Origin of the sequence: Flavobacterium sp. LMO6 (assembly GCF_009495795.1) — a bacterium.
Classification (GTDB): domain Bacteria; phylum Bacteroidota; class Bacteroidia; order Flavobacteriales; family Flavobacteriaceae; genus Flavobacterium.
In genome coordinates this window covers 115,344-173,014 of sequence record NZ_WIBH01000001.1, presented here as the reverse complement: position 1 = coordinate 173,014, position 57,671 = coordinate 115,344, and the positions used below count along the sequence as shown (strand labels likewise).

The following is a 57,671-nucleotide window of genomic DNA, read 5'->3' as shown; positions in this document are numbered from 1 at the left end:
GATGATTATTACACTTTTGATGACAAACAATATGCTTTAGTAGGTGAAGTTTCTAAAAATATTTTACAATTAGGAGACGAAATTTACGTTAAAGTAAAAAATGCCGATTTAGTGAAGAAACAATTAGATTTTCATTATTTGAGAAAGAGAGAGTAATTTTAGTGATTAGTTAGATACAAAGTTGTCATTTCGACATAAGAGAAATCTCATAATTAAGATGAAGTTAGTTGAATTTGTAAAAAGAAATATTTCAATATTTAGTTTACTTGCCTTTTTATTATTGTGTTTTATATTATTTGTAAACCCTGATCAAAATAAAAGTGCATCAGTAGCAGGTTGGATATTTGTAAGTAAGTTTTTCTTTTTATTTCTTTTCATAATATTGATTTTATTAGATTTTTTATTTAAAAACATTATTTCCTCAAGAATAAAATTAAACAGTATCGAACTAATAATTCTATTAATTCCCGTTCTATATTTATATTTTATAATTTAAAAAAAATCATGAAAAAAACATTTTTAACCTTTATAACCTGTTCCATCTTTTCATTTGGAATAGCTCAAACCGAAAAAAACGTAGGTGATTTTACTAAAGTAACCGCTTTTGATAAAATTGATGTCAACTTAGTAGCATCGACTGAAAATAAAATTGTTTTAACCGGAGCTAATTCGCAAGAAGTTGAAGTTGTAAATAAAAACGGAGAATTAAAATTAAGAATGCCTTTTACAAAAATGTTAAGTGGCGACGATGTTTCTGCAACGGTATATTATAAAAAAATTGACGCTGTAGAAGCAAACGAGGGCAGTAGAATTGCATCAAAAGATGAAATTATTGCTATTAATTTTGACATCATTTGTAAAGAAGGTTCTGAAGTTAAATTACTTAATTTACAAGCCGATAGACTACAAGTTCGTGTTTCGCAAGGAAGTATTGTAACTACAAAAGGAACGGTTAAAAACCAAGATATTTTATCTAATTCAGGCGGAAAATACGACGGTCAAGATTGTGTAACAGAACAAACCGTAGTTACCGTAAATGCTGGCGGAATAGCACATGTTTATGCTACAAATTTTGTAGACGCTAAAACAAGAGCTGGAGGTGAAATAAAAATCTATGGAAAACCAAAACAAATCAACGAAAAGAAAATCGCTGGAGGAACTATCGAACAAGCGAAATAATAGTAATCAGTGTTCAGTTTTTAGTTGGCAGATTTTTTCGTAAATTCGTATTTTATTAAACGCACTGAACACTAATAACTGAATACTGAACACTTGCATTTACACGATATACTTACTGCTATTCCTTGGGGACTTTTGTTAGCTTTTTCAATTGGTCCTGGATTCTTTGTATTATTAGAAACCAGTATTACCAAAGGTTTTCGAGCAGCTTTTACTTTTGATTTAGGAATTGTTTTTAGTGATGTTATTTTTATTTTAATTGCGTATTTAAGTACCAATCAATTATTAGAACAATTAAAAGATAATCCTACACTTTTTGTTATAGGTGGAATTATCATGACAACTTACGGATTAATTTCGTTTATTCAATTGAAAAGAAATTTTAAGAAGCAAACAGAAATAGAACAAGACGAAGATAATATTCCTAAAAAAAATTATTTTGCTTTATTCTTCAAAGGGTTTTTATTGAATTTCATCAATATTGGTGTTTTAGGTTTTTGGATGATGATTATCATTACATACGGACCTCAGATGGAAATGAATACTTCACGAATTTCTGTTTTCTTCGCTGCAATTTTAGTGTTTTATTTGGCTTTCGATGTAGCTAAAATATTATTAGCAAAGCAATTGAAACACAAATTAATTCCAGCAAATATTTACAAAATCAAACGAGTAATTAGTATGGTAATATTAATATTTGGTTTGTTTTTTATACTACAAGGTTTCTTTCCAAAAGAAAAAGAAATGATTACTAATAAGTTATTACCTGATACTGCAGTTACGGAGTAATTTAAAATTTCATACTATGAAAAAGCTTCTTTTATTCTTACTAATTTTTAGTTTTCATAGTTACGCTCAAGACACTATTCCAGCTGCAAAAAGCATTATTGCTTTAGATAAAATGAACGTCGTTTATCGTGGTGTTCCAAATCCTATTTCAATTGCTGTAAATGGAGAAAAATCATATCTTGTTTATGGAAAAGGTGTATCAAAAAAAGAGGACGGAAGTTATGTTCTTCGTCCCGGTTCTGGAAATGAAACCAAAGTATTTGTTGAAATAGAAAATTTTGATGGTTCTAAAGTTGTTGAAGAACATATTTTTAGAATTAAAGGATTGCCTGCACCAATTGGAACTTTAAATGGTGAGTATAGTACTAATGGTTATTTAGTATTTACAAAAGAACAATTTAGAAATGCAAAAGTTGGTTTTATTTTTCTTTATTTTCTTATTGATGTTGATTTTCCAATACTTTCTTTTACAATTGTAAATAACAAAAAAGAGATTCAAATTAACGGAGATACAATAAATGAAGAAGCATTTAATTTTATTAAAAATCTAAAAAAGAACTCAATAATCACTATAAAAGATATTCGTTATCCAACATCTCCAGAAGCTATTCCAAGAAGAATAGAAATGAAAGTTTTGTTGATTGAGTAATCAGTAATTATATATTTTTAAACTTATGAAATACATCTTATTCCTCTTAATTTCTCTATCAATTTACGCCCAAGACACCATTCCAGCTTCAAAAAGTGTTATTGCTTTAGATAAAATGAATGTGGTTTATCGCGGTGTTCCTAACCCTATTTCAATAGCGGTTAACAATGCTAAATCGTATGTTATTTACGGAAATGGTGTTTTAAAAAAGGATGATGGAAAATATGTTCTTCGTCCCGGTTCTGGTAATGAAACCAAAGTATTTGTTGAAATAGAAAATTTTGATGGTTCAAAAGTTGTTGAAGAACATGTTTTTAGGGTTAAAGGATTGCCTGCTCCAATTGGAACTTTAAATGGTGAGTATAGTACTAACGGAAATTTATTTTTTTCTTTAAAAGAACTTGAAGAAGCTGAAGTTAGTTTTAAGTTTATTGATTTTCTATTCCCAATTAATTCAAATGTTACTCACTTTTCTATAAAAATTTCTGATTATCCAATTATTAATATTGAAGGTAACAAACTTACAAGTGATGTTTTTAATTTACTAAAGAAAGCTAGAAAGAATGATTTAATTGTTATTAGCCATATTAGAGCTAAGTATATGGAAGGTGATGGTTATCATAAATCAATAGGACCAATTATTTTTCAAATTGTAAAATAGAAAAAGTTTTAAAGACATCACCCTGAATATCTTTAATTAATTTTTTTAGATTCTTTAAAAATGACAAACAAAAAAACCTCCTAATTACTTAGAAGGTTTTAGAGGCATCTCCCGGATTCGAACCGGGGTAGACGGTTTTGCAGACCGCTGCCTAGCCGCTCGGCCAAGACGCCATTGTTTGAACGGACTGCAAATTTACATTTTATTTCTTCTTTTCCAAAAATATTAAGCAATTATTAAGTAGAAATAATAAGTTTTTAAGTTTAATTTTGTGCAAAACAAATAGTTAATTAATTATGAAGAATTTACGTTATTTAAAGCCCGTTATTAATTTTTTATTAATAGGAATATGTATTTCCACAATTAGCAGAATTATTCTTTTTTTTATTTTTAAAGAACGTGTTGAAGAAGCTCAAAATTACTTACAAATTTTCCCAATTGGTCTTCGTTTCGATTTAATTCTATTATGTTATATAGCTTTTTTACCCACTGTTTTAATTACTTTATTACCAGATAGTTTCCTTCAAAAAATAAAGAAATTTTTTAATTTCTATTTTATATTATTTCTGTTTCTTTTATTAGTTATGGAGTTGTCTACATTAGATTTTATTAATCAATATGACACAAGACCTAATCGTTTGTTTTTAGATTATTTAATTTACCCTAAAGAAGTGGTTGGTACACTTTTAAAAAGTTATTTATTCTCCTTAATATTAACAGCAATTGTATTAGTAATTGCTTTATATTTTGCCTTTAAATATGGTAAAAAATTATTTTATCCGGTTGCAGGAAGTTATAAAATCAAATTACTTTTATTTCCTTTAGTAGCTTTTTTATTATTTTTTGGCGCTCGAAGTAGTTTAACATCTAAAAGACCAATAAACGCAAGTAACGCCATTTTTTGTTCGGATCAAATGACAAATTCATTAGGTTTAAATTCACTTTATACCGTTGCTTTTGCCGCCTATTCTTTAAAAAATGAAGGTGATGTAAAGAAATACGGAAGAATGGATGAATTAGAAGCGTATTCTCGTGTTAAAAAGTATATGGATGTGACCGAATTTATCAATAACGAAATTCCTTTTTTACATAAAGTGCAACCCGATTCGGTGCAACCTAAATACAATATTGTAGTATTTCTTCAAGAAAGTTTAGGAGCCGAATATGTAGGGTGTTTAAATGGTTTACCATTAACTCCCGAGTTAGATAAATTATCTAAAGAAGGTTTGTTGTTCACTAATTTATATTGTACAGGAACAAGAAGTGTTAGAGGTATTGAGCAAGTGGTTTCTGGGTTTTTACCAAATCCATCTGAAAGTGCCGTTAAACTAGGCGGCGCGCAACAAGGATTTTTTACCTTAGCCCAGGTTTTTGGTAAACAAAATTACGACACGAGTTTTATATACGGTGGTTTGTCTAATTTTGATAATATGGCTTCTTTTTTTAACGGAAACGGATTTAAAAATATTATTGATGAATCTGATTTTGATTCCGATGGAAAAAAATATGCTTTTAAGGGAACTTGGGGATATTCTGATGAAGATTTAGCAACAAAAGCAAATGAATATTATAAATCTTTAGGTGATAAATCATTCTTTTCTTTAATGTTTTCTACTTCAAATCACGAGCCTTTTGAATTTCCAGATGGAAGAATTCAACTTTATGATAAAAAGAAAAATACTGTCAATAATGCAATGAAATATGCCGATTTTTCTATTGGTAAATTCTTTGAATTAGCTAAGAAAGAAGCTTATTTTAAAAACACCATTTTTGTTGTTATTGCAGATCATAATACAAGAACTTATGGTAAAAACTTAGTTCCTGTAAACAAATTCCATATTCCCGCTTTAATTATTGCACCTAACGTTACAAAAGGAAGCACTTATGATAACCTAGCAAGTCAAATGGATATTCCTTCTACTGTTCTTGCTTTGTCTGGAATTACAACTAATTCTACTATGCCAGGAAGAAACTTAATGAAGTTACCTAAAGAAACTAAAGGTAGAACAATTATGTTGTTTCATGAAACCTATGCTTTCCGTGTAGGAGACGACATTGTAATTATCAATCCTAATGCAAAACCATTACAATTTAAAGTAAAAAGTGACACCGAATTAATCCCAGTTGCTTTAAATGAAGAATTAGCAAAAGATGCTTTAGCTCATATTGTAGCTTCAAGTAATTTATATAAAAATAGATCTTATAAATTAGAATAAAATATGAAAATGTTTGTTTTTACATTGTTTCTTTTCAATGTAACCTTAGGACAGGTGGCTTCTGATTCTATAAAGAAAACCACTTTTCAAAAAGTCAAACCTTTTATAATTCCTTCAGCTTTAATAACATTTGGAGTATTAGGAATAGAAAGTGATGGTATAAAATCTTTAAACGCAGAAATAAGTGCAGAAGTTAAAGAACATATTGATCAAAAATTAACGATAGATGATTTTTCACAATATCTTCCAGCGGCTTCTGTTTATGGTTTAAATGCTTTAGGAATAAAAGGAAAACATAACTTTAAAGACAGAACTATCATTTTAGGAACATCTTATTTACTACTTACATCAACTGTAATGCCATTTAAATCTATTACAAAAGTTGATAGACCAGATGGTTCTTCAAATAATTCATTTCCATCCGGACATACAGCAACAGCTTTTGCTGGAGCCGAATTTTTATGGCAAGAATATAAAGATGTATCGGTTTGGTATGGAATTTCTGGTTATTTAGTTGCTTCTGGTACAGGTTTCTTTAGAATGTATAATAACAGGCATTGGTTAACAGATGTAGCTGCAGGAGCAGGTATAGGAATTGTTAGTACAAAACTTGCCTATTTACTGCATCCTTATATTTCAAAGCTATTTTATAAAAATGAAAATCATAAATCATCCACTATGCTTTTGCCTTTTTATAACGGAAAACAAGGAGGATTTGGCTTTGCCATGCAATTTTAATTTCTAAACTCTTCCATTTCAATAGTAACCGCTTCAACATCTCCTCCAATAGGTGGATTTAGTTTCGAAACCGCAATTTTTATTCTAGAAACTTGAGCTAATTCATTGAAAGTTCTTACAATAATTCTGTGAGCAACATGTTCTAGTAATTTTGCTCGAATAGCCATTTCTTCTACCACTATTCTGTTTAAATCTAAATAATCTACGGTATCGTGAAGTTCATCTGTAGTAGCAGATTTACGTAAATCGGTTTTAATTTCTAAATCAACTCGGTAATCAGAACCTATTTTTCCTTCTTCAACTAAACAACCATGATAAGAAAATGTTCTGATATTTTGTAATTTAATAGTTCCCATAAAATTTTAGTTTAAGGTTTTTTTAGTTTCAAGTTGTTTTCTTTATCCAAAGTTACATAAAACCTGAAACTTTTAAACTTGAAACTTGAAACATTTTCTATCTTTGCATAAAAGATAGAAAAACAATGTCAACAGAAGAAAAATCATTGAATTTTATAGAGCAAATCATTGAAGAAGATTTAAAAAATGGTTTGTCATCAGATAAATTACGTTTTCGTTTTCCACCAGAACCAAATGGCTATTTGCATGTAGGTCACGCGAGTGCAATTTGTTTAAATTTTGGTTTAGGAATCGATTATAATGCGCCAGTAAATCTTCGTTTCGACGATACCAATCCATCAAAAGAAGAGCAAGAATACGTTGATGCTATTAAGCGCGATGTTGAATGGCTTGGTTTTAAATGGGATAAAGAATGTTATGCTTCTGATTATTTCCAACAATTGTATGATTGGGCAGTGGAATTAATCAAAAAAGATAAAGCGTATGTAGACAGCCAAACTTCGGAAGAAATGGCGCAACAAAAAGGAACACCTACGCAACCAGGAACCGATTCTCCTTATAGAAATCGTTCTATCGAAGAAAATTTAGACTTATTTACACGTATGAAAAATGGTGAATTCGAGAAAGGAACTCACGTTTTACGTGCTAAAATTTCTATGGGCGCCAATAATATGTTGATGCGCGATCCTATTATTTATCGTATCATGCACGCACATCATCACAGAACAGGAAACGATTGGTGTATTTATCCAATGTACGATTGGGCGCATGGTGAAAGTGATTATTTAGAGCAAATTTCACACTCTTTTTGTACATTAGAATTTTTGCCTCATCGCGAATTATATGATTGGTTTTTGAATCAAATTTATGATGAATCAAAGGTGCGTCCAAAACAAAGAGAATTTGCACGTAGAAATTTATCACATACTGTAGTTTCTAAACGTAAATTATTGCAATTAGTTGAAGAAAAGCATGTTACAGGTTGGGATGATCCAAGAATGTCAACCATTTCTGGCATGAGAAGACGCGGTTATACGCCTAATTCTATTGTAAATTTTGCTAAAACTATCGGAATTGCAAAACGTGATAATTTGATTGATGTTTCGCTTTTAGAATTCTGTGTTCGTGAAGATTTGAACAAAATTGCACCACGTGTAATGGCGGTTTTAGATCCAGTGAAATTAGTAATTACCAATTATCCTGAAGGACAAGAAGAGTGGTTAGAAGCTGAAAATAATCCGGAAGAAGAAGTAATGACGTACAGAAAAGTGCCGTTTTCTAAAGAATTATATATCGAAAGAGAAGATTTTCAAGAAGAAGCACACAAGAAATTTTTCCGCTTAACTTTAGGAACTGAAGTACGTTTGAAAAATGCGTATATCATTAAAGGTGAATCAGTTATTAAAGATGAAAACGGAAAAATTACTGAAATTCATGCTACTTACGATGTAGATTCTAAATCAGGAAGCGGTACAGAAGCAAGTCAAAGAAAAGTAAAAGGAACCATTCATTGGGTTTCTATTCCTCATGCAAAAGAAGCTGAAGTTCGAGTATACGACAGATTATTCACAAACGAAAGTCCAGATAAAGACAAAGAAGTTGATTTTAAAGAATTTATCAATCCAAATTCGTTAAAAGTAATTACAGGTTATGTAGAACCAAGTTTAGTTTCTGCTAAAGAATTAGATCATTTCCAATTTCAACGTTTAGGATATTTTTGTGTAGACAGAGATTCAAATCCCGAAGCTTCGGGAGGAAAATTAGTTTTTAACAAAACAGTTGGACTAAGAGATACTTGGGCAAAAATTTCAGAACAATAAAAATTTCAAAATTTTGTCAAATCGAGCGAAGTCGAGATTTTCTTAATAATTTAAAACCTGCAAGTTTTCCTTGTAGGTTTTTTATTTAGTATAAGTAATATTAATTACTATTTTTTGTTCTATAATATTTTATTATTATTATTAAAATCTATTAAAATTAAATTTTTAATAATTAAAAACTTAAAAAAGTGACTTTCATAAATGAATTGTAAGAAAAAAACTTTTTTTATTAAGGTGAATTTACATCTTCAGTAATGAAATGGTCTAAAATCGCTTAATTTTAATTTTAGCTAAAAAAAAGCCTATTTTTAATCCTGACAGTTTTCAAAAACCTGTCAGGATTCTATTTTTAACAATTAGACACAAAAAAACCACCAATTTTAAATTGATGGTTTTAAAAATTTATTATGTCATACTGTCCCGAAGTTTCGGGATTATTTCAGCATCAATTTATACTTCTTCAGACTCTTCTGTTCCAAATTCGTCTTTTTGATGTTTCTTTGAAACTTTCTTGATATTTCCTTTTTTCATCATTTCACCCACTTGGTTTGACGCGCTAAATGAAGCGACCATATTGTTCAACATATCACTTCCGGCTTGAGGTGAGTTTGGTAATAAAATTAAATTACTATTTGCATCCGCACCAATCGCTTGTAAAGTATCATAATGTTGTGTTACCACAATTAAAGCCGAAGCTTCTTGAGAATTAATTCCCACTTTGTTTAACACGTCAACACTTTCTACTAAACCACGAGCAATTTCTCTTCTTTGGTCTGCAATACCTTGACCTTGAAGTCTTTTACTTTCTGCTTCTGCTTTTGCTTTAGCCACAATTCTAATTCTTCCAGCTTCAGCTTCATATTCTGCAGCTGTTTTCTCACGATCGGCCGCGTTAATACGGTTCATCGCATTTTTAACTTGAATATCTGGATCAATATCTGTAATTAACGTATTGATGATGTCATAACCATAAGTCGTCATCGCTTCGTTTAACTCACGTTTTACCGCAACTGCAATATCATCTTTACGCTCAAAAACGTCGTCTAATTTTAATTTTGGAACTTCGGCACGTACAACGTCAAACACATAAGATGTAATTTGGTCGTGCGGATATTCTAATTTATAAAATGCCTCGTACGCTTTTTCTTGTAATACTTTAAACTGAACCGATACTTTCATCTTAACAAAAACGTTATCTTTAGTTTTAGTTTCGATGATTACATCTAATTGTTGAATTCTTAAATTTACTTTTCCGGCAATTCTATCCACTACAGGTATTTTTAAATGTAATCCCGAATTACGAATGCTGTGGAATTTTCCAAAACGCTCAACAATAGCTACAATTTGCTGTTTTACAGTGAAGAATGATGAAAAAAGAACAATTAATCCAATGAAAATAATTGGAAACATGATAAACTCCATAATTTTTATAGTTTTAGTTATATTCTAGTTATACGCTTTTTAAAGTAAAAAGTTACAAAAATCATTTTTTAAGTTTACTTTTGGCACTTCTTTTACTTTAAAAAAGGAATTTAACCACATAGAAATATAGATTTTTTAAATAAAATTTAAAGTATTTTATTTAAGATAGTCAATATAGCTATGTAAAACAATCTATGGTAAACTTTAACTAGCGTAAAACCTACGTTTCTATCTGGTTTATTATTTAAAAAATAGTATATGAGAAAATTAACTTTTATTATTTTATTGATTTCTACAGTTGCAATTGCGCAACGTGGTTATAGAGATAGTAACAGAATAGGTATTGGAGCCGGAATAACTAAATTAAATATTTATACGAGTAACTTTACTATAACGCCAGAATTAGGTTGGATTGGCGGATTTAGTGTTAGAGGAAACTATTATAACAACTGGCAAATGAGTTTTGGTATGTTTTTTACCGATAGTAATTTTTCTATTCCAACAATAAAAGGATTGCAACACACACAAACGAATTTTAAAATGTCGGCGGTTCAAATTTATATTGTACCCAGTTATGTAGCTATTGAAGACCATTTGAATTTAGAATTTGGTCCTGTGTTACAAGTCAATGGAAAATTATCTATTAACAAAGAGGATGAAACCAATGTATTAGTAGACCAACCGAGTTTTATAGCAAAAGATATTGTAGATGTAACAAAAATAAACGCTAATTTCTATATTGGGGTTAATGGAGGATTTAAAAATATTAGAGCTAGAATTGGTTATCAATATGGTTTAACGAATTTCTTCGGCAACTTAAAGAACAATGATAACGTTAAGTTACTTGGTGAAAAAATGAAAGGAAATATTGGATTAATTAGTGGTCAGATTACAATATATTTGTAAAATACTTACAAAAAAATAAAAATCGAAAGCTCAAATATAAAATATTTGAGCTTTCTTGTTTAACAACTAAATTATTATTTATGAAGAAAATCATTTTTTTAATTATTCTTGGTTCTTTTATGCAATCTTGTTTTATAATGAAAGCCATAGAAACACCTAAAATGCGTAAGGAATTTACTGAGAAGAATGATGCAATTCCACCTGAATTTGGTGAAGATAAAAATGCTGTTTTATTAGTAATAAAAAGAGGTAGGAATAGTTATGATAAAGGTTTAAAATCCGCTGTTAAAAGATATAGTGGAAAATATTTATTAATCAATAGAGATGAATTAGTAAATTATACAGATTTAAATAAATATAGATATATTTTTGATTATTCTGGTGGTAGTACACACACAACTCATTACAGTAATGGTTTGTCAGCTTCTTCTACATATAAGAGATTTTATGTTTATGACAGATTAAATGACAAAAGCTATCAATCTGGTGCAGAATTTACTTTTTTTGGTAAAGCAATGAAAGTATATTTTGAGAATTTGAATATCAAGTATAATTCTAAATAAACAATTATGAGTAAAACATTTTTTTCTATTATATTTTTCTTGTTTTTGAATCTTTCATTTTCTCAAAAGAATAATTTATATGTCTACGAAACTTATCAAGACTATGTTAGTAATAAACCAATTGATTATGGTTTAGCAACAGGTTATGGTATGACATTGGGTACTAGATATATTATTACTAAAAAGGAAGGCAAAGAAAAAAAGATTAAAATCAACAAAATGTGGGGATTTAAAATCGGTGATTATCTTTATAGGTTTAGTAAGAAAAAAAACGTTCCTGTTTCATATTTAAAGAATGAATTAGGATTATGTTTTTATATTGAAGCAGATTTTACTTTACGAAAAGCCGTTTGGGGTGTTGATTACTTTAATTCAACCGATCACAATAATGATGGATATTTTTACTCAGATGATTTGAATTCTGAAATTAATGAAATTTCTAAAATTCTAAAGATTGATAATCCATCTCCTGAATTAAAAGTATTTATAGAATGTATTAAAGATGCTAACGAAAGATACGGAGATCAAGCTAAATTTAATGGTTACACAAAATGTATTTTACCTGAAAAAGAAAAGCCCTGAATTATCAGGGCTTTTCTTTTATAAACTAGCAATCGCTTTTTCTATTCTTTTCACCGTTTCGGCTTTTCCTATCATTTCGATAATGTCGAATAAATGTGGTCCTTTTAAAGCTCCTACTAAACTTAATCGTAACGGTTGCATTACTTTACCCATTCCAATTTCGTTAGCTGTCATCCATTCTTTTAATAAGGTTTCGATGTTAACGGATGTAAAATCTTCTATTTTTTCTAATTCAGAAATCACTTGTTGCATTAATACTGGTGTTTCCTCTTTCCAGTTTTTAGCTGCTTTTTCATCGTAAGATCTTGGCGCTTCAAAGAAATAATCGGCTAAATCCCAAAACTCATTCACAAAATGTGCTCTTTCTTTAATCATTCCCACAATCTTTCTCAAATCGAGCGAAGTCGAGATATTTCTTTTAACTAAATCTTTTTCAAAAGCCTCCGCCAAACTTGCATCACTTTGCTTTTGTAAATACTGATGATTGAACCATTTGTTTTTCTCAGGGTCAAACTTCGCTCCTGCTTTGTGAATTCGGTTTAAATCAAATTTTTCTACCAATTCTTCTAATGAGAAAATCTCTTGTTCGGTTCCGTCATTCCAACCTAATAAAGCTAAAAAGTTAATCACCGCTTCAGGGAAAAAACCGTTTTCTCTGTAACCTGATGAAGTTCCTTCTTCCGTCTTCCACTCTAAAGGAAACACTGGGAATCCCATTTTATCGCCATCACGTTTTGATAATTTTCCGTTTCCAATTGGTTTTAAAATCAATGGTAAATGCGCAAATTCGGGTGCGTTCCAACCAAAAGCTTTGTATAATAAAACGTGTAATGGCATCGATGGTAACCATTCTTCACCACGAATTACATGCGAAGTTTCCATCAAATGGTCATCCACAATATTCGCTAAATGATAAGTTGGCATTCCATCCGATTTGAATAATACTTTATCGTCTAATAAATTCGTATCAAATTTAATATCGCCACGAATAATGTCTTTTAATTCTAAAATTTCATTCACAGGTGTTTTAAAACGGATAACATAATGTTCACCATTTGCAATTCGTTCCGCAACTTTTTCACGTGAAACCGTCAACGAGTTATCCAATTGATCTCTTACCGAATGATTATAAATAAACGTGTTTCCGTTTGCTTCTGCTTCTTTTCGCATCACATCTAAACTTTCAGCCGTATCAAAAGCATAATACGCCCAACCTGAATTAATCAGTTGGTCTGCATATTGTTGGTACATCGCTTTGCGTTCGCTTTGACGATAAGGTCCGAATTTTTCATTTTTTCCAACGGTTTCATCAGGTGCAATTCCCAACCATTCTAAAGCTTCAAAAATATAAGCTTCTGCTCCTGGAACAAAACGCGTTTGATCGGTATCTTCAATACGTAAATAGAAAACACCACCATGTTTTTTGGCAAATAAATAATTGAATAAAGCGGTTCTAACACCACCAATATGCAAAGGTCCTGTTGGACTTGGTGCAAATCTTACTCTAACTTGTTTTGACATTTTATTTTTATTTTTCTTTATTGTCACACTGAGCTTGTCGAAGTGTTGTGCAAAGATAATTAGAAGTTAGAAGTTGGAAGTCAGAAGTTTGAAAAAGTTATATTTTTTAATCTATTTCATAGTGTTTTTACCACATAGAAACATAGTTTTGTTTGAGTTCTCTATAATCCTTATCGTATTCACATAGCAATACTATGATTTCTATTGCTAGTGTAACGCCTTTTTATATTTTATTCACCATGTTTCTATGTGGTTTTAATTTTCTCATTTTTGAAAGTGTTAAGTTTCACTAAAAACCTATTGACTAATATCACAAGATGTTGTATTTTTATCGGTTATAAACAGTATATCAACAATCTTGGAGGCAAAAAGCATTATTTTCGATAAGCTCGAAGGGTTTATCAAGAAGTTTTACACCAATGAACTGATAAAAGGAGTTATTCTTTTCATCGGATTGGGTTTGTTGTATTTCATTTTTACCTTATTAATCGAATACTTTTTGTGGTTATCCACTTCCGGAAGAACTATTTTGTTTTGGTTGTTCGTTGGAGTAGAATCTTTTTTATTGATTCGATTCATAGCTTTCCCTTTGTTTAAATTATTTAAATTACAAAAAGGAATCAATTACGAGCAAGCTTCAGCTATCATTGGAAATCACTTTTCAGAAGTACAAGACAAGTTATTGAACTTTTTACAATTGGCAAACCAAAGTCAAACTTCTGAATTATTAGCAGCTTCTATCGAACAAAAAGCATCTTCGTTACAACCGATTCCGTTTTCAAACGCGGTGAACTTTGCTAAGAATAAGAAGTTTTTACCTTATGCGATTATCCCAATTTTATTATTGATTTTGTTTTTCGTTACCGGAAATTCTTCTATAATATCTAATAGTTTTGATCGTGTAGTTCATTTTCAAACGAAATACGCACCGCCTGCGCCATTTGAATTTGTGATTTTAAATAAATCATTAACGTCGCAACAGAATTCGGATTTTGTTTTACAAGTTAAAACGCAAGGAAATGTGATGCCTGAAAACATTGCCATTCAAATTGGTGAAGAAGAATATTTTTTACAAAGTACAAAACCTGGCTTTTTCGAATATACATTTTCAAAATTATCTAAAGATGTTATCTTCTCGCTTGTAGCCAATGGATTAAATTCCAAAGAGTACCAAATTAATGTGGTGGATGTTCCTACGATTGCCAATTTTGAAATGGTGTTGCAATATCCTTCTTATTTAGGTAAGAAATCAGAAGTTATTCAAGGAACCGGAAATGCCGTTGTTCCAGAAGGAACAGTTGTGAATTGGAAAATTAACGCATTGGCAACCGATAAAGTTAGTTTCAAGTCGAATAATCTAGTAAGTGTTTTTGCTAATAAAGAAAATAACTTTTCTCTTTCAAGAAGAATATCGGATAATTTGAGTTACGAAGTAATTACATCGAATAGAAATATCAACGAGTTTGAAAAGTTGTCGTATCAAATTGCTACTATCAAAGATCAATATCCAACTATTTCTGTTCAATTTGCTCCCGATTCATTAAAGTTGAAATCAAAAATGATGATTGGACAAGTAGCAGATGATCATGGTTTGTCAAAATTGCAAGTTGTTTATTATCCAAAAGGTAATCCAAATTCACTTCGAAAAGCAAATTTAATTATCAAAAATCAAGCTGTTGATCAATTCATCTATTCTTTTCCTAATGGATTGTCAATTGAGGAAGGTATAAATTACGAATATTATTTTGAAGTCTTTGATAATGATGTAGTTAATAATTTCAAAAGTACAAAATCATCCGTTTTTCTTCATTATGAATTGATTGAAGGACAAAAAGAAGATTTGCAGTTAAAAGAGCAGAATGAAAACATTAATAGTTTAGAAAAATCGCTTCAAAATCAAGAAAAGCAGTTATCGGAATTGGATAAACTCCAAAAGATGAACAAAGAGAAGTCTACTTTAGATTTCAAAGATCAAAAGAAAGTGGAAGATTTTATCAATCGTCAAAAACAACAAGACGAAATGATGAAAGAATTCACAAAAAAATTAACTGATAATTTGGAAGAGTTCAATCCAAATTCTCAAGACAAAGAAAAAGAAGAGTTGCTTAGAAGACTAGAGGAAGTAGAAAAGCAATCAGATAAAAACGAGAAACTCTTAAAAGAATTAGAGGAACTATCAAAAAAACTTGAAAAGGATGATCTTTTTGAAAAAGCTGATAAATTAAAACAACAAGCAAAAAATCAGAAACAAAATTTAGAGCAATTAGTTGAACTTACTAAGCGATTTTATGTAGAAAAGAAAGCCGAACAAATTGCAGATAAATTAGATAAGTTAGCGGATAAAGAAGACGCTTTATCCAATGATGAAAAAAACAATAATAAAGCTAATCAAGATGCGATTACAAAAGATTTCGAAAAAATTCAGGAAGAGCTTAAAGACTTAGACAAAGAGAATAAAGATTTAAAAGCTCCAATGGATATTCCTAACGATAAGAATGAACAAGAAGATGTTAAGGAAGATATGAAAAAGGCTGCTGAAGATTTACAAAACCAAAACCAGAAGAAAGCTAAACCTAAGCAAAAATCAGCTTTTAAAAAGATGAAAGAAATGAGTCAAAAAATGTCTCAATCTATGCAGTCTGGTGAAATGGAACAAATGGAAGAGGATGTTAAATTGTTACGCCAAATATTAGATAACTTATTAGCTTTTTCTTTTGAAGAAGAAACACTAAGTAAAACAACAAATAGCATTCAATTGCGCTCTTTAGAATTAAATAAAGTTTTAAAAAAGCAACAAGATTTAAAAATTCAATTCAAACATGTAGATGATAGTTTGTTTTCAGTAGCAATGAGAAATCCACAAATTACTGAAGTTATTCTTAAAGAAGTTGGTGAAATTCATTACAATTTAGATAAAAGTTTAGAAACTCTAGCAGATAACAATTTACCAAAAGGCGCTTCACATCAACAATATGCCTTAACATCTGCCAATCGTTTAGCAGATCTTTTAAGTAATGTGCAAAGCGAAATGAATATGGAGATGAATGGCCAAGGTCAAGGTAAGCCTAAACCCGGAAAAGGTTCTGGTTCTGGAATGCAATTACCAGATATCATTAAAAAACAAGATGGTTTGGGTGAAAAAATGAAAGAAGGAATGAAATCTGGAGAAAAACTTGGCAATCAGCCTGGTGAAAAACCAGGTGATGGTAAACAAAAAGGCAAAGAAGGTAAAGGTCAAACGGGAGATGAAGGTCAGGATGGTGAAAATGGTTCTGAAGGCAATGCTGGAAAAGTTTTAGAAATTTTAAAAGAACAACGACAACTTCGTGATGCTCTACAAAAAGCACTCGAAAAAGAAGGCATGACTAACCAAGGTATGAATGCCTTGAATCAAATGAAAGAAATTGAAAAGCAATTGATAAATAAGGGATTTAAGAATGAAACTTTACAAAAGATGTTAAATCTAAAACACGAACTTTTAAAGTTAGACACTGCTATCCAACAACAAGGTGAAGACACAAAGCGTCAGTCTAAATCTAACACTAAAAACTTCAACGGTGCTTCAACTCCGCTTTCAAAGGAGTTAAAAGATTATCTAAATAGTGTTGAAATATTAAATAGACAAAGCTTACCTTTGCAACCCAATTTTAATCAAAAGGTTCAAACCTATTTTAAATACAATGATTAGTTTTAATTACGAGACCGATTTTTTACTAGAGAATGAAGAACAATATGAAGTGTGGATTTCACGTATTATTGAATCTGAAGGTTTTGATGAAGGTGAAATAAATTATATTTTTTGTGATGATGAGTATTTGCATAAAATTAATGTTGAATATTTAGATCACGACACTTTAACCGATATTATTAGCTTCGATTACACGGTAGGAAATTTAGTACAAGGCGATATTTTTATTTCTATTGAAAGAGTACAAGATAATGCAAATGATTTTAATGTTTCTTTTGATGAAGAATTAAAACGTGTTTTATCACATGGTGTTTTACATTATTGTGGTTATAAAGATAAGACGCCAAAAGACGAAGCCCTGATGCGATCGAAAGAAGAAGAAAAAATGCAAATGTTTCACGTGGAACATTAAGCGTATAAACTAGAATTTTTTAAAATGTTTCACGTGGAACATAATATTTATAAAAGATGTTTTTAAATCAATATGATGTAATTGTTGTTGGTGCTGGGCATGCTGGTTGTGAAGCTGCTGCTGCTGCTGCTAATATGGGTTGTTCTACTCTATTGGTAACAATGAATCTTCAAAACATTGCGCAAATGTCTTGTAATCCTGCTATGGGTGGAATTGCTAAAGGTCAAATTGTGCGTGAGATTGATGCCTTGGGTGGATATTCTGGAATTGTTTCAGACAAAACCGCAATTCAATTCAAGATGTTGAATAAATCAAAAGGGCCTGCAATGTGGTCGCCAAGAGTTCAGTCGGACAGGATGCGTTTTTCTGACGAATGGAGAACCATGTTGGAAAATACACCGAATCTAGATTTCTACCAAGAAATGGTGGCCGGACTTTTATCTGATAACGGAATGATTGTGGGTGTTAAAACTTCTCTCGGAGTTGAGATTAAATCTAAATCTGTTGTATTGACAAACGGTACTTTCTTGAATGGTTTGATTCATATTGGCGACAAACAATTTGGTGGTGGACGTGCAGGTGAAAGTGCTTCTTTTGGAATTACTGAAGATTTGGTAAAATTAGGTTTTGAATCAGGTCGAATGAAAACAGGAACACCTCCACGAGTTGATGGTCGTTCTTTGGATTTTTCTAAAATGACAGAACAACCTGGTGATGATGTTCCAGAAAAGTTTTCCTATTCCAATTTGACCGCTCCATTAAAAACACAACGTTCTTGTTGGATGTCGTATACTTCGTTAGAAGTGCACGATATTTTACGTGAAGGTTTTGATAGAAGTCCAATGTTCAACGGAAGAATAAAAAGTTTAGGTCCAAGATACTGTCCGTCTATTGAAGATAAGATTAATCGTTTTGCTGATAAAGAAAGACATCAGTTGTTTGTAGAACCAGAAGGTTGGACAACGTGTGAATATTATATTAATGGTTTCTCGACTTCGTTGCCAGAAGATGTTCAGTTTAAAGCATTGCGTTCAGTTGCTGGTTTCGAAAATGTGAAATTTTTCAGACCTGGTTATGCTATCGAATACGATTACTTCCCTCCTACGCAATTACAACACACCTTAGAAACGAAGTTGGTGGAAGGATTATATTTTGCCGGACAAATTAATGGAACAACAGGTTATGAAGAAGCAGCTTCTCAAGGTTTAATGGCAGGAATTAATGCAGCTTTAAAAATTCAGAACAGAGAACCATTTATCTTGAAAAGAGATGAAGCGTATATTGGAGTTTTAATTGACGACTTAATTACTAAAGGTACAGAAGAGCCCTATCGTATGTTTACTTCTCGTGCCGAATACAGAACATTACTGCGTCAAGATAATGCCGATTTTAGATTAACACCAAAAGCATTTGAAATAGGTTTAGCTAAAGAAGAACGTTTGATTCGTATGGAACAAAAATTCTCTCAATCGGATGCAATGGTAAATTTCTTCAGAGAAACAAGTTTAAAACCTGAAGAAGCGAATCCGATTTTAGAATCTAAAGATTCCGCTCCTATGAGTCAACCTGATAAAATGTTTAAAGTTTTCTCTCGTCCGCAATTGGATTTAGAAGATTTTAGAAAGTTTAAAAAAGTAGCGGCTTATATCGAAGAACATGATTTAGATCGTGAAGTAGTTGAGCAAGCTGAAATTCAAGTGAAGTATTCAGGCTATATTGAAAAAGAAAAAAACAATGCGGATAAATTGACTCGTTTAGAAGACATGGTTATTCCAGAGAATTTCAATTTCGATAAAATCCAGTCGATTTCAATTGAAGCCAAACAAAAATTAAATAAAATTCGACCAAGAACTATTGCGCAAGCATCTCGCATTAGCGGAGTTTCGCCAAGTGATATTTCAGTGTTGTTAATATACATGGGTAGATAGTCTCAGTTTCCGGTCTCAGTTTCCAGTTTTTTATTTAACTGCGACTGAACACTGCGACTGCCAACTGAATATGTTTCACGTGAAACAACGCTGTCATCCCTATTAAAATAAGCCTTTCGCATAAAAATTAAATAAATGAATTTTTTAGAAGATAAAAGTTTTATTACTGTTAAAGATTTTTCAGTTTCTGGAGAATCTTTTTCCTTGTTGTTAAATGAAGAATATCAAATCTTAAAAACACATCCACAACCAACTTTAGATAAGTTAGGTTCGTATTACGAGTTTGAAGATTATATTTCCCATACCGATGGAAAAAGAACTGCTTTTGAAAAAATGTATCATTTCATCAAAAGAAAAGCAATTCGAGATAAAGTAAGTCTGATAAATTCGTATCAACCGTTAAAAGGAAGAATTTTAGACATTGGTGCCGGAACGGGAGATTTTCTTTTAGAATGTAAAAATCAAAATTGGGAAATCTTAGGAATTGAACCAAACGATAAAGCAAAAGGAGTAGCCGTTGGAAAAGGAATTAAATTTGGCGACACGATTGAAAAGTTAGAAAGTAATTCATTTGATGTGATTACCATGTGGCATGTTTTAGAACACGTTCCAGATGTTGAACATCATGTTGCCGAATTAAAACGATTATTGAAACCTTCAGGAACCATTATTATTGCGGTTCCTAATTTCAAATCTTACGATGCAAATCATTATGGAGCGTTCTGGGCAGCATATGATGTGCCAAGACATTTGTGGCATTTTTCAAAAACCGCCATCGAAAAATTATTCGATAATCAAAACATGAATTTAGAAGATGTTAAACCCATGTGGTTTGATAGTTTTTATGTATCACTTTTATCTGAAAAATACAAAACAGGAAAAATGAATTTTATCTCCGGATTTTTTATTGGTTTTATATCCAATTTATCAGGATTGTTCAAAAAAGAATATTCATCCCATATTTATGTGCTAAAAAACAAGTAAAAATCATTTTAAATCGATTTTAAGCGCTTTTTTATTCATTTTGATATATTTTGTTGTCTTTTTTTAAAAAATTTATCTAAAACAATTTATAGAAGTTGTTTTTTATAGCAATAGCTTATCAAAAATTATGTTTTCTATAAGAATTTCTTATAGTTTTTAAATAAATAAAAAAGGAACAAATTTGCTACTTTACAACTTATTATTACTTTTACGAAAAATTATTAATTACCAATATACAACAATGAAAAAAATAGTATTGATTTTAGGAGTTGCATTAAGCATTTTAGCTTGTAACAAAACAGAGACAGATTCAAAAGAATTTAAAACCGCATATATCAACACAGCAGAGATAATTGATAAATACGAAAAATTCAAAGATGAAGACGACAAGTTTAAAGTAAAATCAGAAGAATTAGGTCGTCCATTAGAAGCAAAAGTTCGTGCTTTTCAAAATGAAGCACAAAATTTTCAACAAAGCGCTCGTGTAAAAGGACCGCAATGGGCACAACAAAAAGGAGCTGAATTACAACAACGTGAGCAAGAATTAGGAATGGAGCAAAATGCTTTAATTCAACAATTACAACAAGAAGGGGCTGTTTTAAAAGATACTTTAATTAGTGAAGTTAAAAAGTTCATCAAAGATTACGGAAAGAAAAAAGGCTATGATTATGTGTATGGAACAGGTGATGCTGCTACCATTTTGTATGCTAAAGATAATTACGATATTACTAAAGAAGTTTTAAAAGAATTGAACGAAACATATAAAGCTACAAAAAAAGATGATAAAGTAGCCACTAAGGAAGAAGAGAAAAAATAACTATTTTATTCTAATTCTGAACTCGTTTAACTTCATTGAATCTTCGATTTCAGAATCTATAAAAAACATAAACTGAACATGTTTCAGTTGATAAGAGGTTCTATTTTTAAGAGCCTCTTTTTTTATTTCTAATTCTTTCTATATATTTGTAGTTCAAATTTATACGCCCAATGGAATCATTATCAGCCGCAGCTATTTACACACTCCGATTTATCAATCAAACGAATAAATCCGTATTTCTTACGGGTAAAGCAGGAACCGGAAAAACCACACTTTTAAAGGAAATTATCGCTACAACACATAAAAACACTGTTGTTGTTGCGCCCACTGGAATTGCCGCATTAAACGCAAATGGAGTTACTATCCACTCCATGTTTCAATTGCCTTTTGCCGCTTTTATTCCTAATAATAAGCAACTTCCACACTTTTCAGATACCGTAAAATTCGAAAATCGAGATTCGCTAGGTCGACATTTTAAGATGAATAACGTGAAACGTGCCGTAATTCGAAACATGGAATTATTGGTGATTGATGAAGTTTCCATGCTTCGTGCCGATGTGCTAGATGCGATGGATTTTATGATGCGAAAAGTAAGACGAAATGAACGGCCATTTGGAGGTGTTCAAGTTCTTTTTATAGGAGATTTACTACAATTACCGCCAGTGGTTAAAAATGAAGAATGGGAAATGCTGAAGCATTATTATCGCGGAATGTTCTTTTTTCATTCGCATATAATTCAACAATATCCGCCTTTATATATTGAATTAGATAAAATTTTTCGTCAAACAGATGCCGAATTTATTGATGTTTTGAACAATTTACGACATAATAAAATTACTTCTGAAGATGTGAAACTTTTAAATCAATTCGTACAACCCAATTTTGATCTGAAGAAAAATAAAGGATATATAACGTTAACAACACATAATTCTAAAGCCGATGCCATTAACGCAAAGTCTTTACAAGATTTAGAAGGAAAGCAATTCACCTATTTACCAGAAATCACCGCTGATTTTCCTGAAAAAATTTATCCTTTAGAAGAAAAATTACAGTTAAAAGTCGGTGCGCAAGTCATGTTTATTAAAAACGATTTAAATTTTGACAAGCAATTCTACAATGGAAAAATGGGCGTGATAAAGTCGTTAACCGAAAAAGAGATTTTTGTTCATTTTCAGGAAGAAAATAAAACCATTGAAGTGGAACGTTACGAATGGCAAAATATTCGATATAAAGTCAACGAAAACACTAAAGAAATTGAAGAAGAAGTTGTAGGAACGTTTGTCCACTACCCTATTAAGTTAGCTTGGGCTATTACGGTTCATAAAAGTCAAGGCTTAACATTTGACAAAGCAGCGCTTGATGTGTCGCAAGTATTTGCACCCGGACAAGCATATGTGGCTTTATCACGTTTACGTACGTTAAAAGGGCTTATTTTGCTTTCTCCGTTGCGAATGAATGGTATTTCGAGTGATGAAGAAGTGCTTAATTATTCAGAAAACAAAGCTTCCGAAGAAATACTACAACATGCATTAGCAAAAGAAACACAATCTTTTTGGTTAAATTCTCTTCTTAATTCATTTGATTTCAAAGAATTAGGTCAAGAATGGCGCAATCATTTGTTTAGTTATAATTCGAATCCCGAAACTTCGGGACCGAAATCGCCAAAAACAAAGCATAATGATTGGGCAAAAAACCAGGAAGCAAAAATAGCAGCCATTTTAGAACCTTCTAGTAAATTTATGTCGCAATTGCATAAGATTTTTTCCGATGAAAATTTAGATGTTAATTTTGTTAAAGAACGATGTGATGCGGCTTATCAGTATTTTTTTAAAATATTAGATACCGTTGCAGAAGAATTATTGTTGAAAATTGAAGAAGTAAAACGTATCAAAAAAGTGAAAGCTTTTTATGATGATTTGATGGTTTTAGAAGAACTTCAAATAAAAGCGATTATGAAGCTTAAAAAAGCGCAACTACTTACTAATACTATTGTTGAAGGAAAAGAAATTTCGAAAGCAAATTTAATTTCAGAAGATAGTAGCACTTACAAAATTAATAAGTTAGTAGTTGTTGCTGAACGCTTTAGAACTTCAAATGCAGCATTAGTTGCGGATGAAGATGATGTTTCCTATTACAGCGATTCAAAAAAGAAAAAAACGAAAGAACCTAAAAAATCTACAATCGAAGAAACTTTAGAATTGTGGAAACAAAATGTATCTATTTACGAAATTGCAAAACAGCGAAAACTAACACCACAAACCATTTACAATCATTTTACTAAGTTGATTCAAATGGAAATTGTGCAACTTTCCGACATTTTACCTGAAGACAAAATTTCCGATTTAAAATTGGCTTTTAAAGAATTTAAAGGCGAAAGTTTAGGCGAATTAAAAGAAATTCATGGTGATAAATTCTCTTGGGATGAATTACGTTTGTACAAAGCGAGTTTAGTTTAAAAGAAAATTTTTTATCCGCAACGTTTGTTATGCTGTCAAGCGTCTCACACATAGCATTTCATTACACAATAAACTTTACAAGCCAAAATCATGTTTGAATTTACAGAAGGAATCTACAACTTTTATGTTTACATTCTAACAAACAAAGCTAAAACAGTTCTTTACACAGGCGTAACAAACAATTTAAGAAGAAGATTAGAAGAGCACAACGAAAAATTAAACCCAAATAGTTTTACTTCAAAATATAATGTTGCGTTTTTAATTTATTATGAAAAATACGGTTGGATTCAACAAGCAATTGCCAGAGAAAAAGAAATTAAACTTTTGAGAAGAGATTTAAAACGGGAGTTAATAAAAGAATTCAATCCCAAAATAGAATTTTTGAATAATCGGTTTTCATAAGAAACAAAAAGAGATGCTTGACAGCATGACAAACGTTGTATTGATGTTTTTGCGTTTAGTTTTTCGTAAAGTTTGGAACGCTTTTAAGCCATTTCACATAAAGTTTAAACTTAATTTATTTCACGTGTAGTTTGTCATGCTGTTAAGCATCTCACGCAAAGTTTATCCTCTAATAACGATGTAATTTTTAACAGAATCTTTTTCAAATTCTATAATTAAAGTCCCTGTATCAATTCCAAAATGTGCATAACCTAAAGAATACCTATATTGAGCAAAAGTTTCAGTTTTATTGTTAGGTTCTCCAAGTAAATCAACTATTTCGTTTTTTGACATGCCAATTAGTTGATAATCATTTCTTAAACTATTCATCATGTCCCATCGTAAAGACCAATTTTCGTCTGAATTCATTTTAGCTGTTTTCCACTTTTGTGGTTCAAATTTATCACCAGAAATTCTACCGCGTAAAACAAATACCGATGTAAAAATCATAAACCAAAAAGCTACTACTACTAAAAATGGTTTTTTAAATAGTGTTTTCAAATTTTAAGTTTTAATTAAATCACTAAAAATAAAAAACTAGCTCAACCAAAAAACCGCTAAAACTGCAGGAATGAAGTAAATTACAATGGTTCTTGCACCATCATAATCTTTAGCCAAACGTTGGCCAAAAAGTAACATTAACAAAGTAATACAAGATAAAATGGCTCCATAAAACCCTAATCCTCTAATTACTACATCTTGAATTACATGCTGAATAATTCCAGAAACACATAAAACACCTGCTACAATTTCTAACAAAAGAATAATTCCTAAAGCTAACGGAACTTGTTTTGCTAAAATACTGTTCTCAAAATGTCCGGTTAACCAGGCTACATTTCCTTTCCAATCTTTAATTTTATCATATCCAGATTGTAGAAAAGTTATAGCTAATAAAGCTAAAATTAAAAGGGGTGCTACTTGTATCATAATTATATTTTTTTATGTATTAAACGGGTTAATTTTATAGACAAATCAGTTAAAATAATTTTTGCATTACCATTTCGTTCAATATGGTAAATGGCATCTTCTAATTCTTTGTAAATATCTAAAATATTAGCTCCATTTACAAACGGAGCAAATTTTTCTAATTCAAATTTTGGCACTTTAGTTTCTAAAAAAACCAAATCGTTAGCCTGATAATTCAATAATAATGCTTGTCTAAAAAAATGAATGCAATAGTGTAAAAATTGTTTTTGTGTTTCTCTACCTGTCGAAGCAATTTTTTCACTCCAAGCAATTAAATCGTTTATAGCGGCAGCATTTCCTTTTGCTCTAAAAGCACTTCGTACCCATTCTACAAACCATTCATCAAACGGAAATTCGTCTTCTTCTTTTCGTAAAAGATGCAATGCTTTGTTATAATTTCCTTCACTCTGATGCGCTATTTTTTTAGCAATAGTTGGCTCACAATTTTCATTTGTAACTAAAGCTTCAGCAATTACACTTTCGCTTAATCCTATAAAATCAATTACTTGACAGCGCGATAAAATGGTTTGCAACATATCACCTGTGTTTTCTGTAATTAAAATGAATACTGTTTTGGCAGGTGGTTCTTCTAATAATTTTAATAATTTATTTGCAGAGGATCCGTTCATTTTATCAGCCATCCAAATGACCATTACTTTGTAACCTCCTTCGTAGGCTTTTAAAGATAATTTTTTATTGATTTCAGTAGCTTCATCAACTCCAATTAAACCTTGTTTGTTCTGAATTCCAAGATTTTTTAACCAATCAAACAAACTTCCATAAGGTGATTCAGTTAAAAATTGGCGCCATTCTACCATAAAATTATCACTAACAGGATGACTTTTTACAGTATCTGTAGAGGCAACTGGAAAAACAAAATGCAAATCGGGATGTGAAAAATGTTCAAATTTTAAGTTACAAGTTGTGTTTTCTCCTACATTTTCTCCTCCTATATTGCCACACAAAATATATTGTGCATAAGCAATTGCCATAGAAAGTGTTCCACATCCTTCAGGTCCAACAAACAATTGTGCATGCGGAATTCTTCCGGCTTCGGCACTTTTTGTAAGGTGATTTTTAATATGATCTTGTCCTAAAATTTCTTTAAAAAGCATACAACAAACCTAATCAAAATTTACTAAAATTGATAAAAAACGAAGCAAAAATTCGAAACCATTATTTTTTAAAAATTTATTAAATATGACATTTAATATAAAGATTTAAAATACAATAAATTATATTTGCAATCATTCGAATTAAAAACATAAAAAATGAAAACACTTAACGACTTCAATTTCAATAACAAAAAAGCAATTATTAGAGTAGATTTTAATGTGCCTTTAGATGAAAATTTTAAAGTAACAGATGCCACTCGTATTGAGGCAGCAAAGCCTACTATTGATAAAATTTTGAAAGACGGAGGAAGTGTAATTTTAATGAGTCACTTAGGAAGACCAAAAGGTGTTGAAGCAAAATATTCATTACAACATATTGTTGAAAAAACAGCTGAAATTTTAGGTCAAAAAGTCCATTTTGCTTCTGATTGTATTGGAGAAGTAGCTGAAACTGCAGCTAAAAATTTACAACCAGGCGAAATATTATTATTAGAAAATTTACGTTTTTACGAAGAAGAAGAAAAAGGCGATGTTGATTTTGCAAAAAAATTAGCTTCATTAGGCGATATTTATGTAAATGATGCATTTGGAACTGCACATAGAGCACATGCTTCAACCACTATTATTGCTCAATTTTTTAAAGATGCTAAATGTTTTGGTTATTTATTAGCTAAAGAAATTGAAAGCATAGAAAAAGTATTAAAAAACTCAGAAAAACCAGTAGTAGCAATTTTAGGAGGTAGTAAAGTATCTTCAAAAATTACTGTTATCGAAAATATTTTAGACAAAGTAAACCACATGATTATTGGTGGTGGAATGACATTTACTTTTGTAAAGGCGTTAGGAGGAAGTATAGGTAATTCTATTTGTGAAGATGATAAATTAGAGTTAGCTATTGAAATTTTAAAACAAGCAAAAGAAAAAGGAGTTCAAATTCATATTCCAGTTGATGTAATTGCTGCTGATGCTTTTTCAAATGATGCAAATACACAGGTAGTAGATGTAAATCAAATTCCAGATGGATGGCAAGGTTTAGATGCAGGTCCAAAATCATTAGAAATTTTTAAACGTATTATTTTAGATTCGAAAACCATATTATGGAACGGTCCGTTAGGTGTTTTTGAAATGGAATCTTTTGCAAAAGGAACTATTGCTTTAGGAGATTTTATTGCAGAATCTACTGCAAACGGTGCCTTTTCTTTAGTTGGCGGTGGCGATAGTGTTGCTGCGGTGAAACAATTTGGCTTCGAAGATAAAATGAGTTATGTATCTACTGGTGGTGGCGCTATGTTAGAAATGCTAGAAGGAAGAACATTACCTGGAATTGCTGCTATTTTAGAATAGTAAGGCAATAAAAACCAGATAATTAAGTTGTTATTATTTAATGTGCCCCATAAAACAAAACAATATTGAAAAAATTAATTTTTATATCACTTTTAGTAGCTTCATCTAGCTTTGCTCAAGAAAGCATGGATCAACCTACTTTGCCATTACCCAAAATATCTTATTTAGACTCGCTAAAAAACACCTTTGTTAATCATTCAACAAGTAATTGTATTGATGAAAGATGGATGGCTGAATTAGCAAATGTAGAGTTGTCTGAAGATATGTTTTCAGATATTTCAAGTCTTAATATTGATTCAGAAGTTAGTTATGATTTATCTTCAGAATTATTAAAAAAGAGATTAAAAAAACTGGATGCAAAATCTCCATTTAATATTGAGTATAATCCAGCATTAGAAAACACAATAAAATCGTTTTTAAAAAACAGAACGAAAGCATTTGAGCGTTTAATGGCGTTATCAGAATATTATTTTCCAATGTTTGAAGAGCATTTAGCAAAATACAATATTCCAATGGAATTGAAATATTTAGCTATAGTTGAATCTGCATTAAATCCTAAAGCAAAATCTAGAGTTGGAGCATCTGGATTGTGGCAATTTATGTATCCTACTGGAAAACAGTATAATTTAGAAGTAAATTCATATGTAGACGAACGTCATGATCCATTAAAAGCAACTGAAGCAGCGTGCCAATATTTATCTAATTTGTATGAAATTTTTGGAGATTGGAGTATGGTTTTAGCTTCGTACAATGCTGGTCCTGGAAATGTGTCTAAAGCAATTAGACGTTCTGGAGGAAGTCAAAATTATTGGAATATTCGTAAAAATTTGCCTCGCGAAACTGCAAATTATGTTCCCGCTTTTTTAGCCACAATGTATATTTACGAATATAAAAAAGAGCACGGTATTCTTCCCAAAAAAGCTACAATGACTTATTTTGAAACCGATACAATTATGGTTAAAAAACAAATGTCGTTTAAGCACATTTCAGAATTATTGGACATTTCAGAAGAACAAATAGAATTTTTAAACCCAATTTATAAATTAAAAGTAATTCCTTTTGAAGAAGATAAACCTCATTTTCTTCGTTTACCTAAAAATAAAATGGGCTTATTTGTATCAAATGAAGAAAAAGTATATGCTTACTTAGATCATCTGGAAACATTTAAAGAAAAACCAATTTTTGTAGCAAAAGCAGAAAGCGAATCTTACAATGATCATTCAAGCTCACAAAAAAAGCTACAATATCACTCTATCAAGAGTGGTGAAAGCCTTGGGAAAATTGCACAGAAATACAATATTTCGGTTTCAAATTTAAAATCTTGGAATAATATTAAAGGTAATAATATTATTGCGGGAAAAAAGTTAAAAATTTATTCTGATAAAAAAGTTGTTGCAAAAACTGAGTCGAAATCCAATAACGACGGGACGTATACCGTTAAAAGTGGCGATTCGTTATACTCAATTGCAAAACAATTTCCAGGGATTTCTGCAGAAGACATTAAAAAACGGAACGATATTAGCAGTGATAATATACAACCCGGAATGAAATTAAAAATTAACGGATAAAAATTTCTACATGAAACAATTTGCCTTTTTATTTATTATTGCCTTATCATTTATTTCTTGTAAAGAATCGGCAGAAGAAGCAAAAGCAGTGCTATCAGAATCTAATGGTAAAATAAACAATGTTTCTATAATCATTGACGACAATTTATGGAATGGTGAAATTGGCGATAGCATTCGTAAAAAATTTGCAGCTCCTGTAGATGGCTTGCCTCAAGAAGAGCCATTGTTTACGCTAAATCAATATCCTACAAAAGTGTTTGAAGGTTTTGTACGTAAAAGCAGAAACATTATCATTGTTAAAAAAGGAAAAGAAGCAGGATTTGCATCGAACACAAATAAATATGCAAAACCACAAAATGTGTTTTTCATATCAGGTACGGATACTGAAGATGTTTTAACCATTTTGGAACAAAAATCAGCCGAAATAATTAAAACGATTAAAGCTTCGGAAATTATTGAAAACCAAGTTCGAATGAAAAAATCTTTGATTTCTGACGCTCAAGTTCAAAAAATGTTTGGCGTTAGTTTAAAAATCGGTTTTGGCTATAAATACGACATGGTAAAAGATAAATTTATCTGGTTAAGAAAAGAGTTTACGTCAGGATATAATAGTGTTTTGATTTACGAAGTGCCAATTAGTACTGTAGAAAAAGACACCAATATAATTGCTAACATTACGGCAATGCGAGATGAAATAGGCAAAGCAAACATTCAAGGAACATTACCAAACACCTGGATGATTACTGAAGCTGCATACGCTCCGTATTTATTTGATGTTACTATAGCTGGTAAAAAAACGTATTTAACTAAGGGAACTTGGGAATTAAAAAACGATTTTATGGCCGGACCTTTTGTTAATTACGCTATTAAAGACACAAAAAATAACCGTTATTTAATTCTAGAAGGATTTACTTATAATCCATCAAAATCGAAACGTGATTGGGTTTTTGAATTAGAAGCCATCATACAATCGGTTAAATTTTTAAAATAATTTTCAGGTAATGGGTTAAAGGTAATTGGTAATAGGTATTTAAACAATCTATTCCCATCACCCATCACCCATCACCCATCACCGAATCATGATAACATTCAAAATAAAGCGATTTAACGAACTTTCTACAACCGAACTATATTCTTTATTACAACTTCGTTCAGAAGTGTTTGTAGTGGAGCAAAATTGCGTTTATCAAGACGTTGACGGCAAAGACGAGAAGGCACTTCATGTTTTAGGTTATTACAATGGCGATTTAGCAGCCTATTCTCGTTTATTCAATAAAGGGTATTATTTTGACGAAACATCAATAGGAAGAGTTGTGGTAAGCCCAAAATACCGCGATAAAAAACTCGGACACGATTTAATGCGAACTTCAATTGAAGCCATAAAAGAAAATTTCAACGAGACCGCTATTACCATTTCAGCTCAAGAATATCTAAAAAAATTCTACGAATCACACGGATTTATCCAAACCAGCGAAATGTATTTGGAGGATGATATTCCACATATTCAGATGAAAAGGAGTTAGTGTTTTTACACAGAGATTCTCCGAGTTTTTTTGATATTGAATGTGTTGAAAAGAGTTACACAGAGCAATTTTCGCCTTAATTTTGTCACGCTGTTAAGCGTCTCTTTTAAACACAAGGAACACAAAGAAGGCACAAAGTTCACTAAGATTTTGTTTCAGGTTTCAAGTTTTGAAATTTTGTTTGAATTTGCCCTTGATTTTTGAATTTGATTTTTGCTCTTGCTACAGCTTATAACTAATCGTCAACATTACAATTCTTGGCAACGTGTATGTTGTAGAACTTGAAATCATAAAATCAGAGAAAGAGTTGTTGATTTTAGTTCCATTATTCAAGTAATTCTGTGCCGAAAGTTCAAAACGAAAAGGATTGTTTTTCTTTTGATAACTTAAATAAGCATTGGCAATTCGGAAATCAGTTGCGATGTTATTGCTGTTTTCGTTGAAAGTTACCTCGTAATCCGTTTTAAAATTAAAATGTTTCCAAAAATCGATATCCAAATCAAAACCAAATCGGTCAGAAGTTAATTTCGAATTCGTTAATCCTGAAAATTGACTAAAGGTTTTATTATAACTCACACTTGCGCTTGGCCACTTTTTATTAGCAGTTCGCAATCTAATTCCAACACTTTGATTATTTCTGTCGTTTGTAATAGTTTGGTTGTTTACGGTTTGTATGTAATTGAACCAAGATAAATTAGCATTTAAACTCAACCTAAACTTGTTAATTTTTTTATCAATATTTCCATAAACCCGATAGGTTGTTTCTGGATTATCCGTAATGGTTGGCGTTGTAAATTGATTGATACCATCTAAACCAATTTCATTACGAATGGTTCTTACTTTTTTAGTAAAACTTGCATTAGCAAAAAGCATCAAACCACGATACATACTGGTTTTTGTGTAATTCAATGTTGCGTTGTGAAAACGTTCGTTTCGCAACAACGCATTTCCTTTAAAAACTGAATTATAACTTTGTAACGTATAGCGTTCTAACAAACGATTCGCTTCTGGAAATTCATTCACCAAACGATAATTGAATTTTAAGTTTTCTGATTGATTGAATTCATATTCACTTAACCAACTGGGTTGTAAAAATGTATTGTTTAAGGTGTAATCAGCTGCAATTTGTTTTGTTTTCAAATGATAGTAATGGGCATAAATGGCAGGTTTATTCACCCATTTTCCTATTTTGAACTTATATTCTAAACCTAAATACAAATCGTTTAGTAAATAATCCATGTCGTTCCCAAAACCGTCGCTTGCAAAATCATTGATTGTACCATCGGTTCGGTATTGTTTTTCGGTGATTTGTAGTTGTGTTGTTCCTAAATTGTTTCCAACATTAGTATATAAATGATTGTAGTTGTTGATAATCCAATAATGTTTAAACAACGCATCAACACTGTTGTTCTTTACTTTTTTTACTTGTTGAATGTTGTAAAACGAATCATTTTCTAACGGAATTAAACCCGTTAAGAATTCGGTATCAGTTAACCAAGTATTGATTGGTTTTTGATTGTCGTAACTTTGATTAATTACTAATGTAGTAGTGTGCTTTAAATTTATTTGTTTGTGCCATTCTAAAAACTGCTTAATTTGGACATTATCAGCAGCATTTAAGGTTTCAAACGAAGATTCTTGACCATCAAGTTTTGAATTTAAAACCGAAGTCATATCATTGGCGCTCGATTGAAATTGACCATTGTAAAACCATTTTTCTTTAGTGTTGGGCGTGTAGTTTAGTTTTACATTTCCGATGCCTAAAACCGATTTATTTTCGCCTTTATTGATGCGTTCTTCTGATGTTGCTGTTGTGTTTTGAAGATATTCAATATTGCTTTCGGTTAAGGTACTTGTAAAAAGCTTAGAAAATATAGCAAAACCTTCTACATCTAATTTTTCATTAATTTCTTGACGAAAGTTCAAAGCACTAAATTGTGATTTATTTTCTATGACATCGGTGTTATCGTTAGCAAATGAATACAAATCAGTTAACTGTTGTCTTCCCGAAATAAAGCTACTGGCACCACCTTGAAAACGCATTAAATCTTGAAACGAAAAGGTACGTTTACCAATGTTATTACTGTCGCCAATGAAACTCAAATTGGTTTTAGTGGCATAATAGAACAAAGCGGCATGACCCAAATAAAATCCGTTATCATCAGCTACTTCGACACCGGCATCAACATCGCCAAAAATAAATTTCTTTTTATCTTCTTTCAGTTTGATGTTCATCGCCAAGTCTTCAGAATCGGAAACTTGTTTTAGAAAACCTACTTCGTTAAAGTTGTCAATGACTTCTACTTTATCCACCGCATCTGCTGGAATATTTTCTACGCCCAATTTTGTTCCTCCACCAAAAAAAGGTTTATTTTCTACGTAAAACTTAGTTACTTTTTTACCTTGAACCGTAACACCACCGTTTTTATCTACTTCAACTCCAGGCAGTTTTTCTAATTGTTCTTTTAGTTTGCGTTCGTTGCCGCTAGCAAAAGCTTTAACATCGTAAATTAAGGTATCTTTTTTAACTACAACAGGCTTGTAGTCATAGGTTATCGTGATTTCTTTTAATTCTTGCCCGTTTTCTTTGAGTTTAAAATGATGTTCTTTTTGCGAAAAATTAGCCGGAAGATTTAAAACTTCCTCTGTGAACCCTAAATACGAAACTCGAACTTCATAAGGCACCTCTTTTTCTAATTCTAATTTATATCTACCTAAATGATCGGCAATAGCAAATTTTAACCCTTGTTTTTCAACTAAAGGTTTAGCAATTACATTGGCATTTTGTAATGGGTTTCCAAGAGAATCTTTTACCGTACCAGTTAAGGTTTGGGAAAAAGAAATAATTGGAAAAACTAGTAATAGAATTAGGGATTTTGGCATCAAGAATTTATTAATTTTCTTCAGTTAATTTTTTCATCTCTGAATTAAAAATTGCTGTGAATTCTTCTTCTGTTATTATGTTTTCTTGTGGTAATACTAAAGGGATTTGAGAATCTAATTTTACAATACTTTTTAAATAAAATTTAACCTTAGAATTAACATAGTTTGCTTCAAATATTAAACCTGGTAATCCATAATAGATGTCAGGACCAAAAGGGAAAGGAATTTCTGGGCAAAACCAAGCTTCAATTTTATGACTTTCTTTACCTCTAAAATCATTTATCAATATTGTTGCAATGGCTTTATAACATGTAAAATTGTCTATTTTTTTCGTTTCATTAGTTATAGTCCAATTATACTTATTAATGTTACTTTTAACAAAGTATTTTTTTCCTGTCATTTCAGTTTCAAAAATTTCTATGTTATTTTTTTTATCAAAATAGTGAATTCCTTTGCCGCCACCTACAGAAATAGCTCTAGGATTAAATCCAGGTAATTTAAGTGTTTTTACATAGTTGAAGACGGCAACATCATTATTAATCAACATCTGATATTCTAATTGATCAAACGATTGATTAATACTAATAATATTGTTTTTCACATTAATATCGGTAATTTTTTCTAAATCTTCTGAGTTATTAGTAATAGATTTCCCATATGAGATTTTATAATTTTGCCCTATTGATGAGGTTGTAAAGAGTAAAAATAAAATTATTTTTTTCATTGTATATTGTTTATGAAAAAGAGAATAAAGGAAAAAGTAGTAATAGAATTAGGGATTTTGGCATTTATATTTTTGTAATTATTTACAGAAAAGGTTAGTTTTCTTTAGAATGTTTTTTAATAACTTCTTCAAGCTCTTTTATGTAGTCATCCGTTAAATCAGATTTTGTGTTAAGTTCAATTTTATTTACAATCCAAGTTCTTTTTGCTTCTGATAATTCTAAAACCAAGCCCGGTAGACTCGGATATTTATTAGGGCAATAGGCTAAAGGAATTTCTGGGCAATACCAAGCAATTACTTTGTATGTGTGATCTTTGCCTCTTGCGTAAAATTTCCATTCTGTTTCGGCTTTATAGCATTTATATCCCGAAATTGTTTTTGTTTCGTTGGTATAGTTCCAAACAAAATTAGACAAATCATATTTTAGAACATATTCAAAATCACTATAAATAGACCCTATTTCATAGCTAATAGTTTTATTATTATTTGTATAAAATATTTCACTTCCATAGAAATAATCAGCTATAGAATTATAGGTATTGACATTAATAGCGTCACTAGGTAACTTCTTTTCCATTTTAAAGCAAGATAAACTGTCTTTGTAATGTAATTCAAATGTGAAGTTTTTGGCCATTTCAATTTTTTCAAGTTCATATTGATATTGCCAAAGGCTTTCCTTTTTTAATTCTTCGGTTGCTTCAGTTTCGTTAAAAAAAGTATTGTAGGTAATTTTTCCTTCATTAGTTTTTTGTCCCCAACAAATTGAAGTAAAAAACAAAAAAAATATTGTATTTCTCATCTTTGTATTATAAAGGAGCCTTTTCCAGGCTCCTAATTTATTATAAATCAGCATCTCTAAATCTAAGATTATCACATTTGTTTTTATCATAACATTCATCAACTTTTGCCATCCATTTTTTGTTAGTAGGATCACTCCCAGTAACTTGTCCGTCTGCCCATTGTTGACATTGATCACAATCTGTTACAATAATCTTTTTCTCGACCTTCTTTTCTTCAACTTTTTTCTCTTCAATCTAATTCGCCATACCAGCAAATGAAAAAGCAATAAGTGCTACTGCACTAAAAATCATTTTTTTCATTTTGTTTAAATTTTTAAAATTAATATTTGTTTTTGGTTAACCGAGAACAAAAATGAAAAAAAAAAAAACGAATTTTCGCATGAAATATTGTGTTTTAACCATAATTTAACACGTAAAATGTTATAATATTGATAATCAAATATTTTTTTATTAAAAAAAATGGTGTAATTTGAATAGATTTAAGGATTTTGGTATTTAGTTATTTGTTTTTGAATTTAAAAATGAAATTCTAAATAGGAAAAAAACTAGACTTTAATATTAATTGTTACTAAATTCTCTCTTTGCTGCAGCACCAACTTTATTTTGATATTCTTGTTCGCTAATTATTTTACCTTCTTTTGGCAATATAATTTCTTTAACATTATTTGAAAACTCCATTTTTTCAACACCAAATACACTATTCCACTCTTGTAATTCTAATATTAAACCAGGAAGACCACCATATCCTCTTGGTCCAATTGAAATAGGAATTTGAGGACAAAACCAAGCAATTACAGGATGCTTGAAGATTTTCCCATTGTCTACAATATATTCATTAGTTGCCTTATAACAAGTATAGCCATCAATGATTTTAGATTCATTTGTTAGTTTCCAATTTTGATTTAAGGGTTCTATTATTAAAAACTCATTTTCTTTAAAAAGTCCGTTAGAATTATTATGATATATTTTATTCTTAAAAATATAAATTTCTTTTCTCGTTCTACTGTCTATTATTGCCATTTCTAGGTTTTGACCATCTAAAGACATGTTTTTTAAGAGTTTAAATTCTGAAATGGAATCATTAAATGTTAATTCAAATTTAAGATGTTTTGCCCCTTCAATTGCTTGTAAAAAAAACTCTCCAATAAGTTCGTTTTTAATGAATTTTTCATCTTCTAAGATTTTAAAATTATAGGTTATGGTTCCGCTTTTCTGAGAAAATGCAATTAATGTAAAACAAGTAAGTATAAATAAATAGTAGTATTTCATTGTAAAAGAAGCTTGTAATGTTATTTCTTCGGCTCCACAGGAACCACATCATTTTTTGTAATCAAAAGTTCAACCCTACGGTCTAAAGTGCTGCCTTTTTTTAATGATTGGGTGTTGCCATAACCTTTAAATGTCATGCGGGTTTTACTGATGCGTTTCATTAAGAAATAATTATATACTCTTTTGGCACGATTGATAGATAATTCTCGCTTTTTAGTATCGCGATCAATAGCTTCTTTTTGAAAAGTTGGCGTACAACAAACATGCCCTTGAATTTCAAAATGAATGTTTTTGTATTTGTTTAATTCTAAGGCAATTCGGTCTAATTCCTTTTTTGCTTTATAGGTTAATTGGCTACTTCCTCTTTCAAAAAGTACGTGATCTAAGTAAATTCTATCGCCAATAATTCGGTCTTTTTTTATAGTGCTATAAACGCCAGGTATTTTTAAATCTTCAACCACAATAGGTTTAAAGTTAACAACAACGTCTACTCTACGATTTTTAGATCGTGCTTCAGGAATGTTTGTTTGCATGTCTTCGTCAAGCATGATTCGGCCTTTTCCTTCCAGCGTAATGATGATTTTACTTTTAATCCCTTTTTCTATTAGTTTATCTTTTACGGTATTGGCTCTGTTTGTAGATAAAGTATAGTTGTATGCGTCTTTTCCGCGGTCGTCGCAATACCCAAATATTTGTACCGATTCTATTCGAGATGTGTCTATTTTACTAACAAATGCCACAACAGCATCTGCTTGTTCTTCTTTTAAGTTGAATTTGTTAAATTCGAAAAAGATAGAGTGTACTTCTTCGTCTTCTTGAGCAATTGAAATGGCCGAAAAAAGGAAAAAAAGTAATGAAAGGTAACGTGTCATGCCTATTTTTTTAATATCGATTTGTATTGCGTTTCGTTATTTAAAAGCAAAATAGCTTTTTCAATTTCTACATTTTCTTGTGTATAAAATAAATATAAACCTTCGCGATATTGGTAACGTGTTATTAAATCTTCTTGAATTAGTTTTTTAATTTGAGCTTTGTTTTTATCTAGTTCAGCATCGATGTTTTTCTCAATAGCTAATTCTAATTGCTTGTATTCAGCAGCAATTTGTTTGTCTATTTTTTCTTTTTTAGCACTTTCTAAGACCGCTTTCAGTGCTTTGTTGGTTTCTGTGTCTAAACTAACATTCTCTTGTTTTAAATACGCTTTAAACGCATTAAAATCGGTATCCGAAATAGATGGATTGCCACTAACATTAAGATTGTTATAATACCATTTTGTCGCAAAGTTAAAAATGGCATCTGTTTTATTTAGTGCTTCTGTAATATTTGCCATTTTAGTTTCTTCAATTTCTACATCAGGCAAAACACCACCACCATCATAAACGGTTCTTCCGGCTTTGGTTTTAAAAGCGTTAAATTCGTTTTGCGATTTTTTTATTGCTTTTCCGTTTTCGTCTTTTTTTGAATAATCTAAAGCCTGAATACATCTGCCAGAAGGTGTGTAATATCTAGAAATAGTAACTTTGACTTGCGTTCCGTATGATAAATCTAATGGGCGTTGCACCAATCCTTTTCCAAAACTTCTTGTTCCTAAAATTACACCTCTATCTAAATCTTGAATAGCGCCTGCTACAATTTCAGAAGCCGAAGCACTTTTTCCATCTACAATTACCGCAATTGGAATTTCTATATCGATAGGTTCGTTTTTAGTACGATATTCTGAATTGTGTTTCGGATTTTTAGATTTTGTAGTAACAATTAATTCGTTTTTAGGCACAAAAAGATTACAAATATTTACCGCTTCATGTAATAATCCACCTGGATTTCCTCTTAAATCTAAAATAATTTTTGTTGCGCCTTGTTTCTTTAATTCTAATAATGCCGCTTTAGTTTCAAAGCTCGATTTATCAGTAAATTTATTCAAAACGATATATCCAATATTGTTTTGTAATAATGAAAAATAAGGAACTGCTTTTATTTCTACATCGTCTAAAATTATAGCTCCATTTTGTGTTTTTCCTTGGCGAATGTATTGAATTTCAATTTTTGTGTTTTTAGCTCCTCTAAATAATTGAGAAGCATCTTCTTTGTATTCTTTTAAGCTAATATCGCCTATTTGAATAACCTCATCGCCCGCTTTTAATCCGGCTTTATCAGCAGGAAATCCTTTGTAAATTTCTTTTAATAAAACTTTCCCTTCACTACGTTGAACCATAGCGCCAATACCAGTATATTCGCCTGTATTATTGATTTTGAATTTTAACACATCTTGCTCGTTAAAAAAAACAGTGTAAGGATCTAATTCCTTTAACATGTTTTTTATAGCAATATCCATCATTTCACCCGGATTGGTTTCGTCTACATAATTTTGGTTAACGGTTTTAAATAACCCAGTAAAAATTTCGATTTGCTTAGCAATTTCAAAAAAATCGTTCTTAAAACTTACACCTACAAAAAGGAAAGTTGTGGCAACTATTGTTACTATTATTTTTCTACTGAAAAAACGTTTCATGTGTTGAGTTTTTGATTGATTCTAGTTTACGAAAGTAAAGAATATTGAACAAAAATTAAACCAAAAGATAGATTTACTTCTGTCTTTCATTGAATTTTTGAAAAAGTTGAATGGTTTTTTCTTCAATTTCTTGATAAGAAAGTCGTTCTTTTGTTTGATAGAAAAACATAAAAGCATACGGTTTTTCTAAATTATCAATTAAAATATGCTTGTTTAATCGGTATGTTTCGCGTAAAACACGTTTGAAATAATTGCGATCAACGGCTTTTTTGAAATACTTTTTAGAAACCGAAACACCCATTTTAATTGGCTCTGCATTTGGTTCTTTATTTTCTACATATACCAAACGCAGTGGAAATTTCGAAACCGAATTTCCTTCAGAAAAAAGCAAATCAATTGTGGTTTTGCTTTTTAATTTTTCTTTTTTTGGATAGGTGAACTGCATGTGGCAAAGGTATAAAAAAAGCTTCTTCATTTTTTGAAGAAGCTTTTTCAATGGCAAAATTCGTTTTACACTTCAGTAAATAACGCATTACTTATAACTAAATTTTCCTGAACGTGTGCAGGAACTAATTGATAATTAACAAAGTCCATTTTAAATTTTGCCTTTCCTTGTGTTAGCGATCGAAGCGTAGATCCATAATCTTTTAGCTCAGATAAAGGAACTTCTGCTAAAATTTTCTGATAATGTCCGTCAGTATCCATTCCTTGAATAATGGCTCTTCGTGTTTGTAAATCGCCCATAACATCTCCTGTATGATTGTTATCACATAAAACTTCTACATGATAATAAGGTTCTAGTAGTTGAGGTTTTGCATCATTAAAAGCCATTCTAAACGCATGTGAAGCTGCTAGTTGAAAAGAAATATCATTGCTATCTACTGCGTGCATTTTTCCATCATAAATGCAAACGCGTATGTTTTGACAATTAGAACCGGTTAATGGACCTTCGGTCATTTCTTGCATTATTCCTTTTTTAATCGCAGTTGCATAACGATTATCAATAGCACCACCAACTATGCACCAATAGAATGCAAATTTTCCGCCCCAAGGTAATTCTTCAATTTCTTTATTTCTAATATTAAAGCCTTGTGGCTCTGGCATATCATCAAAATAAGGTTCAATGGTTATGTGAACTTCTCCAAATTGTCCAGAACCGCCACTTTGTTTTTTATGACGATATTCTGCTTTTGCCGATTTAGTGATGGTTTCACGATAAGGCACTTTTGGTTCTTCAAAAACAATTTCTATATTATTTTCGGTTTCTACTCGATGTTTAATTAAATCTAAATGCAATTGCCCTTGACCTTGAATAATGGTTTGTTTTAATTCGGCAGATTGTTCTACTTTTAAGGTTACATCTTCTTCCTGAATTTGGTGTAATGCCTTAATCATTTTTTCCATATCGGCAAGATTAGCAGTCGTAATTGCTTTTCTAATTCGACTTAATGGAAATTGCATTTTTCTCACTTTTCTATCGCTACCTTTAGCGTTTAAGGTATTGTTTGTATGGCCAAATTTTAAGCGAACCGTTGCGCCTAAATCGCCAGCAATTAATTTTTCTACCGCAGTTCGTTGTTTTCCTTCGGTTACAAAAATTTGGGTTAAGCGTTCGATTTCACCATTTTCTGCATTTACTAGTTCATCTCCTGCTTTTAATTCTCCAGAAAGCACTTTGAAATACGAAACCATTCCTACTTGTGGTTCAGCGAGTGTTTTGTATATAAATAGAGTTGTTTTATCTGTAGCATCGCATTTTAATTCATCTCCATTTTCTAGTTTTTTTGCTGGTCTGTCTGCAGGAGAAGGTGCAATATCGTCTATAAATCCCATGATTCTTCCGCTTCCCATATCTTTTAATCCCGAAGCACAAAAAACAGGATATATTTGTTGGTTAGCAAGTGCAATAGTTAACCCTTTTGCTAATTCTTCTTCGTCTAAATTACCTTTTTCAAAGTATTTTTCCATTAAACCTTCTTCGTTTTCTGCGGCAGCTTCTACTAATGCATTATGAAGTGTATTTGCTTTTTCAAGTTCAGATTCAGGTATTGGCATTTTATCTGGTTTTCCTCCATTTTCAGGAAAAACATACATCGTCATGCGAAGCACATCGATAATACTATTAAAATTTTCGCCAGAATTATATGGGAATTGAACAGGAATAACTTTATTACCAAAGCGATTTTTTGCTTGTTCTAAAGTGGCATCAAAATCTGCTTTTGGATGATCCATTTGATTAATAACAAATAGGGCAGGAGTTTGATAATTTTGAACATATTCCCAAATAATTTCAGTACCTACTTCTACTCCCGATGTTGCGTTTAATAGTACTAAAGCTGTATCAGACACTTTTAACGATGAAACTACTTCACCAATAAAATCGTCAAAACCCGGCGTGTCTAAAATATTTATTTTGTTATTGTGCCATTTTACGTGCATTAAATGACTGTAAATGGTGTTTTCTCTTTCATGTTCTAAATCGGTAAAATCAGAGATGGTGTTGTGTGCTTCAATTGAACCACGTCTTGGAATACTACCACTTTCAAATAACATGGTTTCAATAAATGTAGTTTTCCCAGAACCCGAATGGCCAAGAAATACTACGTTTCTAATGTCTTTGGTTGCACTTATCATAAATAGTGTATTTTTAAAATTGCTTATTAATTTTGATTTGCTTTTTAAGCACATTAAAATTATAAAACACAATACACTCAAAGAATGATATTTGTCATTTCTTAAATTAAAATTTGACATAAAAAAAGCGACCTTAATAGGTCGCTTATATTTTCTATTTTTTCACAAAAATATTGTCTTCTTTGTTTATATCAGCCATTATATTTTCTGGGTCAATGGTGATGGATTTGATTAAAGCTTTTGGTTTCGCAATTTCAAAAGTAAAAGTAGGATAAGCCCAATCCCAACCTGTTAGTACCTTTCCTTTAATTTCAGGATACGGATTAGGTTTTTCCCAACGCATTAACGTGTTTGGAATGTAGAAAAATTCTTTTGTTCCATCTGAATATTCTACAATAACATCTAAAGGCATTGGCATTCTACCTTTTCTTTCAAAAACAACTTTTGTATTGGCTGCATTGGCCTCAGAAACTTCTTTAATGCTATAATCTATAGTGTTTGTAGTCAATGTCCAATCTAATAAATACCAGTCTAAATTTGCGCCTGAAACTTTTTCTGCTACACGTTTTATATCGTTTGGTGTAGGATGCGTAAATTTATACTCGTTATAGTAACGTTTGATGGTTTTGTTGAGGTTTTCTTGGCCAATTAAATATCCTAGTTGCACTAAAAACACTTCGCCTTTGCTATAGGCAGAAATGCCATATGCCATATTTACATCATAACGATCTGCATGAGTAGATAAAGGTTGTTCTTTTCCTGATTTTGCTAAATAAATATAATTTTTATAAGCACTTTCAAATGGAGTTTCTGGTTTTTTAGGAGGTAAAATTTTATTCATAGCTAAGTTAGAAATGTAGGATGTAAATCCTTCATCCATCCATTCATGTTTGGTTTCGTTAGTAGCTAGTACAAACTGAAACCATGAGTGTGCCATTTCGTGTGCTGTAACGCCTACTAAACTTCCAAAAGCTCTATTTCCGGTGATTAAGGTACACATACCATATTCCATTCCGCCATCACCACCTTGAATCACAGAGTATTGTTTGTATGGATATTGTCCTACGTTTTCGTTAAAATACGCTAACAATTCTGCTGTTTTAGGTTGCATTTTTTTCCAATTTTCTAAATTTTCTTTCTTGTTTTTATACAAGAAATGCAATTCAACATTATTTGGACCTAAAATCATGTCGTGAATGAATTCATTATCGGCACCCCAAGCAAAATCGTGCACATTTGGTGCATAAAAATGCCATGTTAAGTTTTTAGTTTTCTTAGCATGTACGACTTTTATTCCGGTATCTTGATAACCATGTCCAATTTCGTTTTTGTTTTGTAAATAACCTGTTCCACCAATGGTGTAGTTTTTGTCAATCGTAATTTTTACATCAAAATTTCCCCAAACACCATGAAATTCTCTTGCAATGTATGGGTTTGAATGCCAGCCTTCAAAATCATATTCACATAATTTTGGATACCATTGTGTCATGGATAAAGCAACTCCTTCTTCTGAAATTCTTCCCGAACGACGAATTTGCAATGGTACTTGCCCATCAAAATCTAATGATAAAACTGTTTTTTGTTTTGGTAAAATAGCTTTTGCTAACGTAACTTCTAAAATAGTTCCTACTACTTTTGTGGTTGCTGTAACGCCATCTTGTTTAAAATTTGCAATATTTAAATAGCCAATTTCATTTGGTTTTAAAGTGCTAATTCTACTTTCTTTTATGTCTTTTCCTTCTTTTTTAAAGGTTCTTACCATTCGTTTGTCTGGATCGGAAATAGCCTGAAGCCTTGCATCCATTTCACTTCCGGGTTGAAAAGCATTGTTGTATAAATGATAATATACTTTATGTAAAGTATCATTTGAATTGTTCGTATAAATTATTTCTTGCTTACCTGTATATTGGAATTTTTTCACATCCATTTTCACCTCCATTTTGTATTCAACATGTTGTTGCCAATACCCTGGATTTGGATTGTTTTGACCAAATGTTAAAAAGGGAAATAAACCTAAAAACAATAATTTTTTCATATTCGTTTTTTAAAAGAAAACCCACAAGACAAATTATGCCTTGTAGGATTTAAGATAATTTAATTTTTATTATTTAGACATTTTAGCCGCTAAAACTAAAGCATTATAAGCATTTACAATTCTACCTGATTTAGAAGCATCGGCAAAATTAGCTTTGTGTTTGTCTTCTCCAATTACAACTGTGTTTTTTAATGGCGTTCCACTTTCCATAATAATTTGTTTTACTTGCACAGCAGTTAATTTAGGATAGTAAGAACGAATTAAAGTTGCAACTCCAGCTACATTTGGTGAAGCCATTGAAGTTCCTTGTAAATATTCGTAAGTATTTAATGGAGTTGTAGCATATATTTCATCTCCAGGAGCATAAATATCTACATTGTTTTTTCCGTAATTTGAAAAACCAGCTACCATTTTAGAACCATAATTTGGAGAAAGCGCTCCAATTATTAGTACGTTTTTAGCAAATTCTGGACTACCATCGTAGGTGTCGTTTGGATATTTGTTAGTAACATCTAAATCAAACGATTCGTTTCCGGCAGCAATAACAATTAAAACATCATTAGATTCTGCATATTTAATGGCATCCATAACCCATTCTTTATGTTGCGAATAGTATTTTCCGAATGAACCGTTAATTACTTTTGCACCATTATCTACCGCATAACGAATTCCTAAAGCGATATCTTTATCATATTCATCACCATTAGGAACTGCTCTTACCGTTAATATTTGAGCATTATTAGTTACACCATCACCACCAAGATTATTTCCTCTAATTTGAGCTACAATTCCAGCAACGTGTGTTCCGTGTTTGGCTTCTTTTGGCTCAGGACCAACTACATTATTGTTTCCGTATTTCGTGTCGTTCAAATCGTTTGGATTATCACCTACAATTTTTCTACCATCAAACTCAACATTTAAATTATAGTTAATTTGTCCATAAACATAGTCTTTAAATTCTTCAATTTGAGCATCAAATTCAGCCTTGGTAGATTTGCTTAAAATTTGAGTAAACATTGCTTTTGCTTGTTTTACCCCAGTTTCATCCGATTGAATTGCTTTTACTTCTTCTAGCGTAAAATCACTTTTTTTAAGGAAAGTTGCTACTGTTTTCTCAGCATTTAATATAAAATCTAATTGTTGTTTTTGTGGCTGAATTCCTTTTAGCTCTTCCTCCAATTGCGCTTTCGCTTTATCATAATCTGGAGTTCCAGGTCCTTTTTTAACAATACGCGTCATTTCTAATTGTTCATGAACAGCATCTCCTAAGAAATTCCATCCGTGTATATCATCAATGTATCCGTTTTTGTCATCGTCAATGCCATTTCCAGCAATCTCTTTTGGATTGGTCCAAATCACCGCTTTTAAATCTTCGTGGTTGATATCAACACCTGAATCTACAATTCCAACGATGACTTTTTTACCTTTTTTACCTTTGATTAATTCTTTATACGCTTTGTCAACACTCATTCCAGGAATTGTGTCATTTACTAAATCTAAGTGACTCCAACGTTTTAAGTCATTTTCAGCTATAGGAGTAGTTTTTAAAGGTAAATTATCTATGTTTTCAACCGGAGTTGATACCATTTTTTGTGATCCACAACTTGCTAAAGCAAAAGCGATAGTCAAACTTAAATAAAGTGGTTTAAATATTCTTTTCATTTTTTCAATAATTATATTTCGGTTATTGGACTGAAATCTTTTGTGATTGTTACAGTTAGTGTTTTTTTTAACTTTATTTTAAAATATCGTTACAGGTAAAAACTTCTTTTAAACGAACACCTTTTTCTGTTTTTTCTACCGTAATAATTTCATTGTGTGCATCGTGCTCTAAAAACAAATAATAATTATTTTCTGCAGCAGCATTCATGAATTTTGCTTTTTCGTCTAATGTTAATAAAGGTCTTGTGTCGTAACCCATAACATATGGAATAGGAATATGACCAGCAGTTGCTAATAAATCGGCACAAAAAACAATTGTTTTTCCGTTGTAATTGATGTGAGGCAACATTTGTTTTTCGGTATGTCCGTCAGCAAAGAAAATTCCAAAACCTAATTCTGAAGTAGCTAAAAAATCGCCTTCAGCTCTTTTAATGAAATTTAATTGTCCGCTTTCTTGCATTGGAATAATGTTTTCATGTAAAAAAGATGCTTTTTCTCTTGAATTGGGTTTTGTTGCCCATTCCCAATGGTTTTCGTTTGTCCAGAATTTAGCATTTTTAAAAGCTACTTCGTAACCTGTTTTATCTTTATTCCAGTTGACACTTCCACCACAATGGTCAAAATGCAAATGGGTCATAAAAACATCTGTAATATCATCACGATGAAAACCTGCATTTTTTAGCGACTTATCTAAAGAATGATCACCCCAAAGAGAGTAATATCCAAAAAATTTATCTGATTGTTTGTTACCCATTCCGGTATCAATAAGCGTTAATCGGTTTCCGTCTTCAATTAAAAGACATCTTGCAGCAATGTCAATTAAGTTATTTTCGTCAGCCGGATTAGTTTTATTCCAAATGGTTTTTGGCACAACGCCAAACATAGCACCACCATCTAATTTAAAATTTCCTGCTTCTATTGGATGTAATTTCATACTTCGTGAAATATTATTAATGAGTTTATTGTGTTATCGCCTTTTGTTTTTTGAGGTTTGATTTTACTAACTATTTTACTTGCGATTTCGTATGTCAAACATTTTTCAGCCAAATTACAAAAAATACTATAAACAGAAACTATTAATCCATAAGTTATAAAAATGTTAGCAACTCTTGTTAAAAGTAAATTATGCCTTATATTTGCCGTTAATTTAGACAAAATCAAAATAAGCTATGATCAAAGTTTCAGACACAGCAAGTAAAAAAATCGTTGCAATGATGCAAGAAGACGGTTTTGATGCAGCAATTGATTACGTTAGAGTTGGCGTAAAGAGTGGCGGTTGCTCGGGTTTGTCTTACGAATTAAAGTTTGACAAAGAAATAGGAGAAAACGACAAGGTTTTTGAAGATAATAATATAAAAATTGCTGTTGAAAAAAAATCCTTTTTATACTTAGCCGGTACAATTTTAGAATTTTCGGGCGGTTTAAACGGAAAGGGATTTGTTTTTAACAACCCAAATGCACAAAGAACGTGCGGTTGTGGAGAAAGCTTTTCTTTATAAATCAAAAAAATATGAGTAAATATACTGAAGACGACTTAAAAGTCGAATTAGAAAATAAAGAATACGAATACGGATTTTACACCGAATTGGACTCGGAAACGTTTCCTATTGGTTTAAATGAAGATATCGTTCGTGCCATTTCAAAGAAAAAAGAAGAGCCAGAATGGATGACCGAATGGCGTTTGGAAGCTTTTAAGGCTTGGCAAGAAATGATTGAACCAGAATGGGCTAATGTACATTATGAAAAACCAGATTTTCAAGCGATTTCGTATTATTCTGCACCTAAAAAAGCCGATCCTAACAAAAAATTAGAAGACGTTGACCCTGAACTTTTGGCGATGTACAAAAAATTAGGAATTTCGGTTGACGAACAAAAGAAAATGAACAATGTGGCGATTGATATCGTGGTTGATTCGGTTTCTGTAGCAACGACTTTCAAGAAAACATTAAACGAAAAAGGAATTATTTTTTGTTCCATTTCAGAAGCCATTAAAGAGCATCCAGAACTAGTTCGTAAATATTTAGGAACAATCGTTCCACAAAAAGATAATTTTTATGCTGCTTTAAATTCGGCTGTTTTTTCTGACGGAAGTTTCTGTTATATTCCAAAAGGTGTTCGTTGTCCAATGGAATTATCAACGTATTTCCGAATCAATCAAGGAGGAACAGGACAGTTTGAAAGAACATTGTTGGTGGCTGATGAAGATAGTTATGTTTCATATTTAGAAGGTTGTACAGCACCTAGTAGAGATGAAAATCAATTGCACGCAGCTGTTGTAGAATTAATTGCAATGGACGGAGCCGAAATAAAATATTCAACAGTTCAAAACTGGTATCCAGGAAACAAAGAAGGAAAAGGTGGTGTTTATAACTTCGTAACCAAAAGAGGTTTATGTGAGAAAAACGCTAAAATTTCTTGGACACAAGTAGAAACAGGTTCGGCAGTAACTTGGAAATATCCTTCGGTTGTTTTAAAAGGAGATAATTCAATTGGCGAATTTTACTCAATCGCCGTTACTAATAATTTTCAGCAAGCCGATACCGGAACTAAGATGATTCATTTGGGAAAAAATACCAAATCAACTATTATTTCTAAAGGAATTTCAGCTGGTAAATCACAAAATAGCTATAGAGGATTAGTGCAAATAGGAGCAAGGGCAGAAAACGCGCGTAACTTCTCTCAATGTGATTCTTTATTAATGGGCAACGATTGTGGAGCACATACTTTTCCGTATATCGAAAGTAAAAATGCATCGGCAAAAATTGAACACGAAGCAACGACTTCAAAAATTGGAGAAGACCAAGTATTCTATTGCAACCAACGTGGAATCCCAACAGAAAAAGCTATTGCGCTTATCGTAAACGGATTCAGTAAAGAAGTTTTGAATAAATTACCAATGGAATTTGCGGTAGAAGCGCAGAAGTTGTTGGAAATTAGTTTAGAGGGTTCTGTTGGATAATCAATCATAAATTTGAATAAATAACACATTTACAAAATGTTACAAATAAAAAACTTACACGCGTCTGTTGAAGACAAAGAAATATTAAAAGGAATTAACCTTGAAATTAAAGCAGGAGAAGTTCATGCGATTATGGGACCAAACGGTGCCGGAAAATCAACCTTATCTTCTATCATTGCTGGAAACGAAAATTACGAAGTTTCTCAAGGAGAAATCTTTTTAGACGGAGAAGAAATTTCAGAATTTGCACCAGAAGAAAGAGCACACAAAGGCGTTTTCTTATCGTTTCAATATCCAGTTGAAATTCCGGGAGTTTCGGTTACGAATTTTATTAAAACAGCAATCAACGAAAGTAGAAAAGCTAACGGTAAAGAAGAAATGCCTGCAAACGAAATGTTGAAATTAATTCGTGAAAAAGCAGAATTATTAGAAATGGATAGAAAATTCTTATCGCGTTCTTTAAACGAAGGTTTTTCGGGAGGTGAAAAGAAACGTAATGAAATTTTCCAAATGGCAATGTTAGAGCCTAAAATCGCAATTTTGGACGAAACTGATTCAGGTTTGGATATCGATGCTTTACGTATTGTGGCAAACGGAGTTAACAAATTAAAAAACGAGAATAATGCTGTTTTAGTAATTACGCATTACCAACGTTTATTAGATTATATCGTTCCAGATTTCGTTCACGTATTAATGGACGGAAAAATTGTTAAATCAGGAACAGCTGCTTTAGCATTAGAATTAGAAGAAAAAGGTTACGATTGGATTAAAAACGAATTAAATTAGTTTACAGTCTCAGTCACAGTTATCAGATGACTGCGACTGAACACTGCGACTGAACACTAAATACAATGGAATTAAAAGAAAAAATGTTAGCTTCTTTCATGGCTTTTGAAGAAAAGATTGATACAAACTCTGAACTTCACGAGCTTAGAAGCAACGCTATAAAAAACTTTGAAAACAAAGGTTTTCCTACTAAAAAAGAGGAAGCTTGGAAATACACTTCTTTAAACTCAATTTTAAAGAACGATTTTTCGGTTTTCCCAAAGAAAGAAAATACAATCGAATTTAAAGATGTAAAAAAGTTTTTTTTACACGAAGTTGATACTTACAAAGTAGTTTTTATTGATGGTATTTTCAGCTCCTTTTTATCGTCAACTACACATGATGGTTTAGATGTTTGTTTGATGTCTTCGGCATTAACAAAACCTAAATACAAAATGATTATTGACACTTATTTTAATCAAATTGCAAATAAAGAAGACAGTTTAACGTCTTTAAACACTGCTTTTTCATTAGAAGGTGCTTATGTAAATATACCAAAAAGCAAAGTTGTTGAAAAACCTATTGAGATCATTTATTTCTCTACTGGTAATGAAGCGGCTTTAATGACACAACCTCGTAATTTAATTATTGTAGGTGAAAATGCTCACGTTCAAATTGTAGAACGTCATCAGAGTTTAAATTCTAATCCGGTTTTAACGAATTCGGTTACAGAAGTTTATGCTCAAAAACGTGCCATTGTAGATTATTACAAAGTACAAAACGATGTGCAAACAGCAAATCTTGTAGACAACACTTATATTGCTCAAAAGCAAGAAAGTAGAGTTTCGGTGCATACGTTTTCGTTTGGCGGAAACATCACAAGAAACAATTTGAATTTCTATCACCAAGGCGAAAGAATCGATTCAACTTTAAAAGGCATTACCATAATTGGCGATAAACAACACGTAGATCATTATACTTTAGTGCAACATGCAACACCAAATTGCGAAAGTCACCAAAATTATAAAACCATTTTAAACGATAGTTCAACTGGAGTTTTTAACGGAAAAATCTTCGTAGAAAAAGAAGCACAAAAAACCGATGCTTTTCAACAAAATAATAACATTTTAATTGGCGATAAAGCTACTATCAACGCAAAACCACAATTGGAAATTTTTGCCGATGATGTAAAATGTTCGCACGGTTGTACGATTGGACAATTAGACGAAAGTGCAATGTTCTACATGCAACAACGTGGAATTCCAAAAAAAGAAGCAAAAGCTTTGTTGATGTACGCTTTTACAAGCGAAGTAACAAATAGCATTAAAATACCTGAATTAAAAGCAAAAATTGCCAGACTTATTGCAAACAAATTAGGTGTAAATATGGGATTTGATTTGTAAATTTTAAACCGCTTAATTGCGGTTTTATTCTATAATATAAAATACAGTAATATGTTTGATGTTCAAAAAATAAGAGCTGATTTCCCCATTTTATCGCAAAAAGTAAATGGCAAACCCTTGGTGTATTTTGATAATGGAGCTACTTCGCAAAAGCCACAAGTGGTTATTGATGCTATTTCGAAATATTACAGCGAAATCAATGCAAATATTCATCGTGGTGTACATACGTTGAGTCAATTGGCTACAGATGCTTATGAAGTGTCTCGAAATACGATTCAAAATCACTTAAACGCGAAACATAATCACGAAATCATTTTTACTTCAGGAACGACTTTCGGAATTAACTTGGTAGCGAATGGTTTTGCAAGTTTGCTAAAAGCAGGCGATGAGGTCATGGTTTCTGCCTTGGAACACCATAGCAATATTGTGCCTTGGCAATTTTTATGTGAAAAAACAGGAGCGAAGTTGGTGGTTATTCCAATGAATGAAAAAGGAGAATTGATTATTTCAGAATTCGACAAATTACTTTCAGGAAAAACGAAAATCGTAACGGTGAATCATATTTCAAATGCATTAGGAACGGTTAACCCAATTGAATACATCATCAAAAAAGCACATGGAGTAGGAGCAGCCGTTTTAATCGACGGTGCACAAGCAACACCGCATTTACGTCCAGATGTACAAGCATTGGATTGCGATTTTTATGTGTTTTCAGGACATAAAGCGTGTGGTCCAACAGGCGTTGGAATTTTATACGGAAAAGAAGAATGGTTGCGAAAATTGCCACCGTATCAAGGCGGAGGTGAAATGATTGCCGAAGTTACTTTCGAAAAAACTACTTACGCTGATTTACCACATAAATTTGAAGCAGGAACTCCAAACATCGAAGGCGGAATAGTTTTAGGAACTGCCATTGATTACATGAATGCTGTTGGTTTTGACAACATTGCAGCATACGAACAAGAATTATTAGACTACGGAACCAAAAGATTGCAAGAAATCGAAGGTTTGAAAATCTTTGGGACTAGTGAAAACAAGACTTCGGTGATTTCGTTTAACATTGATGGAATTCATCCGTATGACATTGGCACAATTATAGATAAGTTAGGAATAGCGGTTAGAACCGGTCATCATTGCGCACAACCTATTATGAATTATTTCAATATTCCAGGAACAATAAGAGCAAGTTTTGCTTTTTATAATACTAAAGAAGAAATAGATATCTTTGTAGAAGCGGTTAAAAAAGCACAAATGATGTTGTCTTAAAAAATTAAAATTATGAAATCATTATTCTCTATTTTTTTAGTGTTTTTTTTATCTAAAGGGTGCTCACAAGAACAAGATTTATCTAGTGTTAAAATTATCTATGGAGCAAATAGTAGAGGTTTTCATAGAACCATTCAAATTGAAAAAAACGTTTTTACGGTTATAGATACAAGAGATTCTCAGCCTGTTTTACTAAATTTAACTGATGAGCAATGGAAAGAAATTGCAAATTTATATAGCAAGATTGATCTAACTACTTTTAACGAATTAGAAGGTCCAACTATGGAACGAGCTTATGATGGGAAAGCGCATGCAAACTTGACAATTTTAAATAAAGATAAAACATATACTACTAAAGGATTTGATCATACCATTCCGCCTGTAAAAATTAAGGAATTAGTCGATTTTATTAATAAATTAGTAGACGATTCTACTATAAAAAGTCCTATTATTGGAAGCTACTCTGTTGAAACATTATTATCAAAGGATGTAAGTAATAAAGAATATTTTATAAGTTTTGATGCTGAAAGCGTTTCTGGTTTTATGGGTTGTAATATGTACTCTGGAACTTACAAATTAGAAGAAGAAGTTATTTCTCTTTCTCCTTTTATGGCTACCAGAAAATACTGTGATAATGCAATGGAAAACGAAACTCTGTGGTTTAACATAGCTAAAAATGTAACTGTTTTTAAAATGGAAAATAAAACCATTTTATTATATGATAACGAAGGTAAATTACTTTTAAAAGCAACAAAAAAATAATTTTAAATGACAATTAAAGACATTCAAAACGAGATTGTTGATGAATTTTCCATGTTTGACGATTGGATGCAACGTTACGAATACATCATCGAATTAGGAAAGACACTTCCCTTAATTGACGAAAAATTCAAAGTTGATGAGAACATTATAAAAGGCTGTCAATCAAAAGTTTGGGTTCATGGAAAAGAACTAAACGGCAATATTGTTTTTACAGCAGATAGTGATGCCATTTTAACAAAAGGAATTATCGCAATTTTAATTCGTTCTTTTTCTAATCAATCTCCAAAGGATATTTTGGATGCAAATACTGATTTTATCGATGAAATAGGATTAAAAGAACATTTATCTCCAACGCGTGCAAACGGATTAGTTTCAATGATAAAACAAATAAAAATGTATGCTTTGGCATTTCAATCGAAGCAATAATAACGAAATTTTAATTACCATATAAGTCATATAAGAAAGTATAAGTTTTATGAATTATACAAAATAAGATTTAAAAGATTTGGTTTATAAAGTAAATGGAGCAGCTATTGAAGTTCACAAAAGTCTTGGTCCAGGTTTATTAGAAAGTGTTTATCATAAATGTTTAATACGCGAACTTGAACTTAGAAATGTTAAATTTCAATCGGAATTATCAATTCCAATTCAATACAAAGGAATTGAAGTTGATGCAGAACTAAGATGTGATTTATTGATAGAAGACAAATTAGTTTTAGAATTAAAATCAGTAACTGAAATGAAGCCGATTTTTGAAGCACAGATTTTATCATACATGAATTTATTAAATGTACCAATGGGATTATTAATTAATTTCAATGTGACAAATATTTATAAAGAAGGTCAAAAAACATATATTAACAATCTATATAATCAACTTTGGGATTAACTTATATTCCCTTATATGCCTTATATGGTTAAAAATAAAAAAATGGAAGAATTTAACGACACAATTAATTTAGGCGAAGACGTAGTTAAGGTTTTAAAAGGAATTTACGATCCTGAAATACCTGTAGATATTTACGAATTAGGATTAATTTACGATGTTATGATTAATGAAGATAACGATGTAAAAATCTTAATGACATTAACCTCTCCAAATTGTCCAGTTGCTGAAACATTGCCAATGGAAGTAGAAGAAAAAGTAAAATCCATCGATACTGTAAAGTCATGCGAAGTAGAAATAACTTTTGATCCGCCTTGGAGCAAAGATTTAATGAGCGAAGAAGCAAAATTAGAATTAGGAATGCTTTAAAATAGTAAGCAGTCGCAGTCACAGTTAGCAGTGTTTTTACACTTACATCTGAAAACTGCGACTTAAAACTGTGACTAAAAAATGGACGAAATAGTAAATAAAGTAGCGCAAAGTTCTTTGATGGTTTTCGATTTAGAAGATTACTATCCAGATTCTCATGTAGAACATTTAGATATTTCACAATGGTTGATTGAAGGTTTTATCTTGAAAGAATCTGATTTTAGATCTCAATTAAAAAGTACCGATTTCTCATCTTTTCAAGATAAATATGTGGCTATCTATTGTTCAACAGATGCTATTTTGCCTGCTTGGACTTTTGCTTTAGTTGCTGTGAATTTAGCACCCTATGCTTTAAAAGTTATTCATGGAACTAAAGAATTGGCCGTTGTTGAGTGGTATCAAGATATTTTAAACAAACTCGATTATACCGATTATTTTCAAAAACCTGTTATTTTAAAAGGGTGTTCTAAAAAATCAGTTCCCAATCAGGTGTATACTTTGGCTATTCAAAAACTAATGAAAGTTGCTAAAAGCGTTATGTTTGGAGAAGCTTGTTCGGCTGTTCCACTTTATAAAAAATAAGTTATATCGTTTAAATCATGTATTTGGTCTTTAAAATTTGGTCGTTTTAAGTAATTATGTACTTTTGCTTCTTTAATCTTAAAAAAATACAAATGAAAAAAATTTTCCTTGTACTATTATTTGTTTCTTCTTGCGTTTTTGCACAAGAGACTGTAACAGATTCTACTAAACATTGGACAAGAAAAGGTGTTTTTACCTTTTTGGCAAATCAATCTTCTTTTAGTAATTGGCAAGCAGGTGGTCAAAATAACTTTGCTGGTAACATTGGCTTTAATTATGATTTTAATTATAAAAATGGCGATTGGAACTGGGACAATAAATGGATTGTTTCTTACGGTTTAACCAAAATTAAAGGAGCAGATACTCAAAAAACAGATGATAGAATTGAGTTAAATTCGTTATTAGGAAAAAAAGCGTCTGGTGAATGGTTCTATTCTGCTTTTTTTAACTTTAAAACACAAATGGATACAGGTTTAGATCCTGCTACTCAAACGGTTAAAATCTCACATTTCTTTTCTCCGGCTTATTTTCAACTTGGACCGGGTATGTTATGGAAAAAAAGTGATAATTTAAAAGTGAATTTTGCGCCAGCAACTTCAAAATTAATTATTGTTCATGATCATTTTACTGAGTTCGGTTCTTCTTTTGGAGTTGAGCAAGGTAAAACTTCAAGATATGAATTAGGAGCTGCAATTAATGGTTATTATAAGTTCAATATTATGGAAAATGTTTCTGTTGAAAATATTTTAAATTTTTATTCTAACTATTTAGAAGATCCTCAAAATGTAGACATAGATTATCAATTAAACGTTGTAATGAAAATTAATAAATATTTATCTACTAATTTTGCTTTTCAAACCATTTATGATGATAACGCTTTTAGAGGTTTTCAAACAAAACAAATCATCGGTTTAGGTGTAAATGCTACGTTTTAATCAAAGACCGCTTAAATACAAAAAAAGACCTCAAATTGAGGTCTTTTTTTATTCGTTTTCAATTGCATCTTTATAATCTGGGTATAAAAACTTGTTGTAAGGAAATCTTGTAATATGAATTTCTCTAACAGCTTCATATACTTTTTCTCTAAACTCTTCAAAATTAGCTTTTTCAGTGGCCGAAATAAATAAGGTGTTGTTTTCGCCTAATTTACTCATCCATGTGTTTTGCCATTCTTCTAAAGTATAATGTTTGGTTGTTTTTTCAATGCTTAAATCGTTTTCGTCAAAATACACCGGATGATATGCATCTATTTTATTAAACACCATAATGGTAGGTTTATCGGCGCTTTTAATATCTAACAAAATTTTATTTACAGAAGCAATATGTTCTTCAAATTCAGGATGTGAAATATCAACTACATGAAGCAATAAATCAGCCTCTCTAACTTCATCTAGCGTACTTTTAAACGATTCAACCAATTGTGTTGGAAGTTTTCTAATAAATCCAACCGTGTCGCTTAAAAGAAAAGGTAAATTCTTAATTACGGTTTTACGAACTGTTGTGTCTAGTGTTGCAAACAATTTATTTTCTACAAACACATCACTTTTACCTACAGCATTCATTAAAGTAGATTTTCCAACATTAGTATAACCTACTAAAGCTACACGAACCATAGCACCACGATTGCTTCGTTGCGTAGCCATTTGTTTATCGATTACCTTAATTTTTTCTTTTAGTAAAGAGATTCTATCACGTACAATACGACGGTCGGTTTCAATTTCGGTTTCCCCCGGTCCACGCATACCAATTCCTCCTTTTTGACGCTCTAAGTGCGTCCACATTCCGGTTAAACGAGGTAATAAATACTGGCATTGTGCTAGTTCTACTTGTGTTCTTGCATAAGAAGTTTCGGCACGTTGCGCAAAAATATCTAAGATAAGATTGGTTCTGTCCAAGACTTTACAATCTAATTCTTTGGTAATATTTTTGGATTGTGAAGGCGTTAATTCGTCATCAAATATTACGGTCTTAATGTCGTTATCTTTGATATAATATTTAATTTCTTCTAGCTTTCCTGTTCCTACAAAAGTCTTTGGATTAGGTTTATCCATTTTTTGTGAAAAACGTTTTACAACTGTTCCTCCGGCAGTAAAGGTCAAAAATTCCAATTCGTCAAGATATTCGTTTAGTTTCTCTTCGCTTTGGTTTTGCGTTACAATTCCTACTATAATTGATTTTTCAAAGTCAATAACTTCTTTCTCTAACATAATCGTTCTTTAGTGTTACAAAGGTACGAAATAGCGGGTATAAAAAAAGCACCTCATTTGAAGTGCTTTTAATTTATTTATCTAAAAGTAATTAGTTAATTACAATATCATCTATTTGCATAGTAGTTGTTGGTCCACCAGAACCATTTCCTACATATTCAAAGATGAAAAAACCATTTCCAGTAATTCCTGCAGGAATATTATAAACACCACTAGAAGTAAAACTTGAAGCATAAGCACTTGAAGGTCCAGAAGGAATTGTAAAACTAGATGTTATATTTACTAAAGTAGCAGTACTAATTTGACTTCCTGGAACATAATCTGTTGAATAATATACTTTTAATACGGAACCATTATCATAACCAGACAAAGTTTTAAATGAAAAAGTACTAGCTGCTGTCATGTTAACAGGAACAATAAATAAAGTACGATTAGCTTCTGGAGTTCCACCAAAAGAAGACATTTGAATGTAAGTATTACCTCCAAAAGTTTTTCTTTGCCAATATCTACTTCCTACTGCTGCATCATTAATGTATTTAGGAAATATTTGTTGGTTAGTAGTTGTATAAGATGTAAAAGGCTCGTTTAAAGTTGCATCGTAAACAATTGCAGAACCACCAATTGGTGGATTTAAATCGATATCTAATCTAGTGTTAGTTAAGTTTACATCGTTTAAAGTTCTAATCATAAATTGGTAATCACTATTGTATTTCGTCATTACACCTCTAATTTTTCCATTAAATGATGGAACTGCGTTTGAAGCAAAATTTGCAAATTCACTAACTCTTACAATAACTTTGTTACCAAATTCATCAGTGATTTCATGATTTGTTGCACCACCAATACTATTTAAAGATACATCATAATATTTTTTACCTAATGAAGCATCAGTAAACTGTACTGCATCAAATTCGATTAACATGTTTAAGTATTGGTCGTTTTTAGCAGCAGCAATTGTTAAGTCTTTAACAATATCGTTTTCATTTACATTTTCACAAGATCTTAAAATAACATCTTTATACTCAACGCCAGAAACTCTACCAACACCACTATTATAAGACGAACCTATAATTGTTGAACCATATTGTTTGTTATAATATCTGTTTTTGTCTAGCTTGATGGTAACTTTTCTTCCTGGTTCAAACTCAGCGTATAAGTTATAATTATCAACTGGCATACTAAAACCAGATAATCCGTCTAAAGACATCATTGAAATTGATTTATAAAAGTTTCCACCTTCATCACTTGAAGTAACATAAGCTTCAATATAATCAGTTAAATTTTCGTCTGTTGTATATTGAACTGTTGCTGA

53 protein-coding genes and 1 tRNA gene (2 of these 54 cut by a window edge) are annotated in these 57,671 nt (G+C 31.2%); 33 read left to right on the top strand and 21 right to left on the bottom strand.

Features of this window, described 5'->3' with window-relative positions; genetic code table 11:
- The 5 genes from rnr to GFJ99_RS00730 form a co-directional block, all read left to right on the top strand.
- Window positions 1-156 carry the 3' portion of a ribonuclease R gene (gene rnr, locus GFJ99_RS00750; RefSeq protein ID WP_153207107.1) on the top strand. Its footprint begins 2,022 nt before the window's first position, so only the last 156 of its 2,178 coding nucleotides appear in the window; its start codon lies beyond the left edge, outside the window; it ends in the stop codon at window positions 154-156.
- A gap of 348 nt (window positions 157-504) precedes the next feature.
- Window positions 505-1,179 carry a head GIN domain-containing protein gene (locus tag GFJ99_RS00745; protein ID WP_008255361.1) on the top strand — a complete coding sequence of 225 codons (675 nt, stop codon included), beginning with the start codon at window positions 505-507 and terminating at the stop codon, window positions 1,177-1,179.
- Between the two features lie 93 nt (window positions 1,180-1,272).
- Entirely contained in the window at window positions 1,273-1,968 is a 696-nt protein-coding gene (locus tag GFJ99_RS00740; RefSeq protein ID WP_008255360.1) for a LysE family translocator, read from the top strand.
- 16 nt (window positions 1,969-1,984) lie between these two features.
- A complete protein-coding gene (locus tag GFJ99_RS00735) occupies window positions 1,985-2,617 on the top strand; it encodes a GldM family protein (RefSeq protein WP_153207106.1) in 633 nt (210 codons plus the stop codon).
- A gap of 25 nt (window positions 2,618-2,642) precedes the next feature.
- Window positions 2,643-3,278: a GldM family protein gene (locus tag GFJ99_RS00730; RefSeq protein WP_153207105.1), complete on the top strand. Its 636-nt coding sequence runs from the start codon at window positions 2,643-2,645 to the stop codon at window positions 3,276-3,278.
- 102 nt (window positions 3,279-3,380) lie between these two features.
- Here GFJ99_RS00730 and GFJ99_RS00725 read toward each other — a convergent pair.
- Window positions 3,381-3,451 (bottom strand) — tRNA-Cys (locus GFJ99_RS00725).
- Between the two features lie 123 nt (window positions 3,452-3,574).
- Between GFJ99_RS00725 and GFJ99_RS00720 the strand changes: the two genes are divergently transcribed.
- Entirely contained in the window at window positions 3,575-5,494 is a 1,920-nt protein-coding gene (locus GFJ99_RS00720) for an LTA synthase family protein (protein ID WP_008255356.1), read from the top strand.
- A gap of 3 nt (window positions 5,495-5,497) precedes the next feature.
- The gene (locus tag GFJ99_RS00715; protein WP_153207104.1) at window positions 5,498-6,232 is read left to right on the top strand and encodes a phosphatase PAP2 family protein; all 735 of its coding nucleotides are present in this window, start codon (window positions 5,498-5,500) and stop codon (window positions 6,230-6,232) included.
- Here GFJ99_RS00715 and folB read toward each other — a convergent pair.
- Entirely contained in the window at window positions 6,229-6,588 is a 360-nt protein-coding gene (folB, locus tag GFJ99_RS00710) for a dihydroneopterin aldolase (RefSeq protein ID WP_153207103.1), read from the bottom strand. The two genes, GFJ99_RS00715 and folB, sit on opposite strands and share 4 nt — an antisense overlap.
- A 125-nt stretch (window positions 6,589-6,713) precedes the next feature.
- Here folB and GFJ99_RS00705 point away from each other — a divergent pair, with 125 nt between their 5' ends.
- A complete protein-coding gene (locus tag GFJ99_RS00705) occupies window positions 6,714-8,408 on the top strand; it encodes a glutamine--tRNA ligase/YqeY domain fusion protein (protein ID WP_153207102.1) in 1,695 nt (564 codons plus the stop codon).
- A gap of 450 nt (window positions 8,409-8,858) precedes the next feature.
- Here the strand turns inward: GFJ99_RS00705 and GFJ99_RS00700 are convergent, their stop codons facing one another.
- On the bottom strand, window positions 8,859-9,830 hold the full coding sequence (locus GFJ99_RS00700; protein WP_153207101.1) for an SPFH domain-containing protein: 972 nt from the start codon (window positions 9,828-9,830) through the stop codon (window positions 8,859-8,861).
- A 258-nt stretch (window positions 9,831-10,088) separates the two neighbouring features.
- Between GFJ99_RS00700 and GFJ99_RS00695 the strand changes: the two genes are divergently transcribed.
- The 3 genes from GFJ99_RS00695 (at window position 10,089) to GFJ99_RS00685 (ending at window position 11,881) form a co-directional block, all read left to right on the top strand.
- Window positions 10,089-10,736 carry a PorT family protein gene (locus tag GFJ99_RS00695; protein WP_153207100.1) on the top strand — a complete coding sequence of 216 codons (648 nt, stop codon included), beginning with the start codon at window positions 10,089-10,091 and terminating at the stop codon, window positions 10,734-10,736.
- Window positions 10,737-10,816: 80 nt separating this feature from the next.
- Window positions 10,817-11,299 (top strand): hypothetical protein, encoded by a 483-nt coding sequence (locus GFJ99_RS00690; RefSeq protein ID WP_153207099.1) that lies wholly within the window; start codon window positions 10,817-10,819, stop codon window positions 11,297-11,299.
- A gap of 6 nt (window positions 11,300-11,305) precedes the next feature.
- Window positions 11,306-11,881: a hypothetical protein gene (locus GFJ99_RS00685; RefSeq protein ID WP_153207098.1), complete on the top strand. Its 576-nt coding sequence runs from the start codon at window positions 11,306-11,308 to the stop codon at window positions 11,879-11,881.
- An 18-nt stretch (window positions 11,882-11,899) separates the two neighbouring features.
- On the opposite strand, the gene gltX is transcribed toward GFJ99_RS00685, so the two are convergent.
- Both gltX and GFJ99_RS13710 read right to left on the bottom strand, forming a co-directional pair.
- Complete coding sequence (gene gltX, locus GFJ99_RS00680; protein WP_153207097.1) at window positions 11,900-13,402, bottom strand: glutamate--tRNA ligase; 1,503 nt, start codon at window positions 13,400-13,402, stop codon at window positions 11,900-11,902.
- 411 nt (window positions 13,403-13,813) lie between these two features.
- On the bottom strand, window positions 13,814-13,981 hold the full coding sequence (locus GFJ99_RS13710) for a hypothetical protein (protein ID WP_153207096.1): 168 nt from the start codon (window positions 13,979-13,981) through the stop codon (window positions 13,814-13,816).
- A gap of 10 nt (window positions 13,982-13,991) precedes the next feature.
- Here GFJ99_RS13710 and GFJ99_RS00670 point away from each other — a divergent pair, with 10 nt between their 5' ends.
- From GFJ99_RS00670 to GFJ99_RS00640, 7 genes are all read left to right on the top strand, one after another.
- Window positions 13,992-17,090 carry a DUF4175 family protein gene (locus tag GFJ99_RS00670; protein ID WP_153207095.1) on the top strand — a complete coding sequence of 1,033 codons (3,099 nt, stop codon included), beginning with the start codon at window positions 13,992-13,994 and terminating at the stop codon, window positions 17,088-17,090.
- Window positions 17,083-17,502, top strand: coding sequence for an rRNA maturation RNase YbeY (ybeY, locus tag GFJ99_RS00665; protein ID WP_153207094.1), 420 nt, complete (start codon window positions 17,083-17,085; stop codon window positions 17,500-17,502). Before GFJ99_RS00670 ends, ybeY begins: the two co-directional genes overlap by 8 nt.
- A 56-nt stretch (window positions 17,503-17,558) precedes the next feature.
- The gene (mnmG, locus tag GFJ99_RS00660) at window positions 17,559-19,430 is read left to right on the top strand and encodes a tRNA uridine-5-carboxymethylaminomethyl(34) synthesis enzyme MnmG (protein ID WP_153207093.1); all 1,872 of its coding nucleotides are present in this window, start codon (window positions 17,559-17,561) and stop codon (window positions 19,428-19,430) included.
- Between the two features lie 135 nt (window positions 19,431-19,565).
- Window positions 19,566-20,414, top strand: a complete 849-nt coding sequence (locus tag GFJ99_RS00655; RefSeq protein ID WP_153207092.1) for a bifunctional 2-polyprenyl-6-hydroxyphenol methylase/3-demethylubiquinol 3-O-methyltransferase UbiG — start codon at window positions 19,566-19,568, stop codon at window positions 20,412-20,414.
- 241 nt (window positions 20,415-20,655) lie between these two features.
- Window positions 20,656-21,231, top strand: coding sequence for an OmpH family outer membrane protein (locus GFJ99_RS00650; RefSeq protein ID WP_008255332.1), 576 nt, complete (start codon window positions 20,656-20,658; stop codon window positions 21,229-21,231).
- A 170-nt stretch (window positions 21,232-21,401) separates the two neighbouring features.
- Window positions 21,402-23,687 carry a helix-turn-helix domain-containing protein gene (locus GFJ99_RS00645; protein ID WP_153207091.1) on the top strand — a complete coding sequence of 762 codons (2,286 nt, stop codon included), beginning with the start codon at window positions 21,402-21,404 and terminating at the stop codon, window positions 23,685-23,687.
- Between the two features lie 90 nt (window positions 23,688-23,777).
- A complete protein-coding gene (locus GFJ99_RS00640; protein ID WP_153207090.1) occupies window positions 23,778-24,089 on the top strand; it encodes a GIY-YIG nuclease family protein in 312 nt (103 codons plus the stop codon).
- A gap of 162 nt (window positions 24,090-24,251) precedes the next feature.
- Here GFJ99_RS00640 and GFJ99_RS00635 read toward each other — a convergent pair whose 3' ends face one another.
- From GFJ99_RS00635 to GFJ99_RS00625, 3 genes are read right to left on the bottom strand one after another with little or no spacing between them, the layout of a single operon-like run.
- Complete coding sequence (locus GFJ99_RS00635) at window positions 24,252-24,629, bottom strand: hypothetical protein (RefSeq protein WP_153207089.1); 378 nt, start codon at window positions 24,627-24,629, stop codon at window positions 24,252-24,254.
- 36 nt (window positions 24,630-24,665) lie between these two features.
- Window positions 24,666-25,055: a DoxX family membrane protein gene (locus GFJ99_RS00630; RefSeq protein ID WP_008255326.1), complete on the bottom strand. Its 390-nt coding sequence runs from the start codon at window positions 25,053-25,055 to the stop codon at window positions 24,666-24,668.
- Window positions 25,056-25,057: 2 nt separating this feature from the next.
- Window positions 25,058-26,209 carry a DNA polymerase III subunit delta' gene (locus GFJ99_RS00625; RefSeq protein WP_153207088.1) on the bottom strand — a complete coding sequence of 384 codons (1,152 nt, stop codon included), beginning with the start codon at window positions 26,207-26,209 and terminating at the stop codon, window positions 25,058-25,060.
- Window positions 26,210-26,365: 156 nt separating this feature from the next.
- On the opposite strand from GFJ99_RS00625, the gene pgk reads away from it, so the two are divergent.
- The 4 genes from pgk to GFJ99_RS00605 all read left to right on the top strand — a co-directional run bounded on the left by pgk (window position 26,366) and on the right by GFJ99_RS00605 (window position 30,644).
- Window positions 26,366-27,553, top strand: a complete 1,188-nt coding sequence (gene pgk / locus GFJ99_RS00620) for a phosphoglycerate kinase (RefSeq protein WP_153207087.1) — start codon at window positions 26,366-26,368, stop codon at window positions 27,551-27,553.
- A 125-nt stretch (window positions 27,554-27,678) separates the two neighbouring features.
- Window positions 27,679-29,121, top strand: coding sequence for a lytic transglycosylase domain-containing protein (locus GFJ99_RS00615; RefSeq protein ID WP_238990062.1), 1,443 nt, complete (start codon window positions 27,679-27,681; stop codon window positions 29,119-29,121).
- A gap of 10 nt (window positions 29,122-29,131) precedes the next feature.
- Window positions 29,132-30,112: a DUF4837 family protein gene (locus GFJ99_RS00610; RefSeq protein ID WP_153207085.1), complete on the top strand. Its 981-nt coding sequence runs from the start codon at window positions 29,132-29,134 to the stop codon at window positions 30,110-30,112.
- An 88-nt stretch (window positions 30,113-30,200) separates the two neighbouring features.
- Window positions 30,201-30,644, top strand: a complete 444-nt coding sequence (locus GFJ99_RS00605; RefSeq protein ID WP_153207084.1) for a GNAT family N-acetyltransferase — start codon at window positions 30,201-30,203, stop codon at window positions 30,642-30,644.
- A gap of 222 nt (window positions 30,645-30,866) precedes the next feature.
- On the opposite strand, the gene GFJ99_RS00600 is transcribed toward GFJ99_RS00605, so the two are convergent.
- The 11 genes from GFJ99_RS00600 to GFJ99_RS00550 form a co-directional block, all read right to left on the bottom strand.
- Window positions 30,867-33,527, bottom strand: a complete 2,661-nt coding sequence (locus tag GFJ99_RS00600; protein WP_153207083.1) for a TonB-dependent receptor — start codon at window positions 33,525-33,527, stop codon at window positions 30,867-30,869.
- 10 nt (window positions 33,528-33,537) lie between these two features.
- Window positions 33,538-34,251 carry a GLPGLI family protein gene (locus GFJ99_RS00595; protein ID WP_153207082.1) on the bottom strand — a complete coding sequence of 238 codons (714 nt, stop codon included), beginning with the start codon at window positions 34,249-34,251 and terminating at the stop codon, window positions 33,538-33,540.
- 94 nt (window positions 34,252-34,345) lie between these two features.
- Window positions 34,346-35,050: a GLPGLI family protein gene (locus GFJ99_RS00590; RefSeq protein WP_162523899.1), complete on the bottom strand. Its 705-nt coding sequence runs from the start codon at window positions 35,048-35,050 to the stop codon at window positions 34,346-34,348.
- Window positions 35,051-35,609: 559 nt separating this feature from the next.
- Window positions 35,610-36,320 carry a GLPGLI family protein gene (locus GFJ99_RS00585; RefSeq protein ID WP_153207080.1) on the bottom strand — a complete coding sequence of 237 codons (711 nt, stop codon included), beginning with the start codon at window positions 36,318-36,320 and terminating at the stop codon, window positions 35,610-35,612.
- Window positions 36,321-36,340: 20 nt separating this feature from the next.
- Window positions 36,341-37,192, bottom strand: coding sequence for an OmpA family protein (locus GFJ99_RS00580; RefSeq protein WP_153207079.1), 852 nt, complete (start codon window positions 37,190-37,192; stop codon window positions 36,341-36,343).
- Window positions 37,193-37,194: 2 nt separating this feature from the next.
- Entirely contained in the window at window positions 37,195-38,829 is a 1,635-nt protein-coding gene (locus tag GFJ99_RS00575; protein WP_153207078.1) for a S41 family peptidase, read from the bottom strand.
- A gap of 73 nt (window positions 38,830-38,902) precedes the next feature.
- Window positions 38,903-39,274 carry a ribonuclease P protein component gene (gene rnpA / locus GFJ99_RS00570; protein WP_153207408.1) on the bottom strand — a complete coding sequence of 124 codons (372 nt, stop codon included), beginning with the start codon at window positions 39,272-39,274 and terminating at the stop codon, window positions 38,903-38,905.
- Window positions 39,275-39,339: 65 nt separating this feature from the next.
- The gene (locus GFJ99_RS00565) at window positions 39,340-41,463 is read right to left on the bottom strand and encodes a translation factor GTPase family protein (protein ID WP_153207077.1); all 2,124 of its coding nucleotides are present in this window, start codon (window positions 41,461-41,463) and stop codon (window positions 39,340-39,342) included.
- A 154-nt stretch (window positions 41,464-41,617) separates the two neighbouring features.
- Entirely contained in the window at window positions 41,618-43,498 is a 1,881-nt protein-coding gene (locus tag GFJ99_RS00560) for a M1 family metallopeptidase (protein ID WP_153207076.1), read from the bottom strand.
- Window positions 43,499-43,567: 69 nt separating this feature from the next.
- Window positions 43,568-45,160, bottom strand: coding sequence for a S8 family peptidase (locus GFJ99_RS00555; protein ID WP_153207075.1), 1,593 nt, complete (start codon window positions 45,158-45,160; stop codon window positions 43,568-43,570).
- A 73-nt stretch (window positions 45,161-45,233) separates the two neighbouring features.
- Window positions 45,234-46,094: an MBL fold metallo-hydrolase gene (locus tag GFJ99_RS00550; RefSeq protein ID WP_153207074.1), complete on the bottom strand. Its 861-nt coding sequence runs from the start codon at window positions 46,092-46,094 to the stop codon at window positions 45,234-45,236.
- A 235-nt stretch (window positions 46,095-46,329) separates the two neighbouring features.
- Between GFJ99_RS00550 and GFJ99_RS00545 the strand changes: the two genes are divergently transcribed.
- The 11 genes from GFJ99_RS00545 (at window position 46,330) to GFJ99_RS00495 (ending at window position 55,087) form a co-directional block, all read left to right on the top strand.
- Window positions 46,330-46,659 (top strand): iron-sulfur cluster assembly accessory protein, encoded by a 330-nt coding sequence (locus GFJ99_RS00545; RefSeq protein ID WP_008255300.1) that lies wholly within the window; start codon window positions 46,330-46,332, stop codon window positions 46,657-46,659.
- A gap of 11 nt (window positions 46,660-46,670) precedes the next feature.
- Complete coding sequence (gene sufB, locus GFJ99_RS00540) at window positions 46,671-48,119, top strand: Fe-S cluster assembly protein SufB (protein ID WP_153207073.1); 1,449 nt, start codon at window positions 46,671-46,673, stop codon at window positions 48,117-48,119.
- Window positions 48,120-48,155: 36 nt separating this feature from the next.
- On the top strand, window positions 48,156-48,905 hold the full coding sequence (gene sufC / locus GFJ99_RS00535) for a Fe-S cluster assembly ATPase SufC (protein WP_008255296.1): 750 nt from the start codon (window positions 48,156-48,158) through the stop codon (window positions 48,903-48,905).
- A gap of 65 nt (window positions 48,906-48,970) precedes the next feature.
- Window positions 48,971-50,287 carry a Fe-S cluster assembly protein SufD gene (gene sufD / locus GFJ99_RS00530; protein ID WP_008255290.1) on the top strand — a complete coding sequence of 439 codons (1,317 nt, stop codon included), beginning with the start codon at window positions 48,971-48,973 and terminating at the stop codon, window positions 50,285-50,287.
- A 51-nt stretch (window positions 50,288-50,338) separates the two neighbouring features.
- Complete coding sequence (locus tag GFJ99_RS00525; RefSeq protein ID WP_153207072.1) at window positions 50,339-51,553, top strand: aminotransferase class V-fold PLP-dependent enzyme; 1,215 nt, start codon at window positions 50,339-50,341, stop codon at window positions 51,551-51,553.
- 12 nt (window positions 51,554-51,565) lie between these two features.
- The gene (locus GFJ99_RS00520; RefSeq protein WP_153207071.1) at window positions 51,566-52,315 is read left to right on the top strand and encodes an META domain-containing protein; all 750 of its coding nucleotides are present in this window, start codon (window positions 51,566-51,568) and stop codon (window positions 52,313-52,315) included.
- Window positions 52,316-52,321: 6 nt separating this feature from the next.
- On the top strand, window positions 52,322-52,741 hold the full coding sequence (locus GFJ99_RS00515; protein ID WP_153207070.1) for a SufE family protein: 420 nt from the start codon (window positions 52,322-52,324) through the stop codon (window positions 52,739-52,741).
- Between the two features lie 79 nt (window positions 52,742-52,820).
- The gene (locus GFJ99_RS00510) at window positions 52,821-53,204 is read left to right on the top strand and encodes a GxxExxY protein (RefSeq protein WP_153207069.1); all 384 of its coding nucleotides are present in this window, start codon (window positions 52,821-52,823) and stop codon (window positions 53,202-53,204) included.
- Window positions 53,205-53,246: 42 nt separating this feature from the next.
- Window positions 53,247-53,570, top strand: coding sequence for an SUF system Fe-S cluster assembly protein (locus GFJ99_RS00505; protein ID WP_008255283.1), 324 nt, complete (start codon window positions 53,247-53,249; stop codon window positions 53,568-53,570).
- A gap of 81 nt (window positions 53,571-53,651) precedes the next feature.
- Window positions 53,652-54,152, top strand: a complete 501-nt coding sequence (locus tag GFJ99_RS00500; RefSeq protein ID WP_008255281.1) for a DUF2480 family protein — start codon at window positions 53,652-53,654, stop codon at window positions 54,150-54,152.
- 92 nt (window positions 54,153-54,244) lie between these two features.
- Window positions 54,245-55,087: a DUF3078 domain-containing protein gene (locus GFJ99_RS00495; protein ID WP_008255277.1), complete on the top strand. Its 843-nt coding sequence runs from the start codon at window positions 54,245-54,247 to the stop codon at window positions 55,085-55,087.
- A 48-nt stretch (window positions 55,088-55,135) separates the two neighbouring features.
- Here GFJ99_RS00495 and hflX read toward each other — a convergent pair whose 3' ends face one another.
- Together hflX and GFJ99_RS00485 are read right to left on the bottom strand one after the other, a co-directional pair.
- Window positions 55,136-56,359: a GTPase HflX gene (gene hflX / locus GFJ99_RS00490; protein WP_008255275.1), complete on the bottom strand. Its 1,224-nt coding sequence runs from the start codon at window positions 56,357-56,359 to the stop codon at window positions 55,136-55,138.
- A 91-nt stretch (window positions 56,360-56,450) separates the two neighbouring features.
- Window positions 56,451-57,671 carry the 3' portion of a DUF5689 domain-containing protein gene (locus GFJ99_RS00485; protein ID WP_153207068.1) on the bottom strand. Its footprint extends 153 nt past the window's final position, so the window shows 1,221 of its 1,374 coding nt (coding positions 154-1,374); the start codon falls outside the window, past its right edge — the gene reads right to left on this strand; its stop codon occupies window positions 56,451-56,453.

Excerpts from the sequence above, each read along its gene's own strand:
- GFJ99_RS00745 (WP_008255361.1), top strand. The coding sequence starts at position 505 with ATGAAAAAAACATTTTTAACCTTTATAACCTGTTCCATCTTTTCATTT.
- GFJ99_RS00735 (WP_153207106.1), top strand. The coding sequence starts at position 1,985 with ATGAAAAAGCTTCTTTTATTCTTACTAATTTTTAGTTTTCATAGTTAC.
- GFJ99_RS00730 (WP_153207105.1), top strand. The coding sequence starts at position 2,643 with ATGAAATACATCTTATTCCTCTTAATTTCTCTATCAATTTACGCCCAA.
- GFJ99_RS00720 (WP_008255356.1), top strand. The coding sequence starts at position 3,575 with ATGAAGAATTTACGTTATTTAAAGCCCGTTATTAATTTTTTATTAATA.
- GFJ99_RS00715 (WP_153207104.1), top strand. The coding sequence starts at position 5,498 with ATGAAAATGTTTGTTTTTACATTGTTTCTTTTCAATGTAACCTTAGGA.
- folB (WP_153207103.1), bottom strand. The coding sequence starts at position 6,588 with ATGGGAACTATTAAATTACAAAATATCAGAACATTTTCTTATCATGGT.
- GFJ99_RS00705 (WP_153207102.1), top strand. The coding sequence starts at position 6,714 with ATGTCAACAGAAGAAAAATCATTGAATTTTATAGAGCAAATCATTGAA.
- GFJ99_RS00700 (WP_153207101.1), bottom strand. The coding sequence starts at position 9,830 with ATGGAGTTTATCATGTTTCCAATTATTTTCATTGGATTAATTGTTCTT.
- GFJ99_RS00695 (WP_153207100.1), top strand. The coding sequence starts at position 10,089 with ATGAGAAAATTAACTTTTATTATTTTATTGATTTCTACAGTTGCAATT.
- GFJ99_RS00690 (WP_153207099.1), top strand. The coding sequence starts at position 10,817 with ATGAAGAAAATCATTTTTTTAATTATTCTTGGTTCTTTTATGCAATCT.
- GFJ99_RS00685 (WP_153207098.1), top strand. The coding sequence starts at position 11,306 with ATGAGTAAAACATTTTTTTCTATTATATTTTTCTTGTTTTTGAATCTT.
- gltX (WP_153207097.1), bottom strand. The coding sequence starts at position 13,402 with ATGTCAAAACAAGTTAGAGTAAGATTTGCACCAAGTCCAACAGGACCT.
- GFJ99_RS13710 (WP_153207096.1), bottom strand. The coding sequence starts at position 13,981 with ATGAATCGAATCAATAAAAAAGATTCTACTCCAACGAACAACCAAAAC.
- ybeY (WP_153207094.1), top strand. The coding sequence starts at position 17,083 with ATGATTAGTTTTAATTACGAGACCGATTTTTTACTAGAGAATGAAGAA.
- mnmG (WP_153207093.1), top strand. The coding sequence starts at position 17,559 with ATGTTTTTAAATCAATATGATGTAATTGTTGTTGGTGCTGGGCATGCT.
- GFJ99_RS00655 (WP_153207092.1), top strand. The coding sequence starts at position 19,566 with ATGAATTTTTTAGAAGATAAAAGTTTTATTACTGTTAAAGATTTTTCA.
- GFJ99_RS00650 (WP_008255332.1), top strand. The coding sequence starts at position 20,656 with ATGAAAAAAATAGTATTGATTTTAGGAGTTGCATTAAGCATTTTAGCT.
- GFJ99_RS00645 (WP_153207091.1), top strand. The coding sequence starts at position 21,402 with ATGGAATCATTATCAGCCGCAGCTATTTACACACTCCGATTTATCAAT.
- GFJ99_RS00640 (WP_153207090.1), top strand. The coding sequence starts at position 23,778 with ATGTTTGAATTTACAGAAGGAATCTACAACTTTTATGTTTACATTCTA.
- GFJ99_RS00630 (WP_008255326.1), bottom strand. The coding sequence starts at position 25,055 with ATGATACAAGTAGCACCCCTTTTAATTTTAGCTTTATTAGCTATAACT.
- GFJ99_RS00625 (WP_153207088.1), bottom strand. The coding sequence starts at position 26,209 with ATGCTTTTTAAAGAAATTTTAGGACAAGATCATATTAAAAATCACCTT.
- pgk (WP_153207087.1), top strand. The coding sequence starts at position 26,366 with ATGAAAACACTTAACGACTTCAATTTCAATAACAAAAAAGCAATTATT.
- GFJ99_RS00615 (WP_238990062.1), top strand. The coding sequence starts at position 27,679 with ATGGATCAACCTACTTTGCCATTACCCAAAATATCTTATTTAGACTCG.
- GFJ99_RS00610 (WP_153207085.1), top strand. The coding sequence starts at position 29,132 with ATGAAACAATTTGCCTTTTTATTTATTATTGCCTTATCATTTATTTCT.
- GFJ99_RS00605 (WP_153207084.1), top strand. The coding sequence starts at position 30,201 with ATGATAACATTCAAAATAAAGCGATTTAACGAACTTTCTACAACCGAA.
- GFJ99_RS00600 (WP_153207083.1), bottom strand. The coding sequence starts at position 33,527 with ATGCCAAAATCCCTAATTCTATTACTAGTTTTTCCAATTATTTCTTTT.
- GFJ99_RS00595 (WP_153207082.1), bottom strand. The coding sequence starts at position 34,251 with ATGAAAAAAATAATTTTATTTTTACTCTTTACAACCTCATCAATAGGG.
- GFJ99_RS00590 (WP_162523899.1), bottom strand. The coding sequence starts at position 35,050 with ATGAGAAATACAATATTTTTTTTGTTTTTTACTTCAATTTGTTGGGGA.
- GFJ99_RS00585 (WP_153207080.1), bottom strand. The coding sequence starts at position 36,320 with ATGAAATACTACTATTTATTTATACTTACTTGTTTTACATTAATTGCA.
- GFJ99_RS00580 (WP_153207079.1), bottom strand. The coding sequence starts at position 37,192 with ATGACACGTTACCTTTCATTACTTTTTTTCCTTTTTTCGGCCATTTCA.
- GFJ99_RS00575 (WP_153207078.1), bottom strand. The coding sequence starts at position 38,829 with ATGAAACGTTTTTTCAGTAGAAAAATAATAGTAACAATAGTTGCCACA.
- rnpA (WP_153207408.1), bottom strand. The coding sequence starts at position 39,274 with ATGCAGTTCACCTATCCAAAAAAAGAAAAATTAAAAAGCAAAACCACA.
- GFJ99_RS00565 (WP_153207077.1), bottom strand. The coding sequence starts at position 41,463 with ATGATAAGTGCAACCAAAGACATTAGAAACGTAGTATTTCTTGGCCAT.
- GFJ99_RS00560 (WP_153207076.1), bottom strand. The coding sequence starts at position 43,498 with ATGAAAAAATTATTGTTTTTAGGTTTATTTCCCTTTTTAACATTTGGT.
- GFJ99_RS00555 (WP_153207075.1), bottom strand. The coding sequence starts at position 45,160 with ATGAAAAGAATATTTAAACCACTTTATTTAAGTTTGACTATCGCTTTT.
- GFJ99_RS00550 (WP_153207074.1), bottom strand. The coding sequence starts at position 46,094 with ATGAAATTACATCCAATAGAAGCAGGAAATTTTAAATTAGATGGTGGT.
- GFJ99_RS00545 (WP_008255300.1), top strand. The coding sequence starts at position 46,330 with ATGATCAAAGTTTCAGACACAGCAAGTAAAAAAATCGTTGCAATGATG.
- sufB (WP_153207073.1), top strand. The coding sequence starts at position 46,671 with ATGAGTAAATATACTGAAGACGACTTAAAAGTCGAATTAGAAAATAAA.
- sufC (WP_008255296.1), top strand. The coding sequence starts at position 48,156 with ATGTTACAAATAAAAAACTTACACGCGTCTGTTGAAGACAAAGAAATA.
- sufD (WP_008255290.1), top strand. The coding sequence starts at position 48,971 with ATGGAATTAAAAGAAAAAATGTTAGCTTCTTTCATGGCTTTTGAAGAA.
- GFJ99_RS00525 (WP_153207072.1), top strand. The coding sequence starts at position 50,339 with ATGTTTGATGTTCAAAAAATAAGAGCTGATTTCCCCATTTTATCGCAA.
- GFJ99_RS00520 (WP_153207071.1), top strand. The coding sequence starts at position 51,566 with ATGAAATCATTATTCTCTATTTTTTTAGTGTTTTTTTTATCTAAAGGG.
- GFJ99_RS00515 (WP_153207070.1), top strand. The coding sequence starts at position 52,322 with ATGACAATTAAAGACATTCAAAACGAGATTGTTGATGAATTTTCCATG.
- GFJ99_RS00505 (WP_008255283.1), top strand. The coding sequence starts at position 53,247 with ATGGAAGAATTTAACGACACAATTAATTTAGGCGAAGACGTAGTTAAG.
- GFJ99_RS00500 (WP_008255281.1), top strand. The coding sequence starts at position 53,652 with ATGGACGAAATAGTAAATAAAGTAGCGCAAAGTTCTTTGATGGTTTTC.
- GFJ99_RS00495 (WP_008255277.1), top strand. The coding sequence starts at position 54,245 with ATGAAAAAAATTTTCCTTGTACTATTATTTGTTTCTTCTTGCGTTTTT.
- hflX (WP_008255275.1), bottom strand. The coding sequence starts at position 56,359 with ATGTTAGAGAAAGAAGTTATTGACTTTGAAAAATCAATTATAGTAGGA.